Here is a 55,737-nt window from a genome sequence, read left to right as displayed (position 1 = left end):
GCCGCCGAACGGCATGTTGCCGGCGGCCCCGGTGGTCGGGCGGTTGAAATTCACAACGCCCGCGCGGATGCGGCGGATGAAATGGTCCCAGTTGGCCGGGTTGTCGCTGACCAGACCGGCGCTGAGGCCGTAGCGGGTGGCGTTGGCCTCGGCGATGGCGGCGTCGAAACTGGCGGCGCGGGTCACCGACAGGAAGGGGGCGAACATCTCCTCGTCCGGCACGGTCACGCCGGTGACCTCGATGATGGCCGGTTTGACGAAGGCCCCCGGCAGATTGTCGACCGGGCCCGAGGCGCGGATGACCCTGGCCCCGGCGGCGATGCGTTGCTGCAGGGCGGACAGGGCGGCCTCGGCGGCCTTGGGCGAGATCAGCGGGCCGCCATAGGGTTCGGACGGGCTGTTCCACGGGGCGAAGACCAGCCGGTCGACCAGGGCGGCGACGGCCTCGATGATGGCGTCGCCCTGCGGGCCCTCGGGCACGATCAGGCGGCGGGCGCATGAACAGCGCTGGCCGGTGGTGATGAATGCCGACTGGACCACGATCCCGGCCACGGCCTCGGCGTCAGCCGCGTCCCAGACCACCAGCGGATTGTTGCCGCCCAGTTCGAGGGCGAGGATCACGTGCGGATCCTCGGCGAATTTGCGCCGGAAATGCGCGCCCGCCGCGCCCGAGCCGGTGAACATCAGCGCGTCGATCGGCTGGTCCAGCAGGGCCGCGCCGGTGTCGCGCGCGCCCTGGATCAGGTTGAATACGCCGGTCGGCAGGTCGGCCTCGGCCAGGCATTCGGCCATCAGCTGGCCGGTGTGCGGCGTTTCTTCCGACGGTTTGAACACCACAGTGTCACCGGCCAGCAGGGCCGGGACGATATGGCCGTTGGGCAGGTGGCCGGGGAAGTTGAACGGGCCGAGTACCGCAGCGACGCCGTGCGGCCGGTGGCGCAGGGTGGCGGTGCCGAACGGGGTCTCGGCCGTGCGTTCACCGGTGCGTTCGTCATAGGCCTTGATCGACAGGTCGACCTTGCCGGCCATCGAGCCCAGTTCGGCGGTGGTCTCCCACAGGGCCTTGCCGGTCTCGCGGCTGATGGCCTCGGCCATGGCCGGGGCCCGGGCCTTCAGCGCCGTCTGATAGCGTTTGACCGCATCGATCCGGTCCTGACGCGGGCGGTCGGCCCAGTCGGGGAAGGCGGTCCGGGCCGCGCTCACGGCGGCGGCGACCTGTTCACCGGTGGCGGCGGGGCCTTCCCAGACGGTGTCGCCGGTGGCGGGATCGATCGAGGTGAAACGGGTCATGGGACTGCTCATTTTTCTGGGGCCTAGGCCTTCACACGCACGACATCGCCCGCCTTGACCCGCAGGGCGTCGGCGGTTTCGGCGGACAGGGTGGCGACATCCCCCTCGATGCCAACCTTCTGGCGCACGGCGCGGAAGGCGATGACCGAGCCGGTCGAGATCAGCGACGGCAGTTCGGCTTCGACATGATCGGCGATGGCCACGGTCATCGGTCGGGCGTCGCGTACGGTGCGGATGTTGTCGCGGCCGCAGGCCACGGTCGGCCCGGCGTCGAAGATGTCGACCAGGCCGTTGGGGCGGAAGCCTTCGCTCTCCAGCAGGGCCATGGCCGGCACCCCTTGCGGATGGACCTTGGCGATCACGGCCCGGGCCGGTTCCGGCAGCAGTTCAATGTAGATCGGGTGGCGCGGAGCCAGGTCGAGGATGAACTGCTTGTCGGTCGAGCCGGTCATCATGTCGGCTTCGTCGAACGGCATCGGGAAGAATTTGTGGGCCACATGGTCCCAGAACGGGCAGCCGCCGTCGGGGGTGAAGACCCCGCGCAGCTCGGCCAGGACGTTCTCGTGGAATAGCTCGGGCTGGGCCCCGATCAGCATGTAGCGGGACTGGCTGAGCAGGCGGCCGGCCCCGCCCTTGCGGCGGTCAGCCTTGAGGAACAGCGAGCCGACCTCGGACCAGCCGGTGCATTCATTGACCAGCACCAGGGTCTGGTGATCCAGCTTGACGTCGACCGAGGGGGACGACTGGGTATTGGTCACGACCCGGAACGAGAAGAAGGGCCGGTTCAGCCCGACCGCCGCCTTGACCGAGCCGATGCCGTCGATCTCGCCAGTGTCGGTCTCTTCCAGCATGACCGTGTACCAGCAGGCCTCGGGCTTCAGCTTGCCCGAGAAGCTGTCGCGGCTGACGTCGAGGCGTTCCGACAGCTGGTCGGGGTCCTCGGGCAGGCTGGTGAAGCCAGGTCCGCTGAGGATGGCCAGTTCAAGCAGGTGGTCGAGGTCGGCCGGGCCGGCGGGGCGCACAACAAGCATGGATTTACATCGTCTCCAGACGCAGGGCCTTCAGCCGCTCGGCGTCGATCTCGCCCGAGGCGATCTTGCACAGAATCAGGGTGCTCAACTGGGCCCGTTCCACGAAACTGTCAGGCCAGGCGAACTCCTGGTCCGAGTGAATGTCGCCGCCGCGGACGCCCAGGGTGTCGATATTGGGCAGGCCCGCCGCGTGCAGGTTGTTGCCCTCGCAGACGCCACCCGACGACGACCACGCGATCGGCTGGCCCAGCAGGGCACCGGCCTCGCGTACAGCCTCGAACAGGGCGGCCTGGGACTCGTCCATCGGCTTGGGCGGGCGGGTGAAACCGCCGTGCAGGTCCAGGGTCAGGCCGGCGAACGGCGGGGTGGCGGCGATTTCCTTGACCGCGGCCAGGGTCCAGTCGGCAGCGGCCTTGTCCGGCACCCGGACGTTGAAGCGGACCACGGCATTGTCGGCGACAACGTTCAGCGGCGCACCGCCCGAGATCCTGGCGACATTGACAGTGACGCCCTCGTGCCGGCCGTTCAGGGCGTGCAGGGCAGCGGCGATAATGGCGGCCCCGGCCACGGCATTGGCTCCCTCATGGAAGGCGCGTCCGGCGTGGGCGGCCTTGCCCGAGACGATCAGGTGGAAGTTTCCACTGCCCTTGCGGGCCCCCGCCATGGAGCCGTCGGACATGGCCGGCTCATAGGTCAGGCCGACATGGCCCCGCGCGCCCAGTTCGGCCAGCAGCGGGGCCGAGGCCGGCGAGCCGATCTCCTCGTCCGGGGACAGCAGCACGGTCCAGCCGATGCGATCACGGTCGGGATGGGTCTCGAAGGCCTCCAGTGCGGCCAGCATGACCGAGATGCCGCCCTTCATGTCGGCGACGCCGGGTCCGTTGAGGGCTCCATCAGCGCGGGTCACGACGGTCTGGAAGGCGCTGTCGACCGGGAAGACGGTGTCATAGTGGCCGGTCAGGACGATCTGGACCGGAGCCTTCGGGCGGCAAATGATCTTCAGGGCGTCGGCATGGGCTTCGGTGCGCACCGAGCCGTCGTCACCGACGGTGGTCGAGCCCTTGGTCGGGATGCGGACCACCTCGGCCGGCAGGGTCCGGGCTTCAGCCTCCAGCACCGTCAGCATGGCGTTCAGACCGTCAGCATTGCGACTGCCGGAGTTGATCGCCGCCCAGGCGATCGTGCGCCCGATGATCGCGGTTTCGCGCGCTGCGACATGGTCGAGCGCGGCCTGGTCGTGGGGGAGAATTTGCATGCGCGCGGACACTAGCGGGAGAGAAGCCAAAGGTGAAGGTGAAGTCTCCGCATCTGGGCTCTTCGGTTTCCTGACAATGCGCGCTAGCGTTGCGATTAACGAGGGAGGAATTTTGAATGACAAACTGGATCAAGGCCGCGAATCCGCTGGCGACCACCGTCGGCGTGGACGAGGCCAGGGCCGCGGCACGGATGAGCTCCGTGGCGCTTTGGCTGACGGCAGCGAAGGATGTGGTCTTGCTGGTGGCGCTTCTTGGATCAATCCCGCAGGCCAGCGCGGCGACGACCTCGACCGGGTCCAACGTGGCGACCATGACGCTGGCCATTCTGGGGGTGTCAGCCCTGGTGCAAATCGCTGCTGGTCTGTTTCAGTGGGTGCGTCCCGGGACAATGATTCCGATAATCGCCGGTATGCTGACGGCCTACGCCCTGTACGAGGCCGGCATGAAGATGGCGGGCGGTGCGAGCGCCCTGGCCGTCATCAGCGTGGTGGTGATGGTTCTGGCCCTGATCCTTCATATTGCGGGAACGCGCGGCGCCGCAGCCCTCGAGAAGACGCAGAAGCCCGCCTGACTCACTCCCGGTTGGGGCGACGGTCCGTATCGGCCGTGCCCGGAACCCTGGATTGGCGACGCCAGCGAATCGACAGGCTGGCGTCGCCCTCTCCGCCGAACTGGGAGCTGATGGCCAGGTTGCGCCGCACCTGCCACTCGACATTGACGGCCGCGCCGCCTTCACCGCCCCCGATGATCTCCAGATAGACGTCATCCGAGATGTAGCGCCCGCCGGCGACGGTCAGGGCCGAGGCTTCGCCGCCGAACGACAGCCGGTCCAGACCGGCCAGTTCGCGCAGGTTACCGATCACATCGAAACCGCCACCGCCGGCCAGAGAAGCCACACCTGACGCCAGCTGGGCCGCCTCGAACGGCGACAGCTGCGAGGCCGACCGCCCGAACAGGACCTGGGACAGGATCTCGTCCTGGGGCAGGGACGGGGTTGAGGTCAGGGCGATCTTCGGCGACTCGGCCGTGCCGGTGACCCGGATCGTGGCCGTAAGGGCCGGATCGTCGCGTTCTGCCGACAGGTTCAGCCGGATTCGGGCCGGATCGGTCGACAGGCTGACGGTGCCCTGATCGTCGAAGACGAACCGTTTGCCGGCGAACTCATAGTCACCGCGGATCACGCTGGCGTTGCCGGTCAGGATCGGTCGGGCGATGGAGCCGGTGACCCGGGCATCCACGCTCATGGCCACGTTCAGGCCGCGTCCGACGACCACGATGTCGCCGCCGCGTGAGCGCAGGGCGATGTCGAGCCCGATCTGTACACCGCGTGAGCTGACCTGGTCGTCGGTGACCGGATCGCCGCCGGGTCGATTGATTTCGACCACGTCCATGCGGACAATTCCGGTCGAGCCGGGCAGTTTGGCCTCGATCCGCGCCTCGTCGATATCCATCTGGCCCGTCAGTTGCACCTTGCCGTCGGCGGCGCGCGTGACCGTCAATGGGCCCGTGGCGCGGGCCCTGGCGATATCGTTGTCGATAATGCGGAACCGGGTCAGGGCCAGCTGGAAGCTGGAAGCGGAGCCCTGACGCAGGCCGATGCGGCCATCACCGGTGACCGTACCTCCGGATCCGTCACCGGCATTGAAGGTCTGGATCAGGGCCGTGGTGTCGTCGAAACGGCTGGCCAGGGTCATGTTGGCCAGACGCACGCCGGTGGTGGTGTCGCGGAAGGTACCCTCTGTCAGGTCCAGACGTCCGTTCAGCCGGGGTTCGTTCAGGCTACCGGCCAGGGTGGCATTGGCATTGATCTGCCCGGCCAGCGACCGCTCGCCACCCAGCAGCAGGTCCCAGATCGGTTGGATCTGGCCCTGGATCGACACCGTGCCGGCCATGGGCCGGGTGCGGGCCACGGCCAATCGCAGCGGCGCAGCCGAGGCGACGACCGGCAGGGTCATGTCGACCAGCGCGGTCACCGCATCCTCGTCGCGGACGTCGGCCTTGATGCTCAGGCTGTTGTCGACCAGCAGGGCATTGAGCGTGCCGTCGATGGACAGGCCCCGCGGGGCGTCGATGCTGCGCACATCCTGCAATGTGACATTGGCCGAGCCGGACAGGTCGTCGCCTGTCCCGCGCAGGGCTACGCGACCGGTCACGCGTCCGCGCATGTCCGGGGCGAGTGAGCCGAGCTCGACGCTGGTCAGATCGGCCTGGAAGATGGCGGCCCGGGAGTCCTGGCGCAGTTCGCCCAGCAGCACGCCGCCGCCGACCCCGACATCCAGCCGGATCAGGCGGCCATCACCGGACAGGGCGATCACGGCCGGATTACGGGTGCTGAAGGCGATGTCACGCACCCGGCCGCCGCCGCGCAGGACGACGGTCTGGGCGTCGGTCTGGCGCGAATAGGTGCCTCCGCCGTTGAACTGGACCGGAATGTTCCCGCCCACATCGGCCGACAGGGTGAAGGGCAGGCTGGCCAGGGTACCGGTGCCGTTCAGGTCGAAGGTACGAAGCACATAGCTGGAGCCGACCAGCCGCACATTGCGGCCGCTGACATTGACGATGGCGGCGCTGGCCGAGGCCTGGCCGCTGTCTTCCGTCAGACGGATACGCCCGTCAGCGGTGCCACTGGCAAGGAAGGCCCCAGGGCGGGCGGTGAAGGTCAGGTCGGCGCTGGACGGTACGCGGCTGGACAGGCCGATCGCACCCTGGGCAGCGAGCCCGCCCGCGTTCAGGTCGACGTCGGTCAGGCGGATGCGATCGCCGCCCAGGAAGAAATTGCCCGAGGCCGTCGCCGGCCCGTATTTGGATCCGGCGGTGATGGCGAGCCGGCCGTCGGACGCGTCGTCACCCCGGCGGAAGCTGAGGATCAGATCGGCTGCGGTCAGGTTCAGCGGACCCGCAGCGACGCTGTCGAAATGGGCGCGCAGGTCGGCCAGTGGATTGGCCAGCGTGCCGGTCAGGGCTCCGTCGCCGGTCATGGTTCCATCGACCTCGATCGGGCCGACACCGAATGGGCCCTCGGCGGTCCAGTCCAGCGCCAGCCGCATGCGGCCGTCGCCCTCGATCAAGCCGCGCGCGCTCGCCCGGCCGGCAGCCCCGGTCAGGCGGGCGGGTTCGATCTCCAGCTTGCCGGACTTGAAGCTCCCGTCCAGCTGCAATCGCGGCGTCGTGCCTAGCAGGCGATCCAGTTCCGCCATTCCGGTGGTTAGTCGCTGACCCCGGGCGTCAACGGTCAGACGCCAGGGATCGCCCGGCCGGCGGGCAATCGCAGTGACCGCGCCGCCGAGCGAGCCGCCCGCACCGGTGCGCAGTCGCGCCAGGTCGGTGATGGTGGCGCGGCCCCGGAAACTCAGCGCTCCACCCAGGTTCCGACCACCGGTGCCGCTGATTTCCAGAGCCTGCCCCTTGGCTTCGATCTGTTCCAGCAGGACCGCGCCGTCGATCGAGCGGGTGGCCTTCAGCTGGACCCGGGGCGTGGCCCCCAGCAGGGTCCCGATCACGCCGGCGGAGGACCCGCCGGTGGCGGTCAGGTCAGTGTCGACGGTGTAACGACCGTTGCGAGCCTGGATGTCCAGCGGACCGGCCACACGGGCGGCGCGGTAACTGATCAGGTCCGTGGCCGTCAGCGACGCTGCGCCGTCCAGCGTCCAGACCGAGGCGGTGCCCTTGAACACACCGGTCCAGGCCGCCGGTCCGGCGATCGGACGGTTCAGCATGCGACTCAGCGACGGCGTCGAGACCTCCACCCGGATTCCATCGGGGGCGCTGCGGTCGCTCAGCCGGATCATGCCGCGGGCGTGGGAGTTGATATTGTCGGCCTGCAATCGCCAGGCGATGCCCTGATAGCCGTCGCGACCGGTGTCGGGCACGGCCGCGAAACCGAACCGCGCCTTGCGGCCGATGCGGCTGATGAAGGGTTGCAGCAGGTCCGAGCCGGAAAAATCGACGAAGCCGCCGATCCTGGCCCCGTCCTTGCCGTACCGACCCTTGACGATCAGGGGGGTGAAATCGCCGGTGCGCACCAGGGCGTCGACGATCTCGCCGTTGACGACCGCGGTAGCTGAAAACGGCTGGTCCGGCGAATAGCCCAGCGCACCGGCGATCGGACCGCCGCGGGCCTCGCTGGCGCGCAGATTGACGCGCATATCCTCGATCTTGCCGCCGAAGGTCGCGGTCAGGCGCAGGAAATCGCCCTCGCGGCTGTTGCTCAGGGCGTTGACGGTGGCCGTTTTGGTCCCGGTGCGTGGGATGTCGGCCTCGCCGGTCAGCTTCCAGCGACCGTACTCCTTGCTGAAGTCTTCCAGCAGTTCCACGTCGGCGCGGAAGGAATCGATGTCGATGGCCAACGGGGTGGGGCCGGGCGGCTCCAGCGAGGGTTCGACCTCGGGGCGGCGGATCAGGCGGATGACATCGGCGGTTATCGTCGTCGCGTGAAAGCGGCGGCCGACCAGTGCCCAGTAGGACCAGTCGACGTGGACGTTGCGAGCCTCAAGCCAGACGCCCTTGGCGTCGGTGACCGTAACGCGATCAACGGTGAAGTCGTCGAACAGGTCGCCCCGGACCCCCTCGACGTTGAGACGGCCGAACCGGCCGATCTTCTGGCCCGAGGCAAAGGTCGTGACCAGATCCCGACCGGAGTCAGACAACAGGTACATGCGACCACCGACCAGTCCGAGCACCAGCAGGGCCAGCAGGACAGCGGTGGTGATGCCGCCGAAAAAGGCCAGCGCCTGCAGCCGCGTGCGCTTCTTCCGGGCAGTTTCAGCCGGGGTGTCCGGGACCGCGGGCGGGTCGTTTTCCGGGGGAGGGGACTCGGTCAAAACGCCTGACCGATGCTGACATAGACCTGGAAGTTGGCGTCACCCTCGCGTTTGTCGAGCGGGAAGGCGATGTCGGCGCGGATCGGGCCGAATGGCAATTTGTAGCGGACGCCGAGACCGGCCCCGTAGCGCAGGTTGGAGACGTTCGGCGTCGGCTGGAAACCAATAGAGCCGGCGTCAAGGAAGACCACGGCCCCGAAGCCGCGACCAATGTCCTGACGCAACTCCACCGAGGTCTCGAACAGGGACAGGCCGCCGCGCGGGGTGTTGTCCGGCAACCGGGGTCCGACCCCCTGATAGGTGAAGCCGCGCACCGATCCACCGCCACCCGAATAAAACAGGCGATCGGACGGTACCGACAGTTCGTTTCCACCGAGGATCGAGCCGAGCCGGAGACGGCCGGCCAGGACCGTCTTGCCGCCGTCCCGGAGCGGCAGGTAGCCGGAGACCTGACTTTCGCTGCGCAGGAAGGCAGCTTTCGCCTCGCCACTCACGGCGGTTGGCTGGGCGGACAGGCTCATTCGCCAACCTTGGGTCGGATCCAGCGGGTCGTTGGATCGGTCGATATAGGCATTGGTACGCCCGGTCAGGATCACCAGGTCGCGATTGAAATTGATCGGGGAGTTTGTCAGCGGATCGTAGCGGTTCTCATCATAGTTGCCGGCGTCGATGCCCAGGCCGTAGCTGATCCATGAGGTTCGACCGAGTCGCTGGCGCAGGTCGGCGGCCAGGGTGAGCGCGGTGCGCCGGTAGGCATCGGTGTCCTCGTTGACCAGGGCTGCGGACAGGGCCAGCGTCCGGCCGGGACGCCGCCAATGGGGCAGGCTGAGATCGGCCCCGATGCGGCTGTTGATATTGGCCAGTCGGGCCTGGTAGCGCAGGGTGTCGGCGCGCCCGAACCGGTTGTAGTGGGTCCAGATCACGTCGACGCCCGACCCTTCGGCAGTCGAAAAGGTAGCGCCGGCTTCAAGGATGCGGCGGGGGCGGTCGGTCAGGGTGACGATGATCGGGCGCAGGCCATCCTCATTGATCTGGTCTTGTGGGGATAGGGCGACACCCACGCCGTCGTAGACGCCGGTTTCGAGCAGGCGTCGCTCCAGCTCGGCGACCTTGTCGGGATCGTAGCGGTCGCCTTCGGTCCAGGGGGTCAGGCCGACGACCCAGGCGGGATTGGTCGGGCCGCGGGTTTCCAGCCGGACGCCGTCCAGCCGCACCAGCCGTCCGGCCTGGATGCGGAACTCCGGATCGACGGTAAAGCTCTCATGGTCGACGACGACCCGGCGGGGCTGCGTGCTGGCGTCGGCATAGCCGCGACGGGTCAGCCCGGCGATGACCCGTCCCTCGGCAGCGATGACATCGACCGCGCGTCCGGGTTCGCCTGCCGTGAGGCCGGCCTCGCTGGTTACCGCCGCGCCGGTTTCCGGGTCGGGGGCCGGGTCGACCCACAGAATGGTGGGTTCTGTCAGCAGGAACCGCTGTCCCGGCTGGATGTCGATGATGGCGACGGGGTTTTCATCGCCCTCGACCACATCCTGGATGGTCGATTGGTAGTAGCCCTCGGAGCGCAGCAGGGCGTCGGCGGCCTCGACCGCGCCACGCGCCCGGCGACGGGCCTCGAAACGACTGTCGGCGGGGGCATCGACCTCGCCGATGGCGCGTTCCAGCTGGCTGCGCAGCGCGCTGTCCAGTTCGCCCCGAATCTGGGCCCGGGGTTCGGCCGCCGCTGTGGCTGCCCAGCTCAACCAGAGCACAAGCCCGGTGAGGAATAGATTGGGCCTGGGCGTCAAACTCGAACCTTCGACAACGTCAGTCGGGAGAGACCGGGAGCAGGCAGGCGCGCCGGGTCGGGTCCCGCCATCGCATCAGCCTGTGGCGCTCCCGTGGCGGAACCGCAGACCATCAACTCAGTAGAACAGGGTTTCGCTTTCCGGACGGACCGTTTCAGCGGAGCTTCGCTTCTCGGGCGGAATAGTCGAGTAATCCACCGGCGGCGTGTCTGTGGCCGACGGTGTGGCAGTCGGAACCGGAATTTCTTCGGTCATCGGCGCGACCGGCGCTTCTTCCGGCAGCGGCTCGGACGCTTCGTATTCGTCGTTGGGCCCCGGGTTGTCGCAACCACTCAGAACCGCGGCGGCTCCAAACATGGCCGCCAGAATCAAACGCTTCATCAGATGTCTCCCCAGGCTCAGAAGCTTAACGCAAAGCCAGCCAACGGCGTTCCATAACCGGGATCGTGGCAGCGGTCATCCCGGCCAGCAACCAATCCTTCTCCAATTGGTGATTTGATTGAACGGTGGGGAGAAATGAATGACAGCGTCCGCATGTGCCACCGTTGCCCAGGTCCGCTTCAGGGAGCTGAAGTCCCGTATCGGGCTGGCTGCCTTCATCGGCGTGGCGGCCTGGGTCATGGTCCCCTCGGCCTGGCCGTTGTGGTGGTTTCTCGCCGTGGTCGCCACCCAGTTCCTGGACGAGGCAGTCTTTCGTCCGATCCGGCTGAATCCCGAGATGCCTGTCAGCAAGGCCTATGAGGCGCTGTACTATGCGGTGACGGTCCTGGCGGTCGTCGTCTACGCCGGAATATCCGCCTTCCTCTGGTTCAATGGGGGCGAGGTCGGAAAAATCTTCGCCATGGTCCAGTGTACGGGCGGGCTGCTGCACGTCAGCCTCCACATGTACCATGACCGCCGAATGCTGTTTTCCGCGGTGACGCCCCATGCCGCCTATTTTCTTGGACTGCCCCTGATCGGGGCGTTTCAGAGCCAGAACTGGATCGAGCTGCTCGTGCCGGTCGGGGGCCTGCTCTACCTCGCGCACCTGGTCGTAGCCGTACGACAGAGCTCGGCGACCAACCAGGTATTACGCGAGGCCAAGCGAGAGGCGGACGAGCAGCGGCAAAATGCCGAGGTCGCCAGTGCCGCCAAGTCCGATTTCCTGGCCGTGGTCAGTCATGAGATCCGCACGCCGATGAATGCGGTGATCTCGGCCGGAAACCTGCTGCGTCGTACCCGGCTGAGCAAGCCGCAGAAGACCCACGTCTCGATGCTGACCGATGCCGGCGATGTGCTGATGGGCCTGCTTAACGATGTGCTGGACTTCTCGAAGATCGAGGCCGGCAAGATGCAGATGGAAGCCGCCGAAATGGACGTTCGCGAACGGCTGACGTCGCTGAAACGCCTGTGGGAGCCCCGGGCGAAGGCCAATGGCGTCACGCTGAAGGTCGTCGTTGCCGGTGATGTGCCGGACTGCCTGAAGACCGACCCGCTACGGTTCCAGCAGATCCTGTTCAATCTGATGTCCAACGCCGTCAAATTTACCGCCGAGGGCGAAATCCGGGTTTCGGCCGACTGGGACGAGGCGACCGGACATTTGCGTGTCGCCGTGCGCGACAGTGGCTGTGGCATCCCGCCCGACCGGCTGGTCGAGGTGTTCAACAGTTTCGAACAGGCTGACATCGGCACCACGCGCCGCTTCGGGGGCACCGGCCTGGGCCTGGCGATCAGCCGGCGACTGGCTGAGCTCATGGGGGGCAGCCTGATCGTCGACAGTGTTGAGGGCGAGGGGGCGACCTTCACCCTGGCCCTGCCGGTCGAGGTCATGACGCGCTCGGCCCCGGCCGAGGCTTCGCTTTTGCCCGAAGTCGAGGGCGGATCGCTGGCCGGCCGGTCGATCCTGGCGGCCGAGGATCATGCCGTGAACCGGCAGATCCTGACCCTGCTGCTGGAGCCGCACGGTTGCCGGCTGACCCTGGTGGAGAATGGCGCCCTGGCAGTCGAGGCGGCGGCGGTCGAACGCTTTGACGCCGTCCTGATGGATATGCAGATGCCGGTGATGGACGGCATCGAGGCCAGTCTTCGGCTGCGTCAGGCGGGGATCAATCGGGACACGCCGATCATCGCCCTGACCGCCAACGCCATGGACACGCACCGCGACGCCTGGCAGGCGGCAGGCGTTGATGTCTTCCTGACCAAGCCGATCGACCCGGCGGCGCTGGCGGCAGCCCTGCTGGAGGCCTGTATCAGCGAGCGGAAAGCACCGCCTGAGGCGGGAATCGCGGTCGCCTAGGCAACTCCGGTCCAGGCGGTCAGGGCGGCGTCCAGCGACAGATCTGCAGGCCGGGCGACCGGCGCGGGCGAGCTTGCGTCGAACCGCGGCGCAGGTCCGGGCTGAACCGGCGATCCGCCGAAGGTGGCGCGGGCCTGATTGTGCGGATGGGACGGGGCCTCGGCCAGACTGAGGACCGGGGTGACGCAGGCGTCGGTCCCGGCGAAACGTGCGGCCCAGTCGTCGCGGTCGCGGGCCGCGAACAGGGCCTCGAACCGGGCATGCAGGGCGGGCCAGCCGGCCATGTCGTACTGCGGGGCCTCATCCGCCGTCAGGCCGAGACCGGCGATCAGGGCGGCGTAAAACTGCGGCTCCAGCGCGCCGACGGCGACGAAGCGTCCGTCGGCGCAGGTGTAGCAGCGATAGAAGGGGGCCCCGCCGTCCAGCAGATTGGCCCCGCGGGTGTCACTCCACAGGCCGCGGGCCTGCAGGGCGTAGAACAGGCTCATCAGCAGGGCCGAGCCGTCGGTCATGGCGGCGTCGACGACCCGGCCGCGGCCGGTGGCCTTCGCCTCCAGTAGGGCGGCCAGCACCCCGACCACGACCAGCATGGCCCCGCCGCCATAGTCGCCGACCAGGTTCAGCGGCGGGCGCGGTGGGCGATCGGGCTCGCCGGTCGCGTGCAGGGCTCCGCTCAGGGCGATGTAGTTGAGGTCATGGCCGACCTGTTGCGCCATCGGCCCGGTCTGGCCCCAGCCGGTCACACGGCCATAGACGAGGCGGGGATTGGCAGTGGCGCAGGCCGCGGGGCCCAGGCCCAGCCGCTCCATCACGCCCGGCCGAAAGCCCTCGATCACCGCATCGGCCGCGCCGATCAGGTCGATGACCCGGGCGTGGTCGGTCGGGTCCTTGAGGTTGACCGCAACAGCCGGGCGGCCCCGGTGCAGGACTTCGCCGCCGACTTCGCTGAAGGCCGCGGTGCCGGCGGCGGCGCTGCGGGTCAGGCGCAACACCTCGGCCCCGAGGTCGGCCAGCACCATACCGGCGAAGGTGACGGGCCCGAGTCCGTCGAATTCGATGATGCGCAGGCCGGAGAGGGGTTTCATGGTCCCTGACTAGGCGGCAAAAACAGGCTGGTCGAGCATTTGGATGCGCCGCCGGTCTTGACCCGACCGCGCGGATGCAACAGAAGGCGCCGTCTGGTGGTTCGCAAAGCGCGAATCCCGTGTGCGCCCCTAGCTCAGTTGGTTAGAGCATCTGACTTTTAATCAGAGGGTCCCCGGTTCGAGCCCGGGGGGGCGTACCACCACCCTTTTTCCGCATCGTCGAAGACCTGGCCGATCCGCCTCAGGGCTTGCCCTTGCGGGCGCGGCATTTCTTGCAGACCAGGGTTCCCGGCCTGGTGCGGCTGTATTTGTATTCGTGCCGGCACCGCAGGCGCTGCAGCAGGGCTTTCAGCATGGCATCATACCGCAATCAACGCACCCGGAATGCGGGTGTAAGGGGAATCGGACTCGCGCCGGACCATGCATGGTGGAGCGAGGCCGCACAACGACTGTGTGAAGGCGCTTCAGATCGGCCCCGGGTCGTGCTGTAAGGCAGACATGCGCAGCCCTGTCGTGGTCACCGTCCTGTCCTGTATCGCCGTCGCCGGCTGCAATGCCGGGCATTCGGCCATGGACGGAGCGGAACAGTTCGGTGCGGGCCTCGGCAATGCGGCGACGGCCCCGTTGGATGTCTTCAATCTGCGTCCCGCGGTCATTCCGACGGTGCTGCTGCAGGCACAGGCCAACCCCTATGACATGCGTAACATGAGCCGGTGCTCGACCATTGGAGCCGAGGTTGTGCGACTGGACGAGGCGCTCGGCCCGGATATGGATGAGCCGCCGCCGGTTGATGGTCGCTATATGAGCGAGCGCGCGGCCGATGCGACTGCCGCGGCCGCCCTGGGGGCGGTGCGCGACACCACGACGGACTTTATCCCGGGTGCCAGCTGGATCCGCCGTCTCAGTGGCGCGGCCCAGCACGAGCGTGAGGTTCAGGCGGCGATCCAGGCCGGCCGTATGCGCCGGGCCTTCCTCAAGGGCATGGGGATGCAGCGCAACTGTGCTCCGCCGGCCGCGCCCAGCTGGTTCGTGCCGGGCCCGGGTACCCGCCGCTAGTTCGACGTATGCCGGGTGTGGAAGTCGCGGCGGAAGGTTTCGAAGCGCCCGTGGGCGATGGCGTCGCGCATGGCGGCCGTCAGGGTCTGGTAGAAGGCGATATTGTGCCAGCTGATCAGGATCTTGCCGAGAATCTCGTCGGTCCGCACCAGATGGTGCAGATAGGCCTTTGAATAGGCGCTGGAGGCCGGGCAGGCGCTGTCGGGGTCCAGCGGGTCCTGGTCCTCGGCAAAACGCGCGCCCTTGAGGTTCAGCGGCCCGTCCCAGGTCCAAGCCTGGCCGTGGCGACCGGCCCGGGTCGGCAGGACGCAGTCGAACATGTCGATGCCGCGCCACACCGCCTCGACCAGATCGACCGGCTTGCCGACCCCCATCAGATAGCGGGGGCGGTCGGCGGGCAGCATCTCCGGCGCATAGTCCAGCACCTCACACATGGCCTGATGGCCCTCGCCCACGGCCAGCCCGCCCAGGGCATAGCCGTCGAAGCCGATCTCCTGCAGCCGGTCGGACGACTCGCGGCGCAGATTTTCGAAGGTCGAGCCTTGCTGGATGCCGAACAGGGCCTGGGTTTCGCGCGTTCCGAAGGCGGCCTTCGAGCGCGCGCCCCAGCGCACCGACAGCTCCATGGCGGCGCGGGCGGCCGGTTCCTCGGCCGGCCACGCCACGCACTGGTCCAGTTGCATCGAGATGTCGGCCCCGATGCAGTCGGCCTGGATCTGGATCGACCGTTCCGGCGTCAGCACGTGTTTGGAGCCGTCGATATGGCTGGAGAAGGTCACCGCCTCCTCCTTCACCTTGGAGATGCCCGCCAGCGACATGACCTGGAAGCCGCCGCTGTCGGTCAGGATGGGTTTGTTCCAGCCCATGAATTTGTGCAGGCCGCCCAGCCGCTCCATCCGCTCCGCGCCCGGGCGCAGCATCAGGTGATAGGTGTTGCCCAGCAGGATGTCGGCCCCGGTCTGGGCCACCTGATCGACGGTCATGGCCTTGACCGTGGCGGCGGTGCCGACCGGCATGAAGGCCGGGGTGCGGATGTCGCCGCGCGCGGTCTTCAGCACGCCGGTGCGGGCGCGGCCTTCGGTGGCGGTGATGTCGAAGGGAAAGGGCATCAGGTCCTGGGAGTGGCAGGGTTTTGCGAAATCGGGGTGCCAACCCTGCCATCTCCGACCAATTCCGGGGCGGGCGGGAGAGTGGGACGGCGAGAGCGGCTATTATAAGGGGCGTGGGAGGGATGCTGATAAATCGGCGGTGTTAAAATGCAAGACCTTGAAAATATTAACTCTTATTATTGGCCGACTGCTAGATTCCGGGTCGACCGGAACAACAGACTGCCGTCGCCATAGGAATAGAAGCGATAGCCGTCGGCGACAGCATGGGCATAGGCGGCCCGCATCGTGTCCAGCCCGGCGAAGGCGCTGACCAGCATGAACAGGGTCGATTTGGGCAGGTGGAAATTGGTCATCAGCACATCGGCGGCGCGGAAGTCATATCCGGGGGTGATGAAGATGGCGGTGTCGCCGTGGAAGGGGTGGATGACCCGGTCCGGGGTGGCGGCGCTCTCGAGCAGACGCAGGGAGGTGGTGCCCACGCAGACGATGCGGCCCCCGGCGGCGCGCGTGGCGTTCAGGGCCGCGGCGGTTTCGACGGAAACCTCGCCCCATTCGGAATGCATCCTGTGGTCGGCGGTGTCGTCGACCTTGACCGGCAGGAAGGTGCCGGCCCCGACGTGCAGGGTCACGGCGTGGGTCGAGACGCCCTTGGCCTCGATCGCCGCCATCAGGGCCGGGGTGAAATGCAGGCCCGCGGTCGGGGCGGCGACCGATCCGTCCCAATGGGCGAACATGGTCTGGTAGTCCGAGCGGTCGCGGTCGTCCTCGGCCCTCTTGGCGGCGATGTACGGGGGCAGGGGCATGACCCCGACGTCTCGGATCGCCTCGTCGAGGAACGGACCCGACAGGTCGAAGCGCAGGGTGATCAGACCGTCCTCGTCCTTGGCGATCACGGTGGCGTCGAGCCGGCCGAGGAGGCAGGCGGAGTCGGCCGTCGCTCGAAAGCCCTCCCCTCGAGGGGGAGGGTTGGGAGGGGTGGAGGCACGGTGCGGGAGGTCAGCCTCGGAGACACAGTCGGAGTCTTGAAGCGTCACTGGCGTCGGCATGCCTCCACCCCATCCCCCGGCCCCTTCCCCCTCAAGGGGAAGGGGAGCGGAAAACCGTATTCTGTCCCCCGCCTTCAGCCGCTTGCCGGGCTTCATGAAGGCGGACCAGACGTCGGGCGCGTCGCGGTGGTGCAGCGTGGCCTCGACCGCCACTGTCAGGGTCTCGCCCTCGGCCCCGGCCCGCTGGCGCACGCCGGACAGCCGGGCCGGGATCACCCGGGTGTCGTTGAACACCAGGGCGTCGCCGGGGCGCAGGAAGTCGGGAAGGTCGCGGACGATCCGATCGTCCAGATCGCCGTCGCGCACCACCAGCAGGCGCGCGGCATCGCGCGGCTCCGCCGGGCGCAGGGCGATGTGATCGTCCGGCAGGTCAAAGTCGAAATCGGCGGTCTTCATGTGGCGGGGCAAAGGCCACGCGGGCGGGGCGGGGTCAAGGGCAGCTGGATGGGTCCACGAATTCGAGCAGACCGACGTTACGGCGTTGTAACTAGGAAACGGGTGTTTTGGGGGAACTATTGCCCCGACTGCTATCGGGACATCGACATGATCCGCACCGCGCTCGTCTTCATTCTGGCCTTGGCCGGCTCGGTTATCGCAACACCCGGAATGGCAAGAACCGACCCCATCATCCGTACGGAAGCAGGCGTTCTTAGCGGCGTGTCTGAAGCGGGAATCAACGTCTATCGTGGGCTGCCTTTCGCGAAGCCACCGGTTGGCGACCTGCGTTGGCGCGATCCGCAGCCGGTTCCGTCCTGGGCGGGGGTTCGCTCCGCGCGTGCCTTCGCGCCCGCCTGTCCCCAGACCGGCGTTTCCATGCCCGGCGAGCCCCCTTCGCCAACCGATGAAGACTGCCTGTATCTGAACGTGTGGACGCCGGTTGGTGCGGCGGCCGGGTCGTTGCCGGTCATCGTGTGGATTCCCGGCGGAGGCCTGACCAACGGCTCGACCTCCATTCCGCTGTACGACGGCGCGCAGTTAGCGCGGCGCGGGGCGGTCGTTGTCACCCTCGCCTATCGCCTCGGCGCACTTGGCTTTCTGGCGCATCCGGACCTGACAGCCGAGGCGGGCGGATCGGGAAACTACGGCTTGATGGATCAAGTCGCGGCGCTGGAATGGGTGCAGAACAATATTTCGGCCTTCGGCGGCGACTCCCGTCGCGTCACCGTGGCCGGTCAATCCGCTGGGGCAACCTCGGTAAGCATCCTGATGGCTTCGCCGCGAGCTCAAGGTCTGTTCCAGCGTGCGATCGGCCAAAGCGGTGGCATGTTCGAGCCTGTCGAACTGGCACCGCGATATTTGCTGGCCAATGCCGAGATTGAAGGTGCCGCTTACGCCGAATCGCTGGGAGCCCCGACGCTGGCGCAGCTGAGGGCCCTGCCGGTCGAGCGTTTGCTGGGCGACGGTGCCGGCAGGATTGTACATCCGGTGATTGAGCCCCGCCTTTTGCCCATGTCACCCTATGACGCCTTTCAGGCGGGACTCCAGAATGATGTGCCCCTGCTGGTCGGGTTCAATGCCGACGAGGCGCGTTCCCTTGCCGACGTGTCCAGCATAACGGCGACGAATTTTGCGGCCGAGCTGGAACGAACATGGGGTCAACTGCCGCCGCCTTTGCTGGCACCCTATGCTTTCGTCACTGATGATGAGGCCCGAAAGGCGCGATTGGATTTCGAACGGGATCTGCGTTTCGGATGGGATGTGCGGGCCTGGGCCAGGCTTCAGGCCGCGCACGGACGGAACCCCGTTCACTTCTACTACTTCAGTAAGACGCCACCCTATCCGGAGGGGTCAGTTCAGCAGAATTGGGGCGCGAGCCACTTCAGCGAGCTTTGGTACATGTTCGATCATCTAGGCCAACAGCCCTGGGCTTGGACCGTAGCGGACCGAGCAACATCAGAGGCGATGGCGGACTATTGGGTCTCATTCGCCCGATACGGCGATCCAAACGGCGGGGGCAGGACCAATTGGCCGCCGTTTACACTCGGCGACGAGCAGGTGCTGAAGATCGGTGACGGTTTGGTAGCGGGAGTACTGCCGAACACGACCGGCCTGGACGTCTTTGATGCGGTCTATTCATCGATACGTCAGCCCCGTCCCTGAGCCGGGTGCCGCGGGCGCTATGGGCCAGGCGGGGTGATTTGTTGGTCCGCGACGGCCCTGTAGCGGGGATTAAATCCCGGTTCAGGGATTGGTCGTTAGGGTGGCCGGATGTCCGCTTGTTCGGTGCCGTCGTTTGTTCAGACCTGGGACCGCCTGCGGCGGCCGGTGTGGCTGTATGATCCCCATACCGCGCGGGGGGTCTATGCCAATGTCCCGGCGCTGGCGCTGTGGGGGGCGGAAACGCTGGACGAACTGCTGGCGCGGGATTTTTCGGTGCTGTCGCCCGCCGTCAAGGTGCGCACCGACCGGCTGGTGGCCCTGACCGCTGACGGGGGTGAGGTCAGCGAGCGCTGGACCTTCTATCCGAACGGTCAGCCGGTCACGGTTCAGGCCTCGATTTCCGCCTTTTCCATGGATGATGGCCGCGAGGTCCTGCTGTTCGAGGCCGCGCCGACCGAGGTCGATGCCGGCGAACGCCGCGCGGTCGAGGCGTTGCGCCATACCTCGGCGGTCATCACCCTGTTCGATCGCGACGGCGGTCGGCTGTTCGCCAATCCGGCTGCCTATGGGGCCTATGGGTCCGACGACGTCGAATTCGCGGCCCGCTTCGCCGATCCGGCCGAGGGGGAGGCGATGTTCGCCGCCGCGGTCGCCGGCGAGAGCGTGGCCGGTGTCTGCGCGGTCGTGACGGCCGAGGGGCGTCGCTGGCACCATATGGACGCGCGGCCGGTGATCGACCCCGTGACCGGGTCCCTCGGCGTGTTGCTGAACGAGCAGAATGTAACCGCCCGCGTCGAAGCCGAGACGGCGCGTAGCGCGGCCGAGCAGAAGGCGGCGATGTCCGAGGCCCGCCAGCGCTTCCTGACCGACATGTCGCACGAGTTGCGTACCCCGCTGAACGCCGTAATCGGCTTCTCCGGCCTGCTGGTCGACGCGGGGCTGGAGGCTAGCCGGACCGGTCAGGCCCGTCTGATTCACGAGGCTGGTCAGGATCTGCTGACCGTGGTCAATCGCATGATCGCCGAGCCCGACGCCGACGCCGGGGCCGGTCAGGCTGGGATGCCGGAGGGCGCGATGCAAGAACCCGCTGAGGAGACCGGGATGGAGACGGAGTCAGAGATGGTGACCGCCAGCGTGCGCGTCCTGTATGTCGACGACAATCAGAGCAACCGCACCCTGGTCAAGGCCATGTTGGCCACCCAGGAGATCGTCTGCGAGACCGCCGATGACGGGGCACAGGGCGTGGACGCGGCCGCGGCGGGCGACTGGGATGTCATCCTGATGGATATCCAGATGCCGGTGATGGACGGGGTCGCGGCGGCACGCGGCATCCGCGCCCTCGATGGACAGGTCAGCGCGACGCCGATCATCGCCCTGACCGCCAATACGCTGGACGAGCAGGTGCGCGGCTATTTCGAGGCCGGGATGGACGACCTGATCGCCAAGCCGGTCGACATGATCGAACTGCTGACCAAGGTGGCCCAGTGGGGCGGCAGCGGCTGGCGCGAGACGGTTGGCACCGAAGCCGGGACCGGCGCGGACTGAGCGTCAGCCGGCCGGAGACGTTGACCCGCCGTCCCTGACGCGCCAAACCCACGCCCATGCTGCAGAACCTCGAAACCGTCGCGCGTGAGGCCAAGTCCTGGCCGTTTGAACAGGCCCGCAATCTTCTGGCCCATGTGCTGAAGAAGCGGCTGTCGGACGCCGAGCGTGATCTGGCGGCCAGCCTGATAGCCCGCGGCAAGGCCGACGAGGCACTGGCGACGTTCGAGGCCCTGCGCCGTCCGGTGATCCTCGAGACCGGTTATGGGCCTTCCGGCCTGCCGCATATGGGTACCTTCGGCGAGGTGGCGCGCACGACCATGGTGCGCAATGCCTTTCGCGCCCTGACCGGCGACCACTGGCCGACGCGGCTGATCGCCTTCAGCGACGACATGGACGGCCTGCGCAAGGTGCCCGAGGGTATCCCCAATCCGCAGATGCTGGCCGAGGACCTGCACAAGCCGCTGACCGTGGTGCGCGACCCGTTTGGCACGCATGACAGTTTCGGTGCGCACAACAATGCGCGTCTGCGTGCCTTCCTCGACGGCTTCGGCTTTGACTATGAATTCCTGTCCTCGACCGAGCAGTATCGTTCGGGCCGGTTCGACGCGACGCTGCGGACCCTGCTGGAGCGGTTCGACGCCGTGCAGGCCATCATGCTGCCGACGCTCGGCGAAGAGCGCCGCGCCACCTATTCGCCCTTCCTGCCGGTCAGCCCCGCCACCGGCCATGTGCTGCAGGTGCCGACGCTGGATCGGGATGTCGAGCGCGGCACCATCGTCTTTGATGACCCGACCGGCGGCCGTACCGAACTGCCCGTCACCGGCGGCCATGTGAAGCTGCAGTGGAAGCCCGACTGGGCCATGCGCTGGACCGCGCTGGACGTCGACTATGAGATGGCCGGCAAGGACCTGATCGAGAGCGTGCGCGAGAGCGGCAAGATATGTCGGGCGTTGGGCGGCACGCCGCCCGAAGGCTTCAATTTCGAGCTGTTCCTCGACATCGAGGGCCGCAAGATTTCCAAATCGAAGGGCAATGGCCTGACCATGGACGAATGGCTGCGCTACGGCACGCCCGAGAGCCTGAGCTGGTACATGTTCCAGTCGCCGAAATCGGCCAAGAGCCTGCATTTCAACGTCATCCCTCGCGCCATCGACGACTATCTGGCGGCCATCGAGGCGTGGAAGACCCAGGAGCCGGCCAAGCAGATCGACAACGGCGTCTGGTCGATCCACGCCGGGTCGCCGCCCAGTCACACCTCGCCGGTGTCGTTCGCCCTGCTGCTGAATCTGGTCGGGGTCGCCAATGCCTCGACCAAGGACCAGCTGTGGGCCTATTTCGTCAACTATCTGCCCGAGGCGACGCCGGAGAGCGAACCGCTGCTGGACCGGCTGATGGGCCATGCGCTGAACTACTACGAGGACTTCGTGAAGCCGGCCAAGTCGTACCGCGCGCCGGACGACAAGGAGAAGGCGGCACTGCTGGATCTGGCGGCGCGGCTGAAGGCGCTGCCGGAGGGCACGACCGACGGTGAGCTGATCCAGGCCGAGGTCTATGCCGTGGGCAAGGAACACGCGTTCGAGCCCCTGCGCGGCTGGTTCGGGGCCCTGTATGAAGTGCTGCTGGGGGCGTCGCAGGGGCCACGCTTCGGCTCGTTCGCGGCCATCTATGGCCTGACGCAGACCATCGCCCTGATCGAGGCCGGGGCCGCGGGCGAGCTGGCGGCCTGATCCGTTCACGAAGATGAACTGAAAACAACGACCTGACGCGGGGAGCCTTCAGGTCGGTTGGCGCATTACCAACCCATCGACCAACCTCGATGATTGGAGAGCCTATGTCGAACATGACCAAATTCACGATGACCGCCGCCGCTGTGGCTGCGCTTATCTCCGCCGCCCCGATGGCCGCCCAGGCCCAGTCCAACGGCGTCACCAACTGCGACGCTCCTGGCGGGCGTCAGCAGGCCGGTGCTGCCATCGGAGCCGTGATCGGCGGTCTCGCCGGCAGCCAGGTCTCGAGCAACGAACGTACGCTCGGGGCCGTGGTCGGTGCCGGTGCCGGTGCCGCCGCCGGTTCCTATATCGGCTGCAACCAGCAGCGCGCCCGGGCCAACGCCCAGGTGAATGGGCAGGCCAGCGGCCAGTATGCCGGCGGCTATCGGGCCACGTCGAACCTGCGGGTTCGCTCGGGTCCGGGTACCAACTACCGCCAGGTCGGCAGCCTGAGGGCTGGCCAGAGCTTCCAGGCCAGCTCGTCGCAGGGCGAGTGGGTTCAGCTGTCGAACGGCGGCTGGGTCAGTGCCCACTACGTCGCCGCCAACTAGGACGTAAACCTCCCCGAACTGAAGAAGGCCGCTCCGCGAGGGGCGGTCTTTTTTTTGGGCGCTATCGCTTGCCGCACGGCGGCGCGCTGCTTGAGCGCGTCTCAGGGTTGGGCGCTATCGCTTGCCGCGCGGCGGCTCACTGCTTGAGCACCTCTGATTGTTTGGCGCTACCGCGCGCGAAGCGCCAGGCCGCGTCGGGTCGGCAGGGCGGAGCCCTGTGACCGCGGCCCAACAAGAATGCGCCAGGCCGCGTCGGGTCGGCAGGGCGGAGCCCTGTGACCGCGGCCCAACAAGAATGCGCCAGGCCGCCCCCGGGTCCGACCTTTGGTCGGCCCGAGGACAGGCTATGGGTCGGGAGGTCCCGAAGGGCCGACGACCGCGGCCCGACCTACTGACTGACCCAGAGGATGCGGCCCATCCAGACGATGTCGCTGCGGGGCAGGGTGCGCGGCGGATAGGCGGGGTTGATCGAGGTCAGGGTGACGGCGTCGGTGCTGATCGCGGTCAGCGCCTTGGCCAGGGTCTCGCCGCCGCTGGTGCGCACCACGACGCGGTCGCCCTTTCGTACGTCGGTGGCCTCGCGGTCGACGATGATGCGGTCACCCTCGCGGTACAGGGGCATCATGGAATCGCCGTTGATACGCAGGCCCAGCAGGCTGTCGCGGGCCTGCGGCAGCTCGGTCTGGTCCCAGCCGTCGCCGGTCGGCAGACCCGCGTCGTCAAAGAAGCCGTCCTCACCGGCCTGGGCGAGGCCCAGCAGGGGCACGGCGGTGCGCGGCGGCGGCGCATCTCCGGCCAGGGCGGCAAAGGCCCCCAGCGACAGGCCGGTGGCCTCGAGAATCCGCGTCAGGCTCTCGGTCGACGGCCAGCGGGGACGCGGCGGCTGGCCCGGGCCGAAGCGTTTGGAGGGGTTGAAGGCAGTGGCGTCCAGTCCGGCGCGGCGGGCCAGGGCCGAGGCGCTGAGCCCCTCGTGCCGCGCGAGGCTGTCGATCGCCGACCAGATCTGGGCGTGGGACAGGGACATGAAAGGCAACCCGGCGACCCGGACGGTCGAGCCGGCTCGAGCCTAATGCGGCAGGCTAGGAATATCCACCTAACTATGCATCTATTCCATTCCGGCGGCGCGACGATCCTGCCAGGCCCAGAAGGTGCCGACAATCAGGCAGGCCATGACGCCGTAGGCGGCCAGATTGATGACCGCATAGAAGGCGGTGATGGGGGGGCGCATGTCGGTCATATTCATGATGTGACCCATCACGGCCAGCAACTGGAAGGCGCAGGCCCAGACCGGCCAGGCGCGATGCGACTTCCACGCCAGTCCGGCGAAGACCGTCAGCATGACCAGATCCAGATAGAAGATGCCCCACTGGACACTGTAGAGATCACCGTCGCCCTGAATCAGAAGTGTGGCGAACCAGGCGATGGCAAATACACTGCCACCGATGCGTTCGGGCTCATCGCCCTTCAGCAGGGCAAAGGCACAGGTGGCGACCATAAACACGGCGCCGATCTGACCAAAAATCGTCTCAGGCACGACATCGCCCCCACGCCGAACGGCATGAGGGCGACAATGCATTGAATTGGCACGGACAGGAATGCCCGGCCATGATTATTACGTCGATTTCAGACGGCGCGCAGACGCTCAACCGGCATTTCGGACGCGGCGGCCAGCGGCAGGCCGGGCTTGTCAACGGTGCCAACGGCATAGGTGCCCCAGCCCATGCGGCGATGGTCCTTCTGGAGTTCGTCGTGGCAGGCGACGATGGCCTCGCGCGCGGCACTGAGGGCGGCGAGCGTTTCCATGGCCTTGGTCTGTGCCGTCGCTCCGGCGATCGGCGATACCGACAGGGCGGTGCGGGCACCGATCATCGACTGAACGAGGGTCGTGGTCTGGACGATGGCGGAATCCAGCGCGGCCTCGGTTGCATGAAGTTCGCCGGCGACGCTGGCGATAACTTGATCTTTGTTCATGAAAAGCCCCTCAAAATAAATTACTGGTAAAGGGAACCTTAACACGCGCCAGCGTTGCGCGGTAGTGTTTTGTTAACGATTGGAGCTGCGCGGGTTTCCGGCAAGGTCAGGATGTTTCCGCCGACCGGAGGGCGGTCGTCGGGCTTGTCGAGCGGGCCGACAGCGACGGTGTCGAGACCGAGCTGTCGCGCCAGTGCGGCGAGGGTGATGTGGGTGCGGACCAGATGGGCGCGGGCCTCGGTCAGGGCTCCGATCGCGGCCGCGGTACCGTCAAAGGCGCGCTGGCCGGTCACGGCCGACAACCCGGCCTGGGCCCGGGCCCGCGGCAGGAGGGCGGCAAGGCGCGCCATTTCATGCAGGGCGGCGTCGAGGGTGGATTCGCTGGTGTGGAGGCGGCGGCTGATCGTCTCGCCAATGGACTGTCGGGACATTTGGTTTCTCTCCTGACGGGTGTCCAATCAGAAAAGCAACCTTAAGGCGCGATGTCTACCATCTACAGGTTGTCATCCTCGTCCAGCAGGAAATGGGCAGTCAGACTGGCGATCGGCTGGGATTCATCATCCTGCCAGGCTTCGGCGAGGACGTGGGCGACCCGGCGTCCGGCCTTGTTGATCCGGGCGCGGGCATGGACGTCGACCGGCCGGCCGGACCGCAGGTAGGCGACGGTGACATTGATCGGTCGCGGCAGTTTCAGGCGAGGATAGCGCAGCGCGACCTGGGCGACGGCCGTCATCTCCAGCAGGGCGGCGGTGGATCCGCCATGCAGGGCCGGCAGCATCGGGTTGCCGACCAGTCGGTCGGCGAACGGCATGACCACGATCAGGTCGTCGCCGGCCAGCCGGCTTTGCAGGCCCAGAAAACGGGCATAAGGCAGGGTATCCAGCAGGTCGGTCATGCGGCCCCCTCCTTGGTCCGCAGGTTGGCACCGACCGGCCGGCCGCCGGTGGATTCGACGACATAGGCCGCCTGGGAGGCGGCCACCGGATTATCGGGACTGTCTTCGAAGGCCCAGGCCCGGACGAAGGCGATGGAGTGGGTCATCTGGAAGCAGCGGGCCTCGGCGATCAGATCGCGGCCGGCCTCGGCCGCCCGCATGTAGTCGACCCGCAGGTCCAGTGTCGCGATGGGTTTGAAGCTGCCCATGGCGACCCAGATCGCCAGACCGCCAACGTGATCGAGCAGGGTTGTGACCAGGCCGCCGGCAAGGACGCCGGTTCCGGGATCGCCCACCAGGTCGGCGCGATAGGGGACACGGATACGGACGCGGTCGCCTTCCAGGCCCTCGAAGGCGAAACCGAGAGCATGGGTGTGGGCGGCTCCTCCGGCCAGTCGTGGCAGGAGATCAGTGAGGAAAGAGTCCGTCATGGGTGTCTTGTGCAACCAGGCGGTAACCGCCTGATCCCTGAATAGGTGTCAGGTCCGCTGCCGTCGAGCCGGTATCGTCACCGGGCACCCTCCAGGTCGGATGTCAGGCGACCGAGCGGCCGGCGGTGTCGGTCTCATCTGCGACCACGGCATCGGCATTGAGTGCGCTGTTAATCGCCCGGCGCAGACGCTCGGGCTTGATCGGCTTCTCGACCACATCGCACATACCGGCCGACAGATAGGCTTTGGTGTCTTCCGGATCGGCATTGGCGGTCAGGGCGACGATCGGAATGTCCTGCGCCGGACCGGCCAGGGCGCGGATGGCGCAGGTCGCCTGGACCCCGTCCATCCGGGGCATCTTGATATCCATCAGGATCAGGTCGAACGCCCGTTCCTGAACAGCTTCCAGGGCCTCCAGCCCGTCCTCGACGGTTTCGGAGGTACAGCCGAACATCTCGCACAGGGCCTGGGCCACCACGCGGTTGGTGGCATTGTCATCGACGATCAGGATGTGCGGCGTCCGTTCAAATTCGAAATTCGAGAGGTCGGTGACATTGGAATCCTGGCGGACTTCGATCGCGGTGCGCTGGACGTCGAGGTCGAACGCAAAGGTCGCGCCGCGACCGGCATTGTTCTCCGCCCGCAGGCTGCCGCCCATCTCGCTGACGATACGGTTGCTGACGGTCAGGCCCAGACCGGCACCATTCGAACCGGCACCATGGATGAAGGGGTCGAAAAAGGACTCAACCACAGCGGTGTCGATCCCCGGACCATCATCGCGCACGCGGGCCTCCAGCCGGATACTGTCACCCAAGGCTGTGGCCTTCAGGCTGGCCTCGACGGTACCATTGCGCGCGGAACCGAGAGAATTGCTGATCAGATTGTCCAGCACCTGTCGCAGGCGCGGCCCGTCGATCAGGGCCCCGAGTTCGGTGTCGCCCTCGTAGCTGATCATCAGGTTGACGCTGTCTTCGGCGGCGCGTGGAGCCCAGTCCGACTGAATCCCGTCCATCAGGGCCTGAAGTGGCGTCGGCTGGAGGTTCAGTTCCAGCTCACCGGCCTCGGCGCGGGACACGTCGACGGCGTCCTGCAACACCTGCAACAGGGTTTGGGAGGATTCGACGATGGTGCTGACGTGCGACCGGGCCTCTCCGGGCAGGGGCAGTCGCCGCAGCAGTTCGGCGACGGCCAGGACGCCGTTCATCGGCGTGCGCAGTTCCCGGTTCAGCACCGACATGAACTGGCTCAGCGAGCGGGCGGTGACCAGGCCCTGGGCGTTTGTATCCGCCAGCGCCCGCGCCTCTTCGGTCAGGGCGTTAATCCGCTCACGCTGCTGACTGTTGACGACCTGGATCAGCGAAACGGCGGTGCCGACCCCCTGATAGACGCCATTCTGGGTGACGATGAAGCTGCGCATCAGTGCGCCGGGGCCGCTGTGCAGCAGGGCTTCGGAAAAGGCGTCGATGCGTACGCCCGCTTCAACGACGGCCGGCTCGGTGTCCATCAACAGGGTAACAGGACGGTCAGCAAAGTGGGCGTGTGCCAGCGGGGCGGCGAATTTCAGCAGGAAGGCATCGCGTTCGACCAGGCCGAGCGGGCGACCGTCCTCGACCACCGGTATACCCAGGGTGTCGGGCTCCTGCTGGAACCGCGTAAAAATCACGCTTCCCGGCGTTTCCGGACCCACCGGTTCGGTGCGTCGGGTCAAGGTTTCGATGGTCGGCATACGCGCCGTACTCCAGTGCAACCCTGGAACCGTAGCTGCGAACCATTTTCGGAACCGTTAATCCTGAACGGGTGCCGGTGACCCCGGCCAGCGAGGCGGGCGATGGATTTTGCACCCGGCGACCGGCTGGTGTAGAAGGCCGCCCGATCTTCACAGTCCCATCCCTTTTGCATGCGCGCGGCCGACGGCCGACCGCAGGGTCGTCATGAGCGATTTCCACGCCAATACTGCCGCGTCCGCCCTCGTCCTGTTCTCGGGCGGGCAGGACAGCGCCACCTGCCTGGCCTGGGCGCTGGAGCGGTATGACCGGGTCGAAACCGTCGGGTTCGACTACGGCCAGCGCCATGCGGTCGAGATGCAGGCTCGTCTGGTGGTGCGTGAGTCGATGACGCGGGCCCTGCCGCAGTGGGCGGGGCGGCTGGGGCCGGACCATGTGGTCGACCTGACCGGCTATGGCCGTATCGCCGAGAGCGCCATGACGACCGACCGGGCCATCGAGATGGACGCGCGCGGTCTGCCGACCACCTTCGTGCCCGGGCGCAATCTTGTGTTCCTGACCTGTGCCGCGGCCCTGGCTGACCGGCGCGGGCTGGCGGTGCTGGTCGGGGGCATGTGCGAGACAGACTTCTCGGGCTATCCCGACTGCCGCCGCGACACGATCGACGCCATGGCCACGGCGCTGAGTCTGGGGTTGGACCGGCCGGTGGTGATTGAGACGCCGCTGATGGCCCTGACCAAGGCCGAGACCTGGGCGCTGGCCGGGCGCATCGGCGGGCAGCCGCTGATCGATTTGATCCTTGAGGACAGCCACAGCTGCTATCTGGGCGACCGCGAACACCGTCGCCCGTGGGGCTATGGCTGCGGCACCTGCCCAGCCTGCGAACTGCGTGCCGCCGGCTATCAGCAATGGCTGGCCGCATGACCTATGCGGTGAAGGAGACCTTCCTGACGGTGCAGGGCGAGGGCGGACAGGCCGGTCGTCCGGCCGTCTTCCTGCGTTTCGCCGGCTGCAATCTGTGGAGCGGGCTGGAACGGGACAGGGCCGCGGCCGTCTGCAGCTTCTGCGACACCGATTTCGTCGGCACCGATGGCGACGGCGGCGGCAAATTCCGTACGGCCGAGGCCATGTCCGACCATGTCGCCTCGCTGTGGCGCGGGCGTGAGGGTGATCCGAAACTGGTGGTCTGCACCGGGGGCGAGCCGTTGCTGCAGCTGGACGCGGCCCTGATCGCGGCCCTGCACGCGCGCGGCTTTGACATCGCGGTCGAGACCAACGGCACCCTGACCGCCCCGGTCGGGATCGACTGGGTCTGCGTCAGTCCCAAGGCCGAGGCCCCGGTGGTCCAGACCTCGGGCCAGGAGCTGAAGCTGGTCTTCCCCCAGATCACGGCCATGCCGGACCGGTTCGAACACCTCGACTTCGAACGTTTCTGGCTGCAGCCGATGGACGGTCCCGAGCGCGAGGCCAACACCGCCGCCGCCCTCGACTACTGCCTGACCCACCCCCAATGGCGCCTCAGCGTCCAGACCCACAAATACATTGGCGTCCGCTAGACATGACGATGTTCGAGATCACCAAACAGGCGACGTTCGACGCCGCCCACCATTTCCCAAACGAACCCGAGGGCAGCATCTATCGCCGCGTCCACGGTCACTCGTTCACCGTTGAGGCGACGGTGCGCTCGGCGACGCTGGACACCGAGCATGGCTGGGTCGCCGATCTGGGCGCGCTGGACCGGGCCCTGAAGGCCGCCGCGGGCGAGCTGGATCACGGCATGCTGAACGAGAAGGCCGGGCTGGAGCTGCCCAGCCTCGAGAACCTGTGTCTGTGGTTCGTGGCACAGCTGAAGCCGGAATGGCCGGGGTTGAGCCGGATTACGGTGGCCCGTCCGACCATCCATGAGCGGTGTACGCTGACGCTTTAGACTAGCAGTCGCGGCCGCGGGCCTGGCGCTGTTCGCAGCGGCGTTGCTCGCGCTCATAGGTGCGCTGTTCCCGTTCGCGTTTGGCCTTGGTTTCCTCGTCAGAGGTGGTGACGGCGTCGAAGCCGGCTCCGACCACAGATCCGGCGACCTTGGCCGTGCCACCGACGACGGCCGCAGTGCCGCCCACGACCGCCCCGACCAGACAGCCCTGCAGCAGCAGGGATCCGGCCAGGACGGCGGACAGGGTGGCAAGGCGAGGGATCGATCGGGTCATATGGACTCTCCGGGGACACCCCGTTCTGGTCATGAAAGCATGAACAGAGCCTGACCCAACCGCTAGCGGCTGTCGACCATCACCAGTTCGGCGTCGATGCCGGCGGTGATGACGATCTCGGCCTCGTCCTTGATGGCCGCGCCGTCGCGGGCGTTCAGGGCCACGCCATTGACCTCGACCGTGCCCACGGCTGGCACCAGATAGGCGCGGCGGCCGGGGGGCAGGCTGTAGCGCAGGGTCTCACCTGCGGTCAGGGTCGCGCCCAGCACCCGGGCGTCAGCGTTGATGCTCAGGGCCTCGTCGGCGGGGTCGCCCGAGGCCAGAACCGAGAACCGGCCGCTGCGGTCGGACTTGGGAAAGGCGCGCGCGCCCCAGCCCGGTTTCGCGCCGGGCCGGTCGGTCTCGATCCAGATCTGGAACAGGGTGGTGGTTTCATCCTCCAGATTAACCTCGGAGTGGCGCACGCCGGTGCCCGCGCTCATCACCTGCACGTCGCCCGCGCCGGTGCGGCCCTTGTTGCCCATGGAATCCTCATGGGTGATGGCCCCGGTGCGGACATAGGTGATGATCTCCATGTCCGAATGCGGGTGGGGCGGAAAGCCCGATTGGGCGGCGATCTCGTCGTCGTTCCAGACGCGCAGCCGGCCCCAGCTCATGCGGGACGGGTCATGGTAGTTGGCGAACGAGAAATGGTGTTTGGCGTTGAGCCAGCCGTGGTCGGCACCGCCGAGGCTGGCAAAGGGTCTGACGTCGATCATGATGTGGTCTCCCTGCGACGTCGGCGTAACAGCACCCGACGTCGGCTCGCAAACCATATAGGTAACAACTACTGTTGCGAAAAGAGGGTTACCCCACCTGGGCCCGGTGCCGCAGCATGGCGTCGGCCAGAACACAGGCGGCCATGGCCTCGACCACCGGCACGCCGCGCAGGGCGACGCAGGGGTCGTGGCGGCCCTTGGTGCGCAGATCGGTCTCGGTGCCGTCGCGGGTGATGGTCTGGCGTGGGGTCAGGATCGAGGAGGTCGGCTTGAACGCCACCCGCGCTGTCAGCGGCTGGCCGGTCGAGATGCCGCCCAGAACGCCCCCGGCATGGTTGGACAGGAAGACCGGCCGGCCGTCGTCGCCCAGCCGCATCTCGTCGGCGTTCGCCTCGCCGGTCAGTTCGGCGGAGTCGAAGCCCGCGCCGATGTCGACGCCCTTGGCCGCATTGATCGACATCAGGGCTGCGGCCAGTTCGGCGTCCAGCTTGCCGTAGACCGGCGCGCCCCAGCCGGCGGGCAGGCCGGTGACCTCCAGCGCCACCACCGCGCCAATCGACGAGCCTGCCTTGCGGATGCCGTCGAGGTAGTCTTCCCAGGCGGCCACCACGCTGGCCGAGGCGGCGAACAGGGCATTGTCATAGACGGCGTCGAAATCGACCGCGTCGGCCGCGATCCGGTGCGGTCCCAGCTGGACCACGCCGGCGCGGATGCGGATGCCTTCGCCCAGCACCTTGCGCGCCACGGCCCCGGCGGCAACGCGCATCGCCGTCTCGCGGGCCGAGGAGCGGCCGCCGCCGCGATGGTCGCGGACTCCGTATTTGGTCTGGTAGGTCAGGTCGGCGTGGCCGGGGCGGTAGGCGCGGGCGATCTCGCCATAGTCCTTCGAGCGGGCGTCCTCATTGTCGATCTGGATGGCGATGGGCGTGCCGGTGGTGACCGGGCCGTTTCCATCGTCGAAGACGCCGGACAGGATGCGGGCCGTGTCGCTCTCCTGGCGCTGGGTGACGAAACGGCTGCCGCCGGGTTTGCGCCGGTCCAGCCACGGTTGCAGGTCGGCCTCGGTCAGGGGGATCAGGGGCGGGCAGCCGTCGATGACGCAGCCGATGGCCGGGCCGTGGCTCTCGCCCCAGGTGGTCACGCGAAACAGATGGCCGAAGGTGTTGTGGGACATGTCGCCTCCGGCTTAGGCCGCAAGACGGTCCGGCGTCCAGACGCGGGTGAAGCGGGCCAGAAGATCCTCGGCCGAGGACGGGCAGTCCGCCACCGGCATCAGGGTCACGAACAGATGGCCCGTCGCGCGGGTACCACGCGCGGGCAGGCCGAGATTGCGCAGCCGCAGACGGACCGGCGTCTGCATTTCGGCCACCACCCAGGCCTGGCGGGGCCCGGCATGGGTGTCGATCTCGACCCGGCCACCGTCTTCCAGTACCCGCGGCGACACCGCCCAGGTCATGAACAGGTCGTCTCCGAGCACGGACAGACCGTCGGTAGGACGGATCAGGACCGACAGATACAGGTCGCTTCCGTCGGCTGCCCCCTGACGCAGGCGCAGATGTTCGCCACTGCGCAGCCCGGGCGGTACGGCGACGCGCAGGGTACGTTCGGCCACGGCTACCCGGACCCGGCCGCCGTTCAGGGCCTGCATTGGCGTGATGCCGACCACCGGGCGCGCGGCTGGCCGGGCTGTGGGGGCCGCGAGTGCCGGACGCCACGCTCCGTCCTGCTGGATCAACCTCCAGGCGGCAATGATGCGGCGAAACCGGTCGGCGTCGCCGCCGGGCTGATCGGGTCGTGCCGCCTTGACCGCCTGACGGAAGGCGCGGGTCAGGGCCGCGGCTTCCACTGCCCCGTGCAGTCCCAGCAGGGCATAGGCCTCGCGGGTCGAGGTCACCTCGGTATGGGAACGGGCGCGCATTGTTTCCAAAGGCCCTGAACAGCGTCAACGGGCGGTTAACCGCGACCGGCGGTCGCGTCCCCTTTCGCGGTGCTGGCCAACGGCGCTATGTCAGCGGCATGACCGCACCCGTGATCCCGACCAGCCCGACCCGTGAAGAGTATGCGGCCGACTATGCCGCGGCCCTGGCCGCCAATGGCGATGAGACGATGTTCAGCCGCGACGATCCGTTCGACCTGTTCATCGACTGGATGGCCGACGCGCGGGGTAGCGAGTCCAACGACGCCAATGCCATGGCCCTGGCGACCGCAGACGCCGACGGCGTGCCGGATTGCCGGATGGTCCTGCTGAAGGACGTCGATGCGCGTGGATTCACCTTCTATTCCAACAGCGAGAGCGCCAAGGGCGAGCAGTTGGCGGCGCGGCCGACGGCGGCCCTGCTGTTTCACTGGAAATCCCTGCGCCGGCAGGTGCGGGTGCGCGGGCGCATCGAACCGGTCAGCGCGGCCGAAGCCGATGCCTATTTCGCCAGCCGGGCGCGAGAAAGCCGGATTGGGGCCTGGGTTTCGGACCAGTCACGGCCGTTGCAAGATCGCCCGACGCTGGAGGCCGCGGTGGCGCGGGAGACAGCACGGTTCGAGGGGGATGACGTTCCGCGTCCGGTGCGCTGGACCGGATGGCGTCTGGTACCTGAAAGTCTGGAGTTCTGGCGGGATCGGCCGTTCCGCCTGCATGACCGGCTACGCTTCGATCGCGACGGCCAGAACTGGAGCCGGACCCGTCTCTGGCCCTGACGCGCCGGAGACACCGTAGCGAGCGAGGAAGGTCTCGACGGCGTCGGCGGCGATTTCCGGTACCGAGCGACGGATCTGGACAGCATCGCCGGTGACCAGCGGCACGAAGAAGACGGGGTGCTCCATCATCCCCATCAACTGGCCGGCAGCCCATGACGGGTTGTCGATCTTCAGCTGTCCGGCGCGGCTCAACGTTTTCAGCGCCTCGATCAGGTCGGCACCGAAGCTTTTCCGGCCAATCTCGAAGAAGTTCGCCGCTATTTCCTGGAAGCGAGGTCGCTCGGCCATGACCAGGCGAAAGATGGAGCGCACGAAGGGATCGGCCATGAAGTCCCCATAGGCTTCAGCGAACAGGGTCAGCTGCTCCCGCGCCGAACCGGAGGCCGATTGTACGAATTGCATCCGTTGAATGAAGTCGACGGCCGCATCGTCGATAACGGCCTCGAACAGCTCGGCCTTGCCGGCGAAATAGGTATAGAGGGTCGCGGTTGAGACATTGGCGTCGCGGGCGATGGGCTCAATCCGCGTACCCGCATAGCCCACGCTCATGAACTGGCGCCGGGCATGGCGGATAATCGCGGCGCGTCGGGGATCTGATGAGAGCGATGACGAAACGGCAGTATCAGTCATGGGCATTCAACGTCTTCTGATTGATCGCACACTGACGCCTGGATTATTGCACCGCAACCTAAACCTAGTCGGTAGTATTACGGCCTCAGCGCGCCCGCCACGGGGCCAGTAGAGGGTGGGCAAGCACCGGGGCGGCCAACCGAATGACCACCTGCGGATCCTCAAGGCGCACCGCAGCGGTGGCGTCGGCGACCACGAAATCGGCGTTGACCCGGGATGGCTCAGTCAGTCGTTCATGCCCGGGCCGGACCGTGGCCAGATACTGGGCGATCACGGAATCCGCGGTGCGACCGCGCTCGGCCTGGTCGCGCAGCAGGCGGCGGATGAAGCGGATGTCGGCCGGGGTGTCGACGAACACCCGGATATCGAACAGCGCTGACAGGGCCGGGGTGCACAGCACATGGGTGCCCTCGATCACCACCACTTCGGCGGCGCGGACGGCTTCGCCGCCGGGATCGCGGCCGTGATGGATAAAGGAATAGAGTGGGGCAACGATGTCGTGCCCGGCCTTGAGCGCGGCCAGGTCTGCGATCATCAGATCGTGATCCCGCGCGGCGACATCGTCGAAATCGAAGGTCGCCGGGTCGAAATCGGGCAGTCCGGCCGAGTCCCGATAATAGGAATCCTCACGCAAAAGCACGGCGACCCCGTCCGGCAGAGCCGACACCAGCGCCTCGGCCAGGGTGCTCTTGCCCGAGCCGGACCCTCCGGTGATGGCGATCAGAATACTCACGTCGTGCCTCCGCCGTTTCAGCCCGGCCGTTCTAGGAGTGGGGACGGGTGAAGGCTATCCCGAACCGGCTTCGGCTGACGCTAGGTCACGTTGCTTATCGCCGATCACGTCGGTAGCGTGCGCCCAAGTGCCTCGTTGAGCAGGCACATACGAGGGATTGAGATGCTTGGATTGATGCAGGACTGGCCGCTGACGGTCGACAAGATCATCGACCATGCGAAGAACTGGCACGGCCATCGCGAGGTGGTCTCGCGCTCGGTCGAGGGGCCGATCGTCCGCACCACCTATGCCGAGATGCATGGCCGGTCCAAGCGGGTCTCGAACGCCCTGTTGGCCTGGGGGGTCAAGCCCGGCGACCGGATTGCCACCCTGGCCTGGAACACCGGCCGCCACATGGAGGCCTGGTACGGCATCATGGGCATCGGGGCAGTGTGTCACACGCTGAACCCACGCCTGTTCCCGGAACAGCTGATCTACATCATCAACCACGCCGAAGACCGGATGATCTTCGTCGACCTGACCTTCGTGCCTCTGCTTGAAGCCATTCTGCCGCACTGCCCCAGCGTCAAAAAGGTCATCGTCATGACCGACGAATGGACGATGCCGGCGACCAAGCTGCCCGCGGCCGAATGCTATGAACAGGTGTTGTCCGAAGCTTCGGAAGACGTGACCTGGGGCGGGTTCGACGAACAGACCGCCTGCGGCCTCTGCTACACCTCGGGCACGACCGGTAACCCCAAGGGGGTGCTGTACTCGCACCGCTCCAACTTCATCCATACGCTGCTGGGCCTGCAGACCACGGTGCTGGGAGCTACACCGAACGAGGTGATCCTGCCGGTGGTGCCGATGTTCCACGCCAATGCGTGGGGCATCGCCTTCGGCGGCCCGGCAGCCGGCTCCAAACTGGTGCTGCCCGGGGCGAAGATGGACGGTGAATCCATCTACGAGCTGATCGTCAGCGAGGGCGTGACCTTCTCGGCCGCCGTGCCGACGGTGTGGCAGGGCCTGCTGACCCACCTGCGCGACAACAAGCTGCAGATCCCCACGGTCAAACGGGTGCTGATCGGCGGCTCGGCCGTGCCCGAGAGCCTGATCCGTGCCTTCCATGACGAGTTCGGCATCGAGGTGCTGCAGGGCTGGGGCATGACCGAGACCTCGCCGATCGGCACCCTGTCCAACCTGCCGCCGGAACTGGCCGCCCTGCCGTACGACGAGCAGATGAAATGGCGCGTCAAACAGGGCACGCCGCCGCTGGGTGTCGAGCTCAAGCTCAAGGATTACGACGGCAACGAGATCCCGCACGACGGCCACAGCTACGGCCGGCTGATGATCAAGGGCCCGACCATTTCCGGAGCCTATTTCAAGGACGAGGGCGGCAGCATTCTCGATGACGAGGGCTTCTTCGACACGGGCGACGTCTCGACCATCGACGAACAGGGCTTCATGCAGATCACCGACCGCGCCAAGGACGTGATCAAGTCCGGCGGCGAATGGATCAGCTCGATCGAGATCGAGAACATCGCCGTCGGCCACCCCAAGGTCGAACTGGCGGCCGTGATCGGCGCGGCCCATCCCAAATGGGACGAGCGTCCGGTTCTGCTGATCAAGCTCAAGCCGGGCGAGAGCGAAAACAAGCAGGAACATCTCGACTTCCTGCAGGGCAAGATCGCCAAATGGTGGACGCCGGACGATGTGGTTTTTGTCGACGACATCCCGCTGGGGGCCACCGGCAAGATCGACAAGAAGGGCCTGCGCGAGCAGATGAAGGACTATCGTCTGCCCGGCGCAGGCTGAATTCTTCAAGGAGCGACCCGGATGACCCCGTCAGGCAAATCGACCCGACCGCGTGGCGGCATCGGCATGCGCTGGCTGGTTCTGATCGTGCTGGCGGCCCCCTTGCTGGTCTTTGTCGCGGTGCTGGGGACGCGGTTCGGCCTCTGGTCGGTTGAGATCGGGCGCGATCTGCTGACGCTGCAGATCGGCCGCTGGCTGGCTCTGGCCGGTCTGGCCGCTGCGGCCCTGGGCGTGCTGTTGGCCTTGCGCGACCTGCGCCGCCTCGGCCTCATCGCGGTTGTCAGCCTGTTGGTCTCGCTGGCGACCGTCGGCCTGTTCGTTCGCCAGCAGGCGCTGCTGGTGGCACCGGCCCCGCTGGACGCGACCACAGCGCCTGGTGACGCGCCGGGTTTCAGTGCTGAAACCGCCGGACTGCGCAGCGCCCTGCACGCGCCTGACTCTCCTGCGGCCTGCCCGGGCCTGACGGGGGTGCCGACCCAGGTGGCGTCGGAGACGGCGACGGCGGCGCTGGAGGCGGCCGGCTTCACCGTACAGAAGGCGGGACTGTTCCAGTCCGAAGGCCTGCATGAGGGATTCTGGTTCGGTCTGCGCCATGACGCCGTGGTGCGGATCCGCCCCGGTCGTACCGATGTCCGGGTCACCGCGCGCGACGGCCGGGACCAGGGCGACGCTGCCTGCCGGTTGGCGCGCGACATTGTCGACGGGCTTCAGGCTGGACGGTAGGTCGCGTTCAGGGTCGCCGCCGGTTCGGCCACGACCCGGCCTTCGGCCACCAGTTTGATCAGATGGGCCAGCACCGACAGGCTGGCCGCCGGCCATAGTCTTTCGTCTACCGCTATATAGAGAACCGGGACCATCGTCGCGATAGTCCGGTCGCCGGCGTGCAATCGTTCCAGAATCTGCGCTTCGCGTGCCAGCCGGTGGTCACGGTAGGCGCACAGGAACGGGCCGGGATCGGTGACCGGCGCGCCATGGGTGGGCCACAGGGTGGTGAAGTCGCGGGCGATGACCGCGTCCAGACTCTTCATATAGGCGACCATGTCGCCGTCCGGCGGAGCGACCACGGTCGTTGACCAGCCCATCACGTGATCGCCGCTGAACAGGGCGTTCTCCTCGCGCAGGATGAAGGCCAGATGGTTCGAGGCGTGGCCGGGCGTGGCCAAGGTCTCCAACGTCCAGCCGTCGCCGCTCACGATTTCGCCGTCGGCCAGGATCCGGTCCGGGCAGAAGTCGTCGTCATCATCCTCCTCGATCGTCACCGCCGTGTCGTGCGGACGCGCAATGGGGGCGGCGGCCAGCACCGGGGCCCCGGTCGCCCGTGACAGGGGGCGGGCGAGGGGGGCGTGATCGCGGTGGGTATGGGTCACCAGGATGTGGCTGACCGTCTGACCGTCCAGCGCTGCCAGCAGGGCGGCCAGGTGAGCGTCGTCGGCCGGACCGGGGTCGATCACCGCGACGCCGGCACCCGGGCGGTGAGGGCCGACGATATAGGTGCCGGTGCCGGTGAAGGTGAATGGTCCCGGATTGCGGGCGGTGACCCGCCGGATCAGCGGAGACACCGGTTCCGTCTCGCCGTAGCGGACCGGATGGTCGCGAACATAGGGGATCATGTCGCCCGGCCGGGCGACCGGCCCGAGGCTTGCGTTAGGACTTCGTAAACCTTCTGCGGAGTGCGCGTAATGGCTGTTTCCATTGCTTTGGCTGTCTCAAATCGGCTCCAGCCGGTCGCTGTGGCCCTGTTCTGTCTCATGGCGGCGCAACTGGTCATGGCCTCATGCACGCCCGAACCCGTGCCCTATGCGTCCCGGGTCATGATCCAGCGCTGACGCCCGGCATTGTGGACGGGCGGACAGGCTCGTGACGGCTATTGCCGGCGAACGCGCACCGCGCGGCTGTCCCCGACGACCAGAAGGAAGCTGCCCAGCGCCGCACTGCGCACCGTCACCGGCGGTGTGCCGCGGTTGCGGAAGCTGACATAGGCGGTGTCGATTTGCTGCCAGACGCTGCCGTCGGCCAAGGTGAAGGTCCAGCGGCCCTCCCAGTTCTCGGTGGCCGTGACCAGCGTCGAATCAATCGACGTTACTGATTCGGGCGACCCGTTGCGCTCAAACAGGTTCGGAATCGACGGCAGGCTGAAGCCAAAATTTTCCCGCCGCGCCGTGCTGATCTGGTTGCGATCGACCACCACAACCTCGCCCTGGCGCTCGGCGGCGTCCAGCGCGGCGGCGGCCACGTCATAGCAGGCGAGGCGGGCCGAGGCGTCCGACATCGTGCGGCAGGCGACCAGTCTGGCCAGTACATCAGCGCGCCCCAGCGTCGGTTCGCCACCGGCAGCCTGGGCAGGCGGGGCGGCGGTTACAGCCGTCGCGGACAGGGTCAGAATCGCGAGGGCGGACAGGACGGTAGAGGTTGATCGGGTCATGGCTCTGGGCGCTCTTTGACGCGCGGACGGATGCGCCCCCTCCTTATGCATGAACACGATCATGCTCACCAGAGATCGCCAGATGGGCGAACGTGGCCGGAATACGACAGTCGAGGGGCAAGTTTGTTACGAAGGTGTAATTGCGGTGGCGTAAATGGGGGCGATCCGGATAGTTTGCGGCAACTGGGGTGTAATCTGTCGCCACAGCTATTGACTATCATGTCCGTCACCTCGGCGCTCTGGGTCCCAATGGTCCCGATGTCGAACCAGGAGGAACAAGCTTTGAAAGCCCACACCATCCGTCAGCAATTGCTGGCAACCACTATCATCGGCGGTCTTGTCGCCTTCGCCGCGCCTGTTATGGCGCAGACGCAGCCGGCCGCTACCCAGGTTGACGAAGTCGTTGTCACCGGTTCGCGCATCGTCCGTCAGGACTTTGCCGCGATCAGCCCGGTCACCACCGTTGGTCAGGAGCAGCTTGAGCTGACCCAGACCCTGACGGTCGAGTCGCTTCTCAACGAACTGCCCCAGGTCGTTCCGGGCAACATGCGCACGTCCAACAACTCGGGCGGTGAACCGTTTGCCACCATCGACCTGCGTGGCCTCGGTGCCAACCGCAACCTGGTGCTGGTCAACGGCGAGCGCATCCCCGGGTCCTCGACCTCGGGTACGGTCGACCTGAACACCATCCCGGCTTCGCTGGTTCAGCGCGTTGAAGTCGTGACCGGCGGTGCCTCGGCCGTTTACGGTTCGGACGCCATCTCGGGCGTGGTCAACTTCATCCTGAAGGAAAACTACGAAGGCGCCGAAATGTCGGTGACCTACGGTTCTTCGTTTGAAGGCAAGGCTCCGGAAATCGAAGTCAACGGCCTGTTCGGTGGCAATTTCGCCAACGGCCGCGGCAACATGACCGCATACGGTGCCTACTACAGCCGTGGCGAAGTGTTGCAGAGCGAGTTCGACTACTCGCGCACCTCGGCTGCCCTGTGCTTCGACGCGAATCCCTTCTCGGCTGACCCGACCGTGGCTACCGTCTGCGACTCGTCCGCTGAAGCAGCCACGTTCCTGAACGCCGGTGGCTATGTCTATCCCGGTGGTTCGGCGACGCCGTCCTGGGGCTGGATCGCCAACTCGTCGACCAACGCGTTCAACCCCGCAGTCCTGAACGTCAATCCGCTCACATCCGGCCAGTTCGCCAGCTACGATCATGACTGCAACCCGTCGACCCCGAATATCGCTTACGGTGCCGGCGAGCGTAACCTGTCGTTCAATGATGCTGGCGCGCTCGAGCCCCGCAACGGCGGTGGAGCATGCTCCGTTCCGGATCGTGCCGCTGGCTCCTCGCGTTACAACTATGCGCCGGACAACTTCCTGATCATCCCGGCCGAGCGCGTCAACTTCACCACCATCGGCACCTATGACTTCTCCGACACCCTGCGCGCCAAGGTTCACCTGAACTACGTCAACAGCACCTCGCAGGTTCAACTGGCTCCGACACCGGCGACCGGTCTGACCGTGACGCTGACGCCGGCCATGCAGACGTTGATCAACGCCAACCACCCCGATCTAGCGGCTGCCCTGGCCTCGCGTCCGTTCCCGAACCGTTCGTTCACGATGAACCGCCGTATGAACGAAGTCGGTACGCGTAACTCGTTCGACGAGAACAACTCGTTCTACCTGCTGACGACCCTGGAAGGCGAGTTCTCGCCGGCCTGGGACTGGAGCCTGACGGCCTCGTACGGCTCGAACAAGTTCGACCAACGTGCGGAAAACAGCGTGAATGCAACCGCCCTGTCGCAAGGCCTGGCCGGTTGCCAGGATGCTACCACCGGTGCTTCGCTCGGTGTCAACGCCCTGCCGGGTTGCGTTCCGCTCGACATCTTTGGTCCGGGCACTCTGACCGCTCCGATGGCGGCGTTCATTCGCGTCAACACCTTCTCGACCACCCAGGTCGAAGAGACGCGCATCGCCGGTTTCACCCGCGGTAACCTGTTCTCGCTTCCCGCGGGTCCGGTCGCTTCGGTGTTCGGCTTTGAATATCGTGAAACCGACGCTGAGTTCCGCGTCGACAATGAGCAGCGTACCGGCAACATCTTCGGCTTCAACGCCACCCAGGACCAGGCCGGTTCGGTCAACGTTCAAGAGCTCTACACCGAGATCTCGGTGCCGCTGCTCGCCGACATGACCTATGCCAGCTACCTGGGCCTCGAGCTGGGCCTGCGTTATTCGGACTACTCGTCGATCGGCACCGTCTGGACCAACAAGATCGGTCTGGAATTCGCTCCGGTCCCGTCGCTGCGCTTCCGCGCCGTCTACAACGAAGCCACGCGTGCTCCGTCCGTGTTCGAACTGTTCCAGAACGGTGACCAGGGCTTCCCGTCCTACATCGACCCCTGCGCTGGTGCCACCGGCTCCGCCGCAGCGTTCTGCCAGACGCAAAGCGGTTCGGTTACGCCTATTAACTGGGCTACCTTCGCCGCTACCAACTCTCAGGTTGAGGCCTTCTCGTTCGGTAACCCGAACCTGGCGCCGGAAACCGCCCAGACCTTTACGGCTGGTTTCGTGTTCCAGCCTGACTTCCTGCCGGTCGGTCGTCTGAGTATGACGGTGGACTACTACGACATCAAAATCACCGACGTGATCGCGTCGTTTGGTGCCCAGTTCTTCATCAACGATTGCTACACGAACAACGTGGCAGCTTCCTGCGCCCGCGTCGTTCGCGATCCGGCCAACGGTCAGATCGACTACGTGAACACCTCGCGTGGTAACCAGGGTGAGTTCGCCACAAACGGTGTCGACCTCGCTGTGGAATACTCGATCGATCTGGCTGACGTCGGCCTCGCCGGTCGTCTGCGGATCAACGAACTGGCCAGCTTCGTCGACTCGTATACCTTTAACGGTAGCGAGTTTGTCGGAACCACTAGTGCGGGTGTTGGCGGCGCGATCTTTGACTTCAAGAACGTCCTGTCCGCCTTCTACGACATCAATGACTGGACGTTCATGACGCGCTGGAGCTACCTGCCGGAACTGAACGACGATCCGGGCTTCGGGTTCGTGAATGAGTTCCTGTCGCCGGCCGCTTCCTACGTCGACATGTCGGCCCGCTGGAACGTGACCGACAACGTCGCTCTGTCGGCCTTCGTCGGCAACGTGCTTGACGAGACCCCGCCGCAGACTCTGAACGGCGTGTTCTCTCAGGGTAACACCGACCCGCAGATCTATCGTCTGCTGGGCCGCACGTTCTCGCTGAACGCACGGGTCCGTTTCTAGGTCTCGATCTAGAACGCAAGACTGGGGGCGGCGGGGGAAACCCCGCCGCCCTTTTTCTTATGCGGCGGCCTGTCCGTGGCTTTCGACGTCCCGAAAAAGCCATCGGCAGCCATCAGACCGTTGAGGCGTTTAGACCGGCTGCCAAAGGGTGGCCGCCGTTTTTGAAGGTTGATCCATGAGTTTTCTTGCCGTCATCGCCGCTACTGCCGCATTCCACGGTCTGCCCCAGGACGGTCCGATCGTGACCGCGCCAGTTGCCGAGGCCGCTGATGCCGTGCGCTATCGCGAGGCCGTGGCCTATGCCAATCCGATGCCGCGCGGCGCTCCGAGCGCTGACTATCCGCTGGTGGCGTGGTGCGACGCCCTGGTCACCGGCCACGTCGCCATTGGCGAGAGCCTGACCGATTCCGATCCGCTGGACCTGGACATCATGCGTCTGGGCCGCCTCGAGGCCGCGGATTTCCGCGCGGCGATGGCCACGGCCCGGTCGCGCCAGACGCCCGCCACCCTGACAGCCGCCCGTGAGGCCGCCGCCGAGGCGACCGCCCGTTGGGCCCCGCTGATGGCCCAGGACGAGGCTGTGCGCAGTCAGGCTTTCGGCCTGTTCTTTGGCCTGCCCGGCCGGTGCGAACACGCCGCCCGCCGCATTCGCGACGGCGTCACTTCAGCCCCGGCCACGCCGGAAGACGTGGGTCTGGACCCGAACTGATCGCAGCAACCCCCTCCACCGCTTCGCGGTCCCCCTCCCCCTGCGGGGGAGGAATGGGGGCGGTTCAAATCCTCCCCCACCGGGGGAGGGGGACCATCCAAAGGATGGTGGAGGGGGTGTGAACACTCTCCTGTTCCGGGCGCGGCGAGGGCAGGAAAAGTCCCTCAGCCTCCGGGATCGTAGTTGAGGATCGGCGACAGCCAGCGTTCAGCGGTCGCCGCGTCCCAGCCCTTGCGTTTGGCATAGTCCGCGACCTGATCGCGATCGATCTTGCCGACGCCGAAGTAGTGGCTGTCGGGGTGTCCGAAATACAGGCCGGACACCGCGGCCGGCGGGGTCATGGCGAAACTTTCGGTCAGCACGATACCGGCCTTTTCCGTGGCCTCCAGCAGGCGGAACAGGGTCGCCTTTTCGGTGTGGTCAGGCTGGGCCGGATAGCCGGGCGCGGGACGAATGCCTTGATATTGTTCGGCGATCAGTTGGTCGGTCGTGGTCACCTCATCCGACGCATAGCCCCAGAGTTCGGTCCGCACCTTCTTGTGCAGCGCTTCGGCAAAGGCCTCGGCCAGCCGGTCGGCCAGGGCGGTGGACAGGATAGCTGAATAGTCGTCGCCGGCGTCGCGAAAGCGTTGCGCGACCTCCAGCTCGCCGTGACCGGCGGTGACGGCGAAGGCTCCGATCCAGTCCTGGCCCTCGGGTGCGACGAAGTCCGACATGGCCAGATTGGCCTTGCCGTTGGTCTTGGCGATCTGCTGGCGCAGGGTATGGAAACGGGCGATCTCGGTCGTCCGGCTTTCGTCAGCATAGACGGCGACATCGTCGCCGACCGCATTGGCCGGCCAGAAGCCGACCACGCCGCTGGCCCGGTACCATTTCTCGTCGATGATCCGCTTCAGCATGGCCTGCGCATCGCGGAACAGGTCGCGCGCGGCTTCACCGACGATCTCGTCCTCGAGAATCAGCGGATAGCGGCCGGTCAGCTCCCAGCTGGAAAAGAACGGTGTCCAGTCGATGTGGTCGGCCAGGTCCTGCAGGTCCCAGTCCTCAAAGGTGCGCACGCCGAGGAAGGAGGGGGCTTTCGGACGCGGTGCGGTCCAGTCGATGGGGAAATGGTTCTGGCGCGCCTTGTCGATCGGGGTGCGGGCCTTGGCCGTCTGGCTGCGGGCGTATTGTTCGCGGATGCGGACGTATTCCTCGCGCGTGGCCGCCTCGTTCTTCGCCCGCTCGGTCTTTGACAGCAGACCGGACACGACACCGACCGCGCGGCTGGCGTCGATGACATAGGTGGTCGAGCCGGCCTTGTAGCCGGGCTCGATCTTGACCGCAGTATGGGTGCGACTGGTGGTGGCCCCGCCGATCAGCAGGGGGATCGAAAAGCCGCGCCGCTCCATCTCGCGGGCCACGAACATCATCTCGTCCAGCGACGGGGTGATCAGGCCGGACAGGCCGACGATGTCGACCTTGTGCTCGACGGCGGCATCGAGAATCCGGTCAGCCGGGACCATGACGCCGAGGTCGATGACCTCGTAATTGTTACACTGCAGCACGACGCCGACGATGTTCTTGCCGATGTCGTGGACGTCACCCTTGACCGTGGCCATCAGGATGCGGCCGGCCTGTTCGCGTGGTTTGCCGGCTTTTTCGGCCTCCATGAAGGGTTCGAGGTGGGCGACCGCCTGTTTCATCACCCGGGCCGACTTGACCACCTGCGGCAGGAACATCTTGCCCGCGCCGAACAGGTCGCCGACGACGTTCATGCCGTCCATCAACGGGCCTTCGATCACGTGCAGCGGGCGTTCGGAGCCCAGTCGTGCTTCTTCCGTGTCCTCGACGATCCAGTCGGTGATGCCGTTGACCAGGGCGTGCTCGATCCGCTTGCCGACAGGACCTTCGCGCCATTTCAGATCGACGACCCGGGCCACACCCTTGTCGCCCTTGTAGTTGGGGGCCAGATCGACCAGCCGTTCGGTGTTCGAGACATTGGTGCGCTGCTTGCGGTTCAGGATCACATCTTCGACCGCCTCGCGCAGCACCGGGTCGATGTCGGTATAGACCGGCAGGTCACCCGCATTGACGATACCCATGTCCATGCCCGCCTGGATGGCGTGGTACAGGAAGACGCTGTGGATCGCCCGGCGCACCGGCTCGTTGCCGCGGAAGCTGAACGACACGTTCGAGACGCCGCCCGAGATCCGGGCGTAGGGCAGGGTGGCCTTGATCACCTTGGTCGCCTCGATGAAGTCGACGGCGTAGTTGTCGTGTTCCTCGATCCCCGTCGCCACGGCGAAGATGTTGGGATCGAAGATGATGTCCTCGGGCGGGAAGCCGACCTCGTTCACCAGTATGTTGTAGGCGCGTGTGCAGATCTCGATCTTGCGCGCGGCGGTGTCGGCCTGGCCTTCTTCGTCGAAGGCCATGACCACGACGGCCGCCCCGTAGCGCAGGCATTTGACCGCCTGCTGCCGGAACTCGGCCTCGCCCGCCTTCATCGAGATGGAGTTGACGATCGGCTTGCCCTGGACGCATTTCAGGCCCGCCTCGATCACCTCCCATTTGGAGCTGTCGATCATCACCGGGACCCGGGCGATGTCGGGCTCGGCCGCGATCAGGTTGAGGAAGGTGATCATGGCCTGCTGCGAATCCAGCAGGCCCTCGTCCATGTTGATGTCGATGACCGAGGCCCCGGCCTCGACTTGCTGACGGGCCACGGCCACGGCGGCGGCATAGTCGCCCGCCATGACCAGTTTCTTGAACTTGGCCGAGCCGGTGACGTTGGTCCGCTCGCCGACGTTGATGAAGGTGGGACGCACTACGCTACCAGTTCAAAAGGTTCGAGACCCGACAGCCGCATGGCAATCGGACGTTCGGGGACTTCCCGGGTCGGTAATTTGGCCACCGCTTCAGCCGTGTGCCGGATGTGGTCCGGCGTGGTGCCGCAGCAGCCGCCGACGATGTTGACCAGACCGGACGCGGCCCATTCCTCGATGAAATGGGCGGTCTCGTGGGGTTCCTCGTCATACTGGCCCATGGCGTTGGGCAGGCCGGCGTTGGGATAGGCGGCGACCAGGGTGTCGGCGACGCGGCTCAGTTCTGCGATGAACGGTCGCATCAGGTCGGCCCCCAGGGCGCAGTTGAAGCCGACCGCGAAGGGTTTGGCGTGGCGCACGCTGTTCCAGAAGGCCTCGGCCGTCTGGCCCGACAGGGTGCGGCCCGAACGGTCGGTGATGGTCCCGCTGATCCAGATCGGCAGGGCCTCCATGCCCTCGTCCTCAAGGTCCTTGATGGCCTTGATTGCGGCCTTGCAGTTCAGCGTGTCGGTGATGGTTTCGATCAGATACAGGTCGACGCCACCTTCGTTCAGGGCCTGCACCTGCTGCCGGTAGGCGGCGTAAACTTGATCGAAGGTGACCAGACGGGCACCGGGATCGTTCACGTCCGACGACATCGACAGCATCTTGGTCAAGGGCCCGATCGAACCGGCGGCGAAGCGTGGCTTGTGCGGCTCTTTCTCGGTCCAGCGATCGGCGGCGGCGCGGGCCAGTTTCGCGCCTTCGAAATTGATGTCCGTCACGGACTGAACGTCCAGCCCGTAGTCGTCCTGGGCGATGGTCGTGCCCGAGAAGGTGTTGGTCTCGGAGATGTCGGCCCCGGCAGCGAAATACTGGTCGTGCAGGTCGGCGATGATGTCCGGCCGGGTCAGGCACAGGATGTCGTTGTTGCCCTTCATCTGGCCGTTGTGTGCGGCGAAGCGCGCGCCGCGGAAATCCTCCTCGGACAGTTCGCGACGCTGGATCATCACCCCCCAGGCCCCGTCGAGCACGAGGATGCGTTGTTTCGCGGCGGCATGCAGGGCGGCGATACGGTCGGCACGGGTCATCAGGCGGTCTCACGCACGCCCAGAACCCGGCAGATCGCATAGACGAGATCGGCCCGGTTCAGGGTGTAGAAATGGAAGTCGGAAAAGTCTTCTTCCTGCAGTCGGGCGCAGGTCTCGGCGGCGACCGAGGCGGCCAGCAGCTTGCGGGTCTCGGGGTCGTCATCGAGGCCGTCGAAGTGCGTGGCCAGCCAGGCCGGGACAGCCGTGCCGCAACTGGCACTCATCCGCTGCAGCGCCGCGAAATTCGACACGGGCATGATGCCCGGGATCAGGGGAATGGTGATCCCGGCGGCCCGGATCCGGTCGCGGAAGCGCAGGAAGGCGTCGATGTCGAAGAAGAATTGGCTGACGGCCCGGGTCGCCCCGGCGTCGATCTTGGCCTTGAGCACGTCGATGTCGTGGTCGATCGACGGGCTCTCCGGGTGCTTCTCGGGATAGGCCCCGACGGTGATGTCGAAGCCGCCGACGGCACTGATGGCCTGGCTCAGTTCGGTGGCATTGGCATAGCCGTCGGCCCGCGGTTGGTAGGCCCCGCCGATACCGCCGGCGCTCTCGTGTCCGCCGGGCGGGTCACCGCGCAGGGCAACGATATGGTCGACGCCGATGGCCTTGTAGCTCTCAATCACCTCATCGACCTCGGCGCGACTGGCCTCGACACAGGTCAGGTGGGCGGCGGGGCGCAGGCTGGTTTCGGCGATCATGCGCTGAACCGTGCGGTGGGTGCGCTCGCGGGTCGAGCCGCCGGCCCCGTAGGTGACCGAAACGAAGGCCGGGTTAAGCGGCTCCAGCCGACGCACGGCCTTCCACAGCACCGCTTCAGCCTCATCGGACTTGGGCGGGAAGAATTCGAACGAAACCCGGACTGGGTTGTCGTTCTGACCGGCGCGGGCCACCGGTCCCAGCGGGGACAACAACAGGGCGCGGGCTTCAGCCAGGGTCGCCATCAGGCAGATTTCCTCTTGGTCGCGACAGGGCGCACGGCGGTCCAGATGGTCACGGTCAGACCCGCATTTTCAGGGGGCAGGGCAATGACGGCGGATGGCTTCAGTCCAGCCGCGGCGATCCACGCCCGGATTTCCTCATCGGTAAAGCCGAGACGGCGATGCTGATGCTGCTCACGGAGCGCTTCCATCTCGTGCGGAGCGAAGTCGATGATCAGCAATTTGCCGCCGGGGGCGACGAGGCGCGCGGCCTCGGTCACGGCGGCGACGGGGTCGACCAGATAGTGCAGCACCTGATGTACGACGACGAGGTCTGCGCTCTGCGGCGGCAGGCGGGTGGCGAAGATGTCGCCGTGGCGCAGTTCGACCTTGTCGAGATCGGCGCGGGCGACATTGCTGCGGGCGATGTTGAGCATGCTCTGGCTCAGGTCGAGACCGACCGACATGGCGGCCTTCTTGCCCAACAGCGTCAGCATCCGCCCCGAGCCGGTGCCGAGATCGACCATCCGGTCGAACGGGCCGGGACCGGCGGCCTTTTCGATCGCAGCCTCGACCGCGCCTTCGGACACATAGAGGGAGCGCAGATGGTCCCATTGGGGGGCGACGCGTTCGAAATAGGCAGAGGCGTCGGCTTCGCGTTCGCGGTGAACGTCTCCCAGCCGGGCATGGTCGCGTTCCCCGGCCTCGTCTTCCAGCAGATCGAGGACGGTGTCGACCAGACCCCGGGCACTGCCGTCGGAGGACACGCGGTAGAAGACCCGGGCCCCGTCGGGGAAGCGTTCGATCAGGCCTGCATCGGTCATCAGCTTCAGGTGACGGGACACGCGAGGCTGGCTCTGGTCGAGGATGCCCGACAGCTCCATCACCGACAGCTCCTCACCGGCCAGCAGCGACAGGATGCGCAGGCGAGTCGGTTCGCCGGCGGCGCGCAGCATATCGACGGTCTGGTCGGCGGTCAGTGTCATGGGCCCTGCTTCGGAAGATCATATAAGGATATCCTTATATGATCCTACAAGGCAATGCCCGCATCGGCTCAGGCGGCGGAAGAGGGGTCCGCAACCGGGGATACCAGGGGTTCGCCGGCAAAGGAGGCCTGCAGGTTCTGCATCAGCAGCATCAGCATGCCCTGGACGGCCTCGGTCGTGGCTCCGGCCGTGTGCGGGGTCAGGACGGTATTGGGCACATCGGCCCAGCGGGCGGCGTCGATCGGTTCCTGCTCGAACACATCCAGCGCCGCCTGGCCGAGGCGGCCGTCTTTCAGGGCGGCGATCAGGGCGGTTTCGTCGACCAACTGGCCACGGGCGACATTGACCAGCAGGCCATCGGGGCCGAGGGCGTCGATGACCTCGCGCGAGATCAGGCCGATATTGTCGTCGTCGGCCCGGCAGGCCACGACGAGGATGTCGCTGTCGCGGGCCAGGTCGATCAGGGAAGCGGCGCGGGGCCAGGCAGCGATCCGGTCGCGCGGGCTCCACCACTGGACACTCATCCGCAGGGCTTCGACCCGACTGGCCACGGCAATGCCGATCTGGCCGAGACCGACTATGCCGACGCGCTGGCCGTGCAGGGACGGGGTGATGGTGCGCACATCGACGGTCCAGCCACCGGCGCGCATCTGGCGGTCACCGGACGCGATCTGGCGGCGGGCGGCGAGGATCAGGCCGAGAGCGTGGTCGGCGACGTCTTCGTGATTGACGCCGGGGGCATGGGTCACCGGCAGGCCACGGGCGCGGCACCAGTCCACATCAATGCCGTCATAGCCCGACGTGAAACAGGCCAGCAGTTCCAGATTGGGCAGGCTCTCGATCAGGTGTTTGTCGATCGGATATTCACCGGCGACCACCATCACCCGGATGTCGTCGCGGGCCTCGACCGGCGGGCCTTCCCAGAACCGGTAAACCGTATAGGTCGCTTCAAGGAAAGCGGTCAGCGGTGCCAGGTGCCGCTGCATGATCAGGATGGCGGGGCGGTGGGTCATGGGATGATCCTACACCAGCCACGGGGTCTGCCAGCAATTCCGATGTCGAACGCGGTAGGAGGCAGGTTCCGGCTGACTGTCCCGTGCGAGACAATCAGCCGGTTCGGAGCGGTCTAGCGGCCGAACTTCTGGAATTTGATCCGATGGGGGATCAGGCTCTCGACGCCGAGGCGGCGCTTCTTGTCTTCCTCATAGGCCTCGAAATTGCCCTCGAACCATTCGACGTGGCTGTCGCCCTCGAAGGCGAGGATGTGGGTGGCCAGACGGTCGAGGAACCAGCGGTCGTGGGAGATGACCACGGCGCAGCCGGCGAAGCCTTCCAGCGCCTCCTCGAGGTTCTGCAGGGTCTCGATGTCGAGGTCGTTGGTCGGTTCGTCGAGCAGCAGCAGATTGCCGCCGGTGGCCAGGGTCTTGGCCAGGTGGACGCGGTTGCGCTCACCGCCGGACAACTGTCCAACTTTCTTTTGCTGGTCGCCGCCCTTGAAGTTGAAGCTGCCGACATAGGCGCGGGTGTTGATCTCGCGCTTGCCGACCATCATCACGTCGGTGCCGCCCGAAATCTCCTGCCAGATGGTCTTGTTGGGATCGAGCGAGTCGCGGCTCTGATCGACATAGGCCAGCTTGACCGTCTCGCCGACCTTTATGGTGCCGGCGTCGGGCTGTTCCTGGCCGGTGATCAGACGGAACAGGGTCGACTTGCCGGCGCCGTTGGGGCCGATGACGCCGACGATACCGTTGGGCGGCAGTTTGAAGGTCAGATCCTTGAACAGCAGCTTGTCGCCATAGGCCATCTCCAGCCCCTCGGTCTCCAGCACCACATTGCCCAGACGCGGGCCGGGCGGGATCTGGATGACGGCGTGGGTCTGGGCCCCGCGCTGGCTCTCCTGTTCGGAGACCATGCGCTCATAGGCGGCCAGACGGGCCTTGGACTTGGCCTGACGGGCCTTGGCACCGGAGCGGACCCATTCCAGTTCGCGGGTCAGGGCACGCTGGCGGGCTTCGGATTCCGACTGCTCCTGCACGACGCGCTTGGTCTTCTGCTCCAGCCAGCTGGAGTAGTTGCCCTCGTAGGGGATGCCCTTGCCGCGATCGAGCTCCAGCGTCCATTTGGTCACGAGGTCGAGGAAGTAACGGTCGTGGGTCACGAGGATGACGCAGCCGGGGAAGGCCTCGAGGTGATGCTGCAGCCAGGCCACGGACTCGGCGTCGAGGTGGTTGGTCGGTTCGTCGAGCAGCAGCATGTCCGGCTTGGACAGCAGCAGGCGGGCCAGGGCGATGCGGCGTTGCTCGCCACCGGACAGGTTTTCGACCGACCAGTCATTGGGCGGGCAGCGCAGGGCGTCCATGGCCATTTCGACACGGCTGTCGATGTCCCACAGGTCGCCGGCGTCGATCTTCTCCTGGAGGGCGGTCATCTCCTCCATCAGCTCGTCGGTGTAGTTTTCACCCAGCTCCATGGCGACGGCGTTGAAGCGGTCGACCAGCTGCTTTTCCTCACACCAGGCGATGGCGTTTTCCCAGACGGTCTTGGTGTCGTCGAGGTGGGGCTCCTGCTCGAGGTAGCCGCGTTTGATACCGTCGGCGGCCTTGGCCTCGCCGGCGAACTCCTTGTCGATGCCGGCCATGATCTTCAGCAGGGTCGACTTGCCCGAACCGTTGACGCCGACGACGCCGATCTTGGCGTCGGCATAGAAGCTCAGCCAGATGTTTTCGAAGATCTTTTTGCCGCCGGGGAAGGTCTTGGTGAGACCCTGCATCTGGAAAATATATTGCTGCGCCATGAGGTGCGGTGCGCCCTGTCGTCTGATCGGTGGGGGGAGGTAGGCGCGGGATGTAGCCGCCACGCCGGGTTTGGGCAAATCATAGGGGCCGGGAAGGGCGGTTTGATGGCCGAACCGCCCCGGTGAATCGGGCCTACAGGGTGTAGCCGCCGTCGACGGTCAGGGCCGCGCCGGTGATCGAGCGGGCGGCGTCTGACAGCAGGAAGACGATCTGGGCGGCAATCTCCTCGGGTTTGGCGTAGTGGCCCAGCGGCGTGGCGAAGCCGGCCATGCGCTCGAAGGCGGCCGCTTCCGAGCCGGTTTCGGCCACCAGATCGGTGAAGAAGGGCATGGTGCGCCAGATCGGGGTCTCGACCCCGCCGGGCAGGATGGCGTTGACGCGGATGCCGCGCGGAGCCGCTTCCTTCGCCGCCACGCGGGCCAGCTGCAGCAGGGCGGCCTTGGAGGCCCCGTAGGCGGCGATGCCGGGCTCGGCCTTCACAGCGGAGGCGGACGACACCACCACGGCCGCGCCGCCGTCGCGCAACAGGCGCATCCCGGTCCGCAGGGTCAGGAAGGCCCCGTCCAGATTGATCGCCATGACCCGTCGCCAGGCCGCGAGCGACAGGTCGGCGATGGGGCAGGCGTCGGATATGCCGGCATTGACGACCACGCCGTCCAGCCCCTGTCCCTGATCACGGATATTCTGTTCGAGGGTGTCCCAGGCGGCTTCGTCGGTCACGTCCTGCGGGCACAGCGTCAGGGTCGGGCCGTTTTTCAGCGCGTCGCCGAGCGCGTTCAGTGCCGCTTCGTCGCGATCGAGCAGGATCAGGGCGCGGGCCCCGTCGGCGGCCAGCCGCTGCGCGGTGGCGAGGCCGATGCCGGAGGCGGCACCGGTGATCAGGACAACCCCGGGGGATGTGGCTTCGGACATAGGGGCCTCAGGCGTAGTTGAAGCTGATCGAGATGCGTTCGCTCTTCGCCGCATTGGGCGGGACCTCGTGGCGTAGCCAGCTTTCCCACATCAGCACGGTGCCGGCGGCAGGGGTCAGATAGACGAAGGGTTTCTCGGCCAGGGGAGCGTCGGCGGTGACGGCGGGGCGGGCCATCATCATGGCCAGACGGGGGTCCTCCAGCTTCAGGGCCGAGGCGCGGTCGGGCACCTCGACATAGACGGTGCCGGACAGATAGGCGTGCGGATGGATGTGGCCGGAATGGCTGCCGCCGGGCTTGAGGATATTGACCCAGAGATTGTCGAGCTTCGGCTTGCGGGCCAGGTCGAAATTCAGGGCCCGGGCATAGGCCAGGGCATGCCGGTCCAGCAGCCGTTTCAGGTCGGCGAACTCGGGCATGCGCTGCGGCAGGTCGTTCAGTGAGCCGTAGGAGGTGTAGCCGCGATAGCCGTGTTCACGGCACCAGGCGCGGCCCGCTCCGTCGTCCTCGGCCAGGCTGCGGCAGGCGTCAGCCAGTTCGGCGTTGAAGGCGTCGAAGCCCGGCTCGGTGGCGAGGCTGGCTTCATAGATCTGGGTGACGAACAGGGGGCGCAGGGACATGGGCGGTATCTAGCCGGTCTGATCGTCGTCGAGAAGGTCGGCGTCGTCGGGGTGTTCGCCTCCGCGCCCGGCCTGCAGGGTCATGGCCTCGGCCAGCAGCAGGGTGGCGGACAGGATGAATTCCTCGGGGTCGGGGCGGTCACCGGCCCGGAGGGCGGCGACGAACAGGGTTTCGCGCGGGCCAACAGGTTCGGCCTCGCCCCGGCTGAGCATCTCCAGCCGGGCCCGTTGCAGGGCGCCGGCGAACAGGCGGTCGCGGCGACGGGGGCCGGGGGAACGCGGGCGCATGAAGACCTCCTGAACAGTGGCGTTGGACGCCGGACGTGCGGCGACGACCGGCGGCGCGTGGCGACGCCGGGGCGGGGAGGGTGCGGGGCTGCCGGGCCTCGCCCGGAGCTATGGATAAAAACCGTTTCGACGAGGATGACGCCCCGCGCAGCCGTTTTCCACGCGCCCTCCGGCTGGCGGCCCTGTTCGAGCCTTGCCGGACCGTTCCGGGCCCGTTGCCGGGTCCGGGGGTCGGGACGGAGGTGCCGGTCGTGCCGGGATCGCTCCGCCCTCGGGCCCGCGGCGAGCAGTGAACGGCATCCTGCGCCGTCCAAGGGACCCCCGGAGGGTTCCGCCCCCGGGCTTCATCGCTCGACCACAGCCCCGCCGCCGTTCGGGCACTGGATCCGACGCCCTCCCCATCGGCGGGGATGGGGGGAGTCTGGCACGGTCCGGAACCAGGGCGGGTTTTTAGGGGGGCGTGGCGGGGAAGGGGTTGGAATCGCGGGGGAAGGGGTAGGGGCGATGCGCGGGTTTTTGGGAAGGGTGTGGCGGTTTGGGGGGTGCCTGCGGCCCGCACAACGCAAAACGCGCCCGAAGCGGAGTTCGGGCGCGTCTGACGATCAATGGGGCGGAGTTTAGTGCTCGGCGGGCGTGACCACAGCGGCGTCGACGTTTTCGGCCGCTTCATTGGTTGCCTCGGCGGCACCGTCAGCGGCGGCGTCGACGTTGGCGGCGGTGTCATCCGCGGCCGAGGCCACGGTGTCGCCGGCGGCGTCAGCGGTAGCGGCGGCATTGTCTTCGGTCTGCGGCGAGCAGGCCGCCAGGGTCAGGGCGGCGACGGCAGTGACGGCGAGAATGGCGATACGCATAGGGTTCCTCCTTGAATGGAAGGTCCCTTGTTCTGGCTCGGGCGGCAATTGTCCAGTCCCGCGCGTCTTCCTGACCGACGAGCTGGGGATGATCTCGCCGCCAGTCGCAGGGGGGGCGAGGTGTTCAAACCCCTCCTGATGGAGACTCCATGTCATATAATCTCGACTCAGGAATATGATCTCTTACCTTAGGCATCGCCGACGCAGGCAAGGTTCTGGGTTCGGGTTTGGTGTAATCGGCCAGTATGTCGTCGGCAATTGAGTAGAGTCTGATCAATGATATATATTGTTTCGAATTTATACCGTTGGCCCGGCACTTTCGTCGTCATGGCGATAACTTTTGTTGCTTTCAACACCCATGTTTTGCTCGGTACAGGAATATTTCTCTCCTATATGCTTATCGCGCAGTTCTGGTTGAAGTGCCCGCGTTGTAAGTTCTCTACGATGCTGGGTTTGCGTAAGCGCCGGTCCTGGTTGCCGCGTGAATATCCAACGAACTGGACGCGCAAACACTGCGCCAGATGTGGTCTGGATTTTACCAAACACCGCTTCGGGGAACGTTTTGGTCGGCAGGGGTGACGAGACGGGTCAGATCCCGCGCGGCGGAACCTGTCTCCCGGACAATCGCGCCGCGATTTCCGGGAGGTCCGGGCCGGTGGGAGCGGGCCGTCCCGGACCGCCGTTTCGCGGCGTCCGGGATGACAAGGGGTCTGGACCTTTGGCGGAGGTGGGTTGGATCGCCCCCCCCTCACCAGCCCAGCGCCGCCTCACCCCTGAGGATGGCCTCGGCCTCGGGGGTGTGTTTGGCCCCGGTGCGGTCGTGCAGGACGAGGGCGGGCAGCAGGCGCAGGGGGGCCTTGCCGGTCTTGATGGCCAGGACCAGCACGCGTTTGGCGGGTTCGTCGGCATGGGGCTGGACCGGGCGGATGGCGAAGGAGCCGGCGCTTTCGCCCAGCAAGGTCAGGATGTCGGCCAGGCGGTCGGCGCGGTGGATCAGCACGATGCGGCCGTTCTCGCGCACGGCCTTGAGCAGGAACCGGGTCCAGGCGGCGAGGCCGTCGTCGGCCATCCATGCCGCCTGTTTGCCGGGGGCGGGGGCGCGCAGGGCGGTCGGGTTGTCGAAGAAGGGCGGGTTGGAGACGGCCCAGTCGAATGGGGGGAGGTCGAGCGCGCGGAAGCCGGTGGCGACGTCGCCGGTCAGGAGGGTGGTGCGCTCGGCGATGCCGTTCAGGGCAGCGTTGTCACGGGCCAGGGCGGCGGCGGCGGGGTCGCGCTCCAGCCCGGTCAGGCGGGTGCCGGGGCAGCGGGCGGCGATCTGGGTCAGCACGGCCCCGGCCCCGCAGCCGGCCTCGATCACGCTCTGGCCCGGGCCGGCGGGCACGGCGGCGGCCAGCAGGGCGGCGTCCATGCCGGCGCGATAGCCTTTGGCCGGCTGGCGCAGCCGCACCCGTCCGCCCAGCAGGGGGTTTTCGACGATCTCGATGATGGCGGTGTCTGTCGG

At 66.7% G+C, this 55,737-nt stretch carries 52 protein-coding genes and 1 tRNA gene (2 of these 53 only partly in view); 17 read left to right on the top strand and 36 right to left on the bottom strand.

The window, feature by feature from the left end:
- The 3 genes in view from astD to AAC067_RS10725 are tightly spaced (at most 23 nt apart) and all read right to left on the bottom strand, a layout consistent with a single transcriptional unit that may run on beyond the window.
- On the bottom strand, positions 1 to 1,290 hold the 5' portion of the coding sequence (gene astD / locus AAC067_RS10735) for a succinylglutamate-semialdehyde dehydrogenase (RefSeq protein WP_339932333.1). 129 nt of this gene lie to the left of the window's left edge; the window shows 1,290 of its 1,419 coding nt (coding positions 1-1,290); the start codon lies at positions 1,288 to 1,290; its stop codon lies off the left edge, out of view.
- Between the two features lie 23 nt (positions 1,291 to 1,313).
- A complete protein-coding gene (locus AAC067_RS10730; protein ID WP_339932331.1) occupies positions 1,314 to 2,321 on the bottom strand; it encodes an arginine N-succinyltransferase in 1,008 nt (335 codons plus the stop codon).
- A 4-nt stretch (positions 2,322 to 2,325) separates the two neighbouring features.
- On the bottom strand, positions 2,326 to 3,576 hold the full coding sequence (locus AAC067_RS10725; protein WP_339932329.1) for a hydrolase: 1,251 nt from the start codon (positions 3,574 to 3,576) through the stop codon (positions 2,326 to 2,328).
- 116 nt (positions 3,577 to 3,692) lie between these two features.
- Between AAC067_RS10725 and AAC067_RS10720 the strand changes: the two genes are divergently transcribed.
- Positions 3,693 to 4,148, top strand: coding sequence for a hypothetical protein (locus AAC067_RS10720; protein ID WP_339932327.1), 456 nt, complete (start codon positions 3,693 to 3,695; stop codon positions 4,146 to 4,148).
- Between the two features lies 1 nt (position 4,149).
- On the opposite strand, the gene AAC067_RS10715 is transcribed toward AAC067_RS10720, so the two are convergent.
- The 3 genes from AAC067_RS10715 to AAC067_RS10705 form a co-directional block, all read right to left on the bottom strand.
- A complete protein-coding gene (locus AAC067_RS10715; RefSeq protein ID WP_339932325.1) occupies positions 4,150 to 8,397 on the bottom strand; it encodes a translocation/assembly module TamB domain-containing protein in 4,248 nt (1,415 codons plus the stop codon).
- Entirely contained in the window at positions 8,394 to 10,148 is a 1,755-nt protein-coding gene (locus tag AAC067_RS10710) for an autotransporter assembly complex family protein (protein WP_339932477.1), read from the bottom strand. Before AAC067_RS10710 ends, AAC067_RS10715 begins: the two co-directional genes overlap by 4 nt.
- Before the next feature lie 153 nt (positions 10,149 to 10,301).
- Positions 10,302 to 10,565, bottom strand: a complete 264-nt coding sequence (locus AAC067_RS10705; RefSeq protein ID WP_339932323.1) for a hypothetical protein — start codon at positions 10,563 to 10,565, stop codon at positions 10,302 to 10,304.
- Positions 10,566 to 10,704: 139 nt separating this feature from the next.
- Here AAC067_RS10705 and AAC067_RS10700 point away from each other — a divergent pair, with 139 nt between their 5' ends.
- A complete protein-coding gene (locus AAC067_RS10700) occupies positions 10,705 to 12,459 on the top strand; it encodes an ATP-binding protein (RefSeq protein ID WP_339932321.1) in 1,755 nt (584 codons plus the stop codon).
- On the opposite strand, the gene AAC067_RS10695 is transcribed toward AAC067_RS10700, so the two are convergent.
- Positions 12,456 to 13,544, bottom strand: a complete 1,089-nt coding sequence (locus AAC067_RS10695) for a CaiB/BaiF CoA-transferase family protein (protein WP_339932319.1) — start codon at positions 13,542 to 13,544, stop codon at positions 12,456 to 12,458. The genes AAC067_RS10700 and AAC067_RS10695 overlap by 4 nt on opposite strands.
- Before the next feature lie 123 nt (positions 13,545 to 13,667).
- Here AAC067_RS10695 and AAC067_RS10690 point away from each other — a divergent pair.
- Positions 13,668 to 13,744 (top strand) — tRNA-Lys (locus AAC067_RS10690).
- A 41-nt stretch (positions 13,745 to 13,785) separates the two neighbouring features.
- Here AAC067_RS10690 and AAC067_RS10685 read toward each other — a convergent pair.
- On the bottom strand, positions 13,786 to 13,914 hold the full coding sequence (locus tag AAC067_RS10685; protein WP_339932317.1) for a hypothetical protein: 129 nt from the start codon (positions 13,912 to 13,914) through the stop codon (positions 13,786 to 13,788).
- Positions 13,915 to 14,042: 128 nt separating this feature from the next.
- On the opposite strand from AAC067_RS10685, the gene AAC067_RS10680 reads away from it, so the two are divergent.
- The gene (locus AAC067_RS10680; protein WP_339932315.1) at positions 14,043 to 14,600 is read left to right on the top strand and encodes a hypothetical protein; all 558 of its coding nucleotides are present in this window, start codon (positions 14,043 to 14,045) and stop codon (positions 14,598 to 14,600) included.
- Here the strand turns inward: AAC067_RS10680 and tgt are convergent.
- The gene (tgt, locus tag AAC067_RS10675) at positions 14,597 to 15,712 is read right to left on the bottom strand and encodes a tRNA guanosine(34) transglycosylase Tgt (protein ID WP_339932475.1); all 1,116 of its coding nucleotides are present in this window, start codon (positions 15,710 to 15,712) and stop codon (positions 14,597 to 14,599) included. The genes AAC067_RS10680 and tgt overlap by 4 nt on opposite strands.
- Before the next feature lie 173 nt (positions 15,713 to 15,885).
- On the bottom strand, positions 15,886 to 17,151 hold the full coding sequence (gene queA / locus AAC067_RS10670; RefSeq protein ID WP_339932313.1) for a tRNA preQ1(34) S-adenosylmethionine ribosyltransferase-isomerase QueA: 1,266 nt from the start codon (positions 17,149 to 17,151) through the stop codon (positions 15,886 to 15,888).
- Positions 17,152 to 17,298: 147 nt separating this feature from the next.
- Between queA and AAC067_RS10665 the strand changes: the two genes are divergently transcribed.
- The 4 genes from AAC067_RS10665 (at position 17,299) to AAC067_RS10650 (ending at position 22,720) form a co-directional block, all read left to right on the top strand.
- Entirely contained in the window at positions 17,299 to 18,855 is a 1,557-nt protein-coding gene (locus AAC067_RS10665; protein WP_339932311.1) for a carboxylesterase family protein, read from the top strand.
- Between the two features lie 108 nt (positions 18,856 to 18,963).
- Positions 18,964 to 20,400 (top strand): response regulator, encoded by a 1,437-nt coding sequence (locus tag AAC067_RS10660; protein ID WP_339932309.1) that lies wholly within the window; start codon positions 18,964 to 18,966, stop codon positions 20,398 to 20,400.
- 56 nt (positions 20,401 to 20,456) lie between these two features.
- Complete coding sequence (locus AAC067_RS10655) at positions 20,457 to 22,127, top strand: lysine--tRNA ligase (RefSeq protein WP_339932307.1); 1,671 nt, start codon at positions 20,457 to 20,459, stop codon at positions 22,125 to 22,127.
- Between the two features lie 113 nt (positions 22,128 to 22,240).
- Positions 22,241 to 22,720 (top strand): SH3 domain-containing protein, encoded by a 480-nt coding sequence (locus AAC067_RS10650; protein ID WP_339932305.1) that lies wholly within the window; start codon positions 22,241 to 22,243, stop codon positions 22,718 to 22,720.
- A 388-nt stretch (positions 22,721 to 23,108) separates the two neighbouring features.
- Here the strand turns inward: AAC067_RS10650 and AAC067_RS10645 are convergent, their stop codons facing one another.
- The 7 genes from AAC067_RS10645 to AAC067_RS10615 form a co-directional block, all read right to left on the bottom strand.
- Positions 23,109 to 23,744: a helix-turn-helix transcriptional regulator gene (locus AAC067_RS10645; RefSeq protein ID WP_339932303.1), complete on the bottom strand. Its 636-nt coding sequence runs from the start codon at positions 23,742 to 23,744 to the stop codon at positions 23,109 to 23,111.
- A gap of 81 nt (positions 23,745 to 23,825) precedes the next feature.
- The gene (locus AAC067_RS10640) at positions 23,826 to 24,254 is read right to left on the bottom strand and encodes a hypothetical protein (protein ID WP_339932301.1); all 429 of its coding nucleotides are present in this window, start codon (positions 24,252 to 24,254) and stop codon (positions 23,826 to 23,828) included.
- Positions 24,255 to 24,343: 89 nt separating this feature from the next.
- Positions 24,344 to 24,691: a hypothetical protein gene (locus tag AAC067_RS10635; protein ID WP_339932299.1), complete on the bottom strand. Its 348-nt coding sequence runs from the start codon at positions 24,689 to 24,691 to the stop codon at positions 24,344 to 24,346.
- A gap of 38 nt (positions 24,692 to 24,729) precedes the next feature.
- Positions 24,730 to 25,122, bottom strand: coding sequence for a hypothetical protein (locus AAC067_RS10630; protein WP_339932297.1), 393 nt, complete (start codon positions 25,120 to 25,122; stop codon positions 24,730 to 24,732).
- A 62-nt stretch (positions 25,123 to 25,184) separates the two neighbouring features.
- Positions 25,185 to 25,586 (bottom strand): PaaI family thioesterase, encoded by a 402-nt coding sequence (locus AAC067_RS10625; protein ID WP_339932295.1) that lies wholly within the window; start codon positions 25,584 to 25,586, stop codon positions 25,185 to 25,187.
- Positions 25,583 to 26,056, bottom strand: a complete 474-nt coding sequence (locus AAC067_RS10620; protein ID WP_339932293.1) for a PaaI family thioesterase — start codon at positions 26,054 to 26,056, stop codon at positions 25,583 to 25,585. Before AAC067_RS10620 ends, AAC067_RS10625 begins: the two co-directional genes overlap by 4 nt.
- A 103-nt stretch (positions 26,057 to 26,159) precedes the next feature.
- A complete protein-coding gene (locus tag AAC067_RS10615; RefSeq protein WP_339932291.1) occupies positions 26,160 to 27,782 on the bottom strand; it encodes a response regulator in 1,623 nt (540 codons plus the stop codon).
- 205 nt (positions 27,783 to 27,987) lie between these two features.
- On the opposite strand from AAC067_RS10615, the gene queC reads away from it, so the two are divergent.
- From queC to AAC067_RS10600, 3 genes are read left to right on the top strand one after another with little or no spacing between them, the layout of a single operon-like run.
- On the top strand, positions 27,988 to 28,704 hold the full coding sequence (queC, locus tag AAC067_RS10610) for a 7-cyano-7-deazaguanine synthase QueC (protein WP_339932289.1): 717 nt from the start codon (positions 27,988 to 27,990) through the stop codon (positions 28,702 to 28,704).
- Positions 28,701 to 29,336: a 7-carboxy-7-deazaguanine synthase gene (gene queE / locus AAC067_RS10605; RefSeq protein WP_339932473.1), complete on the top strand. Its 636-nt coding sequence runs from the start codon at positions 28,701 to 28,703 to the stop codon at positions 29,334 to 29,336. The genes queC and queE overlap by 4 nt, the downstream gene beginning before the upstream one ends.
- Before the next feature lie 8 nt (positions 29,337 to 29,344).
- Positions 29,345 to 29,707, top strand: coding sequence for a 6-carboxytetrahydropterin synthase (locus tag AAC067_RS10600; RefSeq protein WP_339932287.1), 363 nt, complete (start codon positions 29,345 to 29,347; stop codon positions 29,705 to 29,707).
- Position 29,708: 1 nt separating this feature from the next.
- On the opposite strand, the gene AAC067_RS10595 is transcribed toward AAC067_RS10600, so the two are convergent.
- The 4 genes from AAC067_RS10595 to AAC067_RS10580 all read right to left on the bottom strand — a co-directional run bounded on the left by AAC067_RS10595 (position 29,709) and on the right by AAC067_RS10580 (position 32,657).
- Positions 29,709 to 29,981: a hypothetical protein gene (locus AAC067_RS10595; protein WP_339932285.1), complete on the bottom strand. Its 273-nt coding sequence runs from the start codon at positions 29,979 to 29,981 to the stop codon at positions 29,709 to 29,711.
- Positions 29,982 to 30,043: 62 nt separating this feature from the next.
- Positions 30,044 to 30,739, bottom strand: a complete 696-nt coding sequence (locus tag AAC067_RS10590) for a pirin family protein (RefSeq protein ID WP_339932283.1) — start codon at positions 30,737 to 30,739, stop codon at positions 30,044 to 30,046.
- A gap of 88 nt (positions 30,740 to 30,827) precedes the next feature.
- Positions 30,828 to 31,913, bottom strand: coding sequence for a chorismate synthase (aroC, locus tag AAC067_RS10585; protein WP_339932281.1), 1,086 nt, complete (start codon positions 31,911 to 31,913; stop codon positions 30,828 to 30,830).
- 12 nt (positions 31,914 to 31,925) lie between these two features.
- Positions 31,926 to 32,657, bottom strand: a complete 732-nt coding sequence (locus AAC067_RS10580; protein ID WP_339932279.1) for a DnaJ C-terminal domain-containing protein — start codon at positions 32,655 to 32,657, stop codon at positions 31,926 to 31,928.
- 98 nt (positions 32,658 to 32,755) lie between these two features.
- Here AAC067_RS10580 and pdxH point away from each other — a divergent pair, with 98 nt between their 5' ends.
- Positions 32,756 to 33,430, top strand: a complete 675-nt coding sequence (gene pdxH, locus AAC067_RS10575; RefSeq protein WP_339932277.1) for a pyridoxamine 5'-phosphate oxidase — start codon at positions 32,756 to 32,758, stop codon at positions 33,428 to 33,430.
- Here pdxH and AAC067_RS10570 read toward each other — a convergent pair.
- Together AAC067_RS10570 and udk are read right to left on the bottom strand one after the other, a co-directional pair.
- Positions 33,377 to 34,060, bottom strand: a complete 684-nt coding sequence (locus AAC067_RS10570; RefSeq protein WP_339932275.1) for a TetR/AcrR family transcriptional regulator — start codon at positions 34,058 to 34,060, stop codon at positions 33,377 to 33,379. The genes pdxH and AAC067_RS10570 overlap by 54 nt on opposite strands.
- A gap of 85 nt (positions 34,061 to 34,145) precedes the next feature.
- Positions 34,146 to 34,793 (bottom strand): uridine kinase, encoded by a 648-nt coding sequence (gene udk, locus AAC067_RS10565; RefSeq protein WP_339932273.1) that lies wholly within the window; start codon positions 34,791 to 34,793, stop codon positions 34,146 to 34,148.
- A gap of 162 nt (positions 34,794 to 34,955) precedes the next feature.
- Here udk and AAC067_RS10560 point away from each other — a divergent pair, with 162 nt between their 5' ends.
- Both AAC067_RS10560 and AAC067_RS10555 read left to right on the top strand, forming a co-directional pair.
- Entirely contained in the window at positions 34,956 to 36,587 is a 1,632-nt protein-coding gene (locus AAC067_RS10560; protein ID WP_339932271.1) for a long-chain-fatty-acid--CoA ligase, read from the top strand.
- A 21-nt stretch (positions 36,588 to 36,608) separates the two neighbouring features.
- Entirely contained in the window at positions 36,609 to 37,310 is a 702-nt protein-coding gene (locus AAC067_RS10555; RefSeq protein ID WP_339932269.1) for a DUF1499 domain-containing protein, read from the top strand.
- On the opposite strand, the gene AAC067_RS10550 is transcribed toward AAC067_RS10555, so the two are convergent.
- Complete coding sequence (locus tag AAC067_RS10550) at positions 37,295 to 38,197, bottom strand: MBL fold metallo-hydrolase (protein WP_339932267.1); 903 nt, start codon at positions 38,195 to 38,197, stop codon at positions 37,295 to 37,297. The two genes, AAC067_RS10555 and AAC067_RS10550, sit on opposite strands and share 16 nt — an antisense overlap.
- A 69-nt stretch (positions 38,198 to 38,266) precedes the next feature.
- On the opposite strand from AAC067_RS10550, the gene AAC067_RS10545 reads away from it, so the two are divergent.
- Positions 38,267 to 38,413: a hypothetical protein gene (locus AAC067_RS10545; RefSeq protein WP_339932265.1), complete on the top strand. Its 147-nt coding sequence runs from the start codon at positions 38,267 to 38,269 to the stop codon at positions 38,411 to 38,413.
- 38 nt (positions 38,414 to 38,451) lie between these two features.
- Here AAC067_RS10545 and AAC067_RS10540 read toward each other — a convergent pair whose 3' ends face one another.
- The gene (locus AAC067_RS10540) at positions 38,452 to 39,009 is read right to left on the bottom strand and encodes a hypothetical protein (RefSeq protein ID WP_339932263.1); all 558 of its coding nucleotides are present in this window, start codon (positions 39,007 to 39,009) and stop codon (positions 38,452 to 38,454) included.
- A 219-nt stretch (positions 39,010 to 39,228) separates the two neighbouring features.
- Between AAC067_RS10540 and AAC067_RS10535 the strand changes: the two genes are divergently transcribed.
- On the top strand, positions 39,229 to 42,279 hold the full coding sequence (locus AAC067_RS10535; RefSeq protein WP_339932261.1) for a TonB-dependent receptor: 3,051 nt from the start codon (positions 39,229 to 39,231) through the stop codon (positions 42,277 to 42,279).
- Between the two features lie 175 nt (positions 42,280 to 42,454).
- A complete protein-coding gene (locus AAC067_RS10530) occupies positions 42,455 to 42,988 on the top strand; it encodes a hypothetical protein (protein WP_339932259.1) in 534 nt (177 codons plus the stop codon).
- Positions 42,989 to 43,152: 164 nt separating this feature from the next.
- Here AAC067_RS10530 and metH read toward each other — a convergent pair whose 3' ends face one another.
- From metH to AAC067_RS10475, 11 genes are all read right to left on the bottom strand, one after another.
- Entirely contained in the window at positions 43,153 to 45,798 is a 2,646-nt protein-coding gene (gene metH, locus AAC067_RS10525; protein WP_339932257.1) for a methionine synthase, read from the bottom strand.
- On the bottom strand, positions 45,798 to 46,865 hold the full coding sequence (locus AAC067_RS10520; protein ID WP_339932255.1) for a homocysteine S-methyltransferase family protein: 1,068 nt from the start codon (positions 46,863 to 46,865) through the stop codon (positions 45,798 to 45,800). The genes metH and AAC067_RS10520 overlap by 1 nt, the downstream gene beginning before the upstream one ends.
- Positions 46,865 to 47,809 (bottom strand): methylenetetrahydrofolate reductase [NAD(P)H], encoded by a 945-nt coding sequence (gene metF / locus AAC067_RS10515; protein ID WP_339932253.1) that lies wholly within the window; start codon positions 47,807 to 47,809, stop codon positions 46,865 to 46,867. Before metF ends, AAC067_RS10520 begins: the two co-directional genes overlap by 1 nt.
- Positions 47,809 to 48,771: a metalloregulator ArsR/SmtB family transcription factor gene (locus tag AAC067_RS10510; protein ID WP_339932251.1), complete on the bottom strand. Its 963-nt coding sequence runs from the start codon at positions 48,769 to 48,771 to the stop codon at positions 47,809 to 47,811. The genes metF and AAC067_RS10510 overlap by 1 nt, the downstream gene beginning before the upstream one ends.
- A gap of 68 nt (positions 48,772 to 48,839) precedes the next feature.
- On the bottom strand, positions 48,840 to 49,784 hold the full coding sequence (locus tag AAC067_RS10505; RefSeq protein ID WP_339932249.1) for a 2-hydroxyacid dehydrogenase: 945 nt from the start codon (positions 49,782 to 49,784) through the stop codon (positions 48,840 to 48,842).
- Between the two features lie 113 nt (positions 49,785 to 49,897).
- Positions 49,898 to 51,565, bottom strand: coding sequence for an energy-dependent translational throttle protein EttA (ettA, locus tag AAC067_RS10500; protein WP_339932247.1), 1,668 nt, complete (start codon positions 51,563 to 51,565; stop codon positions 49,898 to 49,900).
- 133 nt (positions 51,566 to 51,698) lie between these two features.
- Positions 51,699 to 52,478 (bottom strand): SDR family oxidoreductase, encoded by a 780-nt coding sequence (locus AAC067_RS10495; RefSeq protein WP_339932245.1) that lies wholly within the window; start codon positions 52,476 to 52,478, stop codon positions 51,699 to 51,701.
- A gap of 7 nt (positions 52,479 to 52,485) precedes the next feature.
- On the bottom strand, positions 52,486 to 53,097 hold the full coding sequence (locus AAC067_RS10490) for a TIGR02466 family protein (protein WP_339932243.1): 612 nt from the start codon (positions 53,095 to 53,097) through the stop codon (positions 52,486 to 52,488).
- Between the two features lie 9 nt (positions 53,098 to 53,106).
- On the bottom strand, positions 53,107 to 53,385 hold the full coding sequence (locus AAC067_RS10485; RefSeq protein WP_339932241.1) for a hypothetical protein: 279 nt from the start codon (positions 53,383 to 53,385) through the stop codon (positions 53,107 to 53,109).
- Between the two features lie 617 nt (positions 53,386 to 54,002).
- Positions 54,003 to 54,236 carry a hypothetical protein gene (locus tag AAC067_RS10480; protein WP_339932239.1) on the bottom strand — a complete coding sequence of 78 codons (234 nt, stop codon included), beginning with the start codon at positions 54,234 to 54,236 and terminating at the stop codon, positions 54,003 to 54,005.
- Positions 54,237 to 54,984: 748 nt separating this feature from the next.
- Positions 54,985 to 55,737, bottom strand: partial view of a methyltransferase gene (locus AAC067_RS10475; protein ID WP_339932237.1) — the 3' portion only. Its footprint extends 12 nt past the window's final position; 753 of the gene's 765 nt are visible here — the last part of the coding sequence; its start codon lies beyond the right edge, outside the window; the stop codon is at positions 54,985 to 54,987.

This window comes from uncultured Brevundimonas sp. (assembly GCF_963977465.1).
GTDB lineage: Bacteria > Pseudomonadota > Alphaproteobacteria > Caulobacterales > Caulobacteraceae > Brevundimonas.
This window is presented reverse-complemented; position numbering and strand designations above follow the sequence as displayed.

What these genes read in the sequence shown, in the direction of transcription:
- AAC067_RS10550 (WP_339932267.1), bottom strand. Translation starts at nt 38,197, where the DNA reads ATGATCCCCTATGTTCGCGACCATCCGGTCCGCTACGGCGAGACGGAA.
- AAC067_RS10540 (WP_339932263.1), bottom strand. Translation starts at nt 39,009, where the DNA reads ATGACCCGATCAACCTCTACCGTCCTGTCCGCCCTCGCGATTCTGACC.
- AAC067_RS10645 (WP_339932303.1), bottom strand. Translation starts at nt 23,744, where the DNA reads ATGTCCCTGTCCCACGCCCAGATCTGGTCGGCGATCGACAGCCTCGCG.
- AAC067_RS10590 (WP_339932283.1), bottom strand. Translation starts at nt 30,739, where the DNA reads ATGATCGACGTCAGACCCTTTGCCAGCCTCGGCGGTGCCGACCACGGC.
- AAC067_RS10650 (WP_339932305.1), top strand. Translation starts at nt 22,241, where the DNA reads ATGACCAAATTCACGATGACCGCCGCCGCTGTGGCTGCGCTTATCTCC.
- pdxH (WP_339932277.1), top strand. Translation starts at nt 32,756, where the DNA reads ATGACCGCACCCGTGATCCCGACCAGCCCGACCCGTGAAGAGTATGCG.
- AAC067_RS10560 (WP_339932271.1), top strand. Translation starts at nt 34,956, where the DNA reads ATGCTTGGATTGATGCAGGACTGGCCGCTGACGGTCGACAAGATCATC.
- AAC067_RS10570 (WP_339932275.1), bottom strand. Translation starts at nt 34,060, where the DNA reads ATGACTGATACTGCCGTTTCGTCATCGCTCTCATCAGATCCCCGACGC.
- AAC067_RS10730 (WP_339932331.1), bottom strand. Translation starts at nt 2,321, where the DNA reads ATGCTTGTTGTGCGCCCCGCCGGCCCGGCCGACCTCGACCACCTGCTT.
- AAC067_RS10495 (WP_339932245.1), bottom strand. Translation starts at nt 52,478, where the DNA reads ATGTCCGAAGCCACATCCCCCGGGGTTGTCCTGATCACCGGTGCCGCC.
- AAC067_RS10520 (WP_339932255.1), bottom strand. Translation starts at nt 46,865, where the DNA reads ATGACCCGTGCCGACCGTATCGCCGCCCTGCATGCCGCCGCGAAACAA.
- metF (WP_339932253.1), bottom strand. Translation starts at nt 47,809, where the DNA reads ATGGCGACCCTGGCTGAAGCCCGCGCCCTGTTGTTGTCCCCGCTGGGA.
- AAC067_RS10615 (WP_339932291.1), bottom strand. Translation starts at nt 27,782, where the DNA reads ATGCCGACCATCGAAACCTTGACCCGACGCACCGAACCGGTGGGTCCG.
- AAC067_RS10510 (WP_339932251.1), bottom strand. Translation starts at nt 48,771, where the DNA reads ATGACACTGACCGCCGACCAGACCGTCGATATGCTGCGCGCCGCCGGC.
- AAC067_RS10655 (WP_339932307.1), top strand. Translation starts at nt 20,457, where the DNA reads ATGCTGCAGAACCTCGAAACCGTCGCGCGTGAGGCCAAGTCCTGGCCG.
- AAC067_RS10555 (WP_339932269.1), top strand. Translation starts at nt 36,609, where the DNA reads ATGACCCCGTCAGGCAAATCGACCCGACCGCGTGGCGGCATCGGCATG.
- AAC067_RS10720 (WP_339932327.1), top strand. Translation starts at nt 3,693, where the DNA reads ATGACAAACTGGATCAAGGCCGCGAATCCGCTGGCGACCACCGTCGGC.
- AAC067_RS10620 (WP_339932293.1), bottom strand. Translation starts at nt 26,056, where the DNA reads ATGACGGACTCTTTCCTCACTGATCTCCTGCCACGACTGGCCGGAGGA.
- queA (WP_339932313.1), bottom strand. Translation starts at nt 17,151, where the DNA reads ATGAAGACCGCCGATTTCGACTTTGACCTGCCGGACGATCACATCGCC.
- AAC067_RS10630 (WP_339932297.1), bottom strand. Translation starts at nt 25,122, where the DNA reads ATGTCCCGACAGTCCATTGGCGAGACGATCAGCCGCCGCCTCCACACC.
- queE (WP_339932473.1), top strand. Translation starts at nt 28,701, where the DNA reads ATGACCTATGCGGTGAAGGAGACCTTCCTGACGGTGCAGGGCGAGGGC.
- AAC067_RS10625 (WP_339932295.1), bottom strand. Translation starts at nt 25,586, where the DNA reads ATGACCGACCTGCTGGATACCCTGCCTTATGCCCGTTTTCTGGGCCTG.
- AAC067_RS10530 (WP_339932259.1), top strand. Translation starts at nt 42,455, where the DNA reads ATGAGTTTTCTTGCCGTCATCGCCGCTACTGCCGCATTCCACGGTCTG.
- AAC067_RS10505 (WP_339932249.1), bottom strand. Translation starts at nt 49,784, where the DNA reads ATGACCCACCGCCCCGCCATCCTGATCATGCAGCGGCACCTGGCACCG.
- AAC067_RS10705 (WP_339932323.1), bottom strand. Translation starts at nt 10,565, where the DNA reads ATGAAGCGTTTGATTCTGGCGGCCATGTTTGGAGCCGCCGCGGTTCTG.
- AAC067_RS10660 (WP_339932309.1), top strand. Translation starts at nt 18,964, where the DNA reads ATGTCCGCTTGTTCGGTGCCGTCGTTTGTTCAGACCTGGGACCGCCTG.
- AAC067_RS10600 (WP_339932287.1), top strand. Translation starts at nt 29,345, where the DNA reads ATGTTCGAGATCACCAAACAGGCGACGTTCGACGCCGCCCACCATTTC.
- AAC067_RS10700 (WP_339932321.1), top strand. Translation starts at nt 10,705, where the DNA reads ATGACAGCGTCCGCATGTGCCACCGTTGCCCAGGTCCGCTTCAGGGAG.
- ettA (WP_339932247.1), bottom strand. Translation starts at nt 51,565, where the DNA reads ATGGCGCAGCAATATATTTTCCAGATGCAGGGTCTCACCAAGACCTTC.
- AAC067_RS10695 (WP_339932319.1), bottom strand. Translation starts at nt 13,544, where the DNA reads ATGAAACCCCTCTCCGGCCTGCGCATCATCGAATTCGACGGACTCGGG.
- AAC067_RS10545 (WP_339932265.1), top strand. Translation starts at nt 38,267, where the DNA reads ATGGCTGTTTCCATTGCTTTGGCTGTCTCAAATCGGCTCCAGCCGGTC.
- AAC067_RS10595 (WP_339932285.1), bottom strand. Translation starts at nt 29,981, where the DNA reads ATGACCCGATCGATCCCTCGCCTTGCCACCCTGTCCGCCGTCCTGGCC.
- AAC067_RS10635 (WP_339932299.1), bottom strand. Translation starts at nt 24,691, where the DNA reads ATGAACAAAGATCAAGTTATCGCCAGCGTCGCCGGCGAACTTCATGCA.
- AAC067_RS10490 (WP_339932243.1), bottom strand. Translation starts at nt 53,097, where the DNA reads ATGTCCCTGCGCCCCCTGTTCGTCACCCAGATCTATGAAGCCAGCCTC.
- queC (WP_339932289.1), top strand. Translation starts at nt 27,988, where the DNA reads ATGAGCGATTTCCACGCCAATACTGCCGCGTCCGCCCTCGTCCTGTTC.
- AAC067_RS10665 (WP_339932311.1), top strand. Translation starts at nt 17,299, where the DNA reads ATGATCCGCACCGCGCTCGTCTTCATTCTGGCCTTGGCCGGCTCGGTT.
- AAC067_RS10580 (WP_339932279.1), bottom strand. Translation starts at nt 32,657, where the DNA reads ATGCGCGCCCGTTCCCATACCGAGGTGACCTCGACCCGCGAGGCCTAT.
- AAC067_RS10535 (WP_339932261.1), top strand. Translation starts at nt 39,229, where the DNA reads ATGTCCGTCACCTCGGCGCTCTGGGTCCCAATGGTCCCGATGTCGAAC.
- aroC (WP_339932281.1), bottom strand. Translation starts at nt 31,913, where the DNA reads ATGTCCCACAACACCTTCGGCCATCTGTTTCGCGTGACCACCTGGGGC.
- AAC067_RS10725 (WP_339932329.1), bottom strand. Translation starts at nt 3,576, where the DNA reads ATGCAAATTCTCCCCCACGACCAGGCCGCGCTCGACCATGTCGCAGCG.
- AAC067_RS10485 (WP_339932241.1), bottom strand. Translation starts at nt 53,385, where the DNA reads ATGCGCCCGCGTTCCCCCGGCCCCCGTCGCCGCGACCGCCTGTTCGCC.
- AAC067_RS10680 (WP_339932315.1), top strand. Translation starts at nt 14,043, where the DNA reads ATGCGCAGCCCTGTCGTGGTCACCGTCCTGTCCTGTATCGCCGTCGCC.
- AAC067_RS10480 (WP_339932239.1), bottom strand. Translation starts at nt 54,236, where the DNA reads ATGCGTATCGCCATTCTCGCCGTCACTGCCGTCGCCGCCCTGACCCTG.